This window comes from Actinomadura sp. NPDC048021 (assembly GCF_040653135.1).
Classification (GTDB): Bacteria; Actinomycetota; Actinomycetes; order Streptosporangiales; family Streptosporangiaceae; genus Spirillospora; species Spirillospora verrucosospora.
On record NZ_JBEZJQ010000033.1, the window covers coordinates 54,803 to 99,989 of the forward strand.

The following is a 45,187-nucleotide window of genomic DNA, read 5'->3' on the forward strand; positions in this document are numbered from 1 at the left end:
GGCCCCTACCGCGTCGTCTCGCGGCTCGGTTCCGGTGGAATGGGCGAGGTGTTCCTCGGGGCGTCGCCCAGCAGGCGGCTGGTCGCCGTGAAGGTCATCCGGCCGGAACTGCTGGACGACCCCAAGTGGAGGGAACGGTTCCGCCGCGAGGTCACCTCGGCCCGCTCCGTGAGCGGTTTCTACACGGCGCCCGTCGTCGACGCCGATCCGGACGCGCCGCAGCCGTGGCTGGCGACGCAGTACATCCGCGGTGTGAGCCTCTCCGCAGTCGTCCGGGAGAAGGGGCCGCTCCAGGAGCAGACGGCCTGCCGCCTGGGGGCCGGACTGGCGGAGGCGTTGATCGCGATCCATGGGGCGGGGATCGTTCACCGCGACCTGAAGCCGTCCAACGTCCTGCTCGCCTCTGACGGTCCTCGAGTCATCGACTTCGGAATCGCCCGGCTCTTGGACGCTCTTCCGCTGTCGCGTACAGAGATTCTGGGGACGCCCGCGTACATGTCACCGGAGCAGGCTCTCGGCGATCCCGTCCATCCGGAAAGCGACGTGTTCTCCCTGGGGTCGACGCTCGTCTACGCGGCGACCGGTGCGGCACCCTTCGGTGACGGGCGCAAGGTTCGAGGACGCATCGTCTACGGCGAGCCCGACCTAGCCCTCCTGCCGGCTCCCATGCTGGGGCTCGTCACGCGCTGTCTGTCGAAGGACCCAGGGGAACGTCCGACACCCGAGCAGATCCTCGTCGCCTTGAGCACGTTGCTGGACGCGCACTACGGCGAGGAGTGGCCACCACTGGACGTCGAGCAATTGATCGACGTCCGGGAACGGACGCTGGTGGAATTGACAGCGGACCAGCCCACCTTGCGTGAGCCGCGCCCTGAGGACGTGCACGGGCCGATATGACCTGCCGGCCCTGGCGGCAGGGCTGAGATTCTTCTCACTTTCCCCGTCTGCACCGGCGCGGCGCCGGACGGCCGCCGTGGCATCCTCTCCCGGCGCGCGAGATCATGAGAACGCCTCACCGGCCGACCGGCCGGGACGACCGGTGGGGAGGGCGAATTCTGGTCGATCGCTGCTGACCGTCCAGCTTTCTGCCCAGGCCAGTCGGACGAGGCGTTTCAGGTCAAATCGTCCCGTTTCGCTATGCGGGCGGGACGGTCGGGTCGCCGCGTCCGCGAGTGCCGGTGGAGCGGGCATGGCGAGTCGTGAACGGCTCGCGCGCCCGCGCGACCGGCCGGTCCGCCGTCAACGGGGACGGCCCGGATCAGCCCCTGTGATCACGTGGATACGATGAAACCGGAACGTCTACGCAGGTGTGGACGCAGTTGGGAGTGAGCGAGTATGTCGGATTTCGAGCTCGACCACGCGGGCGGCCGCATGCCTCTGGAGGTCAGCGAGGCGACCGAGGGTCCGTCGGGGCTGGTCGTCGGCAGTCTCCTCAAGGAGACGGGCCATGTCACGCTCGATCCGGGCTTCACCAACACGGCGTCCACCACGTCGGCCATCACCTACATCGACGGTGAGGCGGGGATCCTGCGCTACCGGGGCTACCCCATCGAGGAGCTGGCGGAGAAATCGTCCTTCCTCGAAGTGGCCTACCTGCTGATCTACGGCGAGCTGCCGACGGCCGACCAGCTGAGCGCGTTCACCGACAGCGTCCGCCACCACACGCTGCTGGACGAGAAGTTCCGCGCCTTCTTCTCCGCCTTCCCGCGCCGCGCACACCCGATGGCCGTACTGTCGTCCGCGGTCAGCGCCCTGTCGACGTTCTACCAGGACAGCCTCGACCCGTTCGACCCGGAGCAGGTCGACCGGTCGAGCATCCGGCTCATCGCGAAGCTCCCGACCATCGCGGCCTACGCCTACAAGACGTCCAACGGCCAGCCGCTGCTCTACCCCGACAACTCGCTCGGGTACGTGGAGAACTTCCTGCGCATGATGTTCGGCCTGCCCACGCAGCCGTACGAGATCGACCCGGAGATCGCGCGCGTGCTGGACATGCTGTTCGTCCTGCACGCCGACCACGAACAGAACTGCTCCACCTCCACCGTGCGACTGGTGGGCTCCAGCCAGGCGAACCTGTTCTCTTCGGTGTCCGCGGGCGTCGACGCTCTGTTCGGCCCCCTGCACGGTGGCGCCAACCAGGCCGTCCTGGAGATGCTTGAGCGCATCCACGACAACGGCGACGACATTGACTCGTTCGTCGAGCGCGTCAAGAAGAAGGAGCCCGGCGTCAAGCTCATGGGCTTCGGGCACCGCGTCTACCGCAACTACGACCCGCGCGCCGCCGTCGTGAAGAAGGCGACGGGCAAGGTCCTGGACGCGCTCGGCAAGTCCGACCCGCTGCTGGACCTGGCCATGCGCCTCGAAGAGGTCGCCCTCAGCGACGACTACTTCATCGAGCGCAAGCTGTACCCGAACGTGGACTTCTACACCGGCGTCATCTACAAGGCGATGGGCTTCCCGACGAACGCCTTCACGGTGCTGTTCGCCCTGGGCCGGCTCCCCGGCTGGATCGCCCAGTGGCGCGAGATGATGAACGACCCGTCCACAAAGATCGGGCGTCCGCGCCAGGTTTACGTGGGGCCGGGCGAGCGCCACTTCGTGGAGCTTTCCGCTCGCTAGCGGCGGTTCCCGGGCGCGGCCCCGGGACGGCGGGAGTGCGCGTGCGGCGGGCGGGGTCCCCACCCCGCCCGCCGCTTGATCATCTTCGGCGGCGCGGCCGGGTTAGCCTGGGGGCGACGACTCCCCAGCGGAAGGCGCTCCCCCATGCCCTCCATCGCCGAGAGCAGCCTTGTCAGCCTGGATTTCTGGTCGAAGCCGCAGGACCGACGCGACGAACTGTTCGCCTCCCTGCGGGCCACGGAAGGGCCGGTCTTCTGCCCCGTAGCGGACGAACCGGGGTTCTACGCGATCGTCCGCTACGAGGAGGTCGCCGAGGCGAGCCGGAACCCCCAGGTGTTCAGCTCGCAGCCGACCGCGGTCAGCCTGGTCGACCCGCCCCCTCAGGTAGCCGCCTACACCGGCTCCATGATCAGCATCGACGATCCCCGGCACGCGCGGCTCCGCCGGATCGTCTCCCGCTCGTTCACGCCGCGCCTCGTCCAGCGGGTCACGGGGGACGTCGCCGTCCTGGCCCGCCACATCGTGGACGAGCTGACCGAGCGCGGCCCGTGCGACTTCGTCGAGCACGTCGCCATGCCGATGCCCTTGCGGATCATCTGCTCGATGATGGGCATCCCGGAATCCGCGTACGACGACGTCATCGACGCCACGAACGTCATCACCGCCATCGGCGACCCCGACTACGTCGGCCCTGACGGAGCCGAAAGGACGGTCGTCCTCAGGGAGAAGTTCTCCCTCCTGCACGCACTCATGGCCGATCTCGGCCGCCTGCGCCGCGAGAACCCCGCCGACGACCTCGTCACCGCGCTGACTCATGCGAACGTCGACGGGGAGGCCCTCGACGACACCGACCTGGGCCGCTTCTTCTCGCTGCTGGTCGTGGCAGGGAACGAAACGACGCGCAACGCGCTGTCGCACGCCCTGTGCCTGCTCACCGACAACCCTGAGCAGCGGGACGTCCTCCTGGGGGACCTGGACGTCCGGCTTCCGGCCGCCGTCGAGGAGATCGTCCGCTACTCCACCCCGGTGACGTGGATGCGCCGGACGCTGACCCGCGACCACGAGCTGGGCGGCCACGTCTACCGCGCCGGAGACCGGGTGGTCCTCTACTACAACTCGGCGAACAGGGACGAGAGCGTCTTCAAGAATTCGCACGCGTTCGACGTCACGCGCTCGCCCAACCCGCACTTCGGTTTCGGCGCCCCCGGACCGCACTTCTGCCTCGGCGCGCACCTGGCCCGCCGCGAGATCACGGCGCTGCTACGCGAGCTGTACACGCGACTGCCCACCTTGCACGCCACCGCGCCGCCCGTCCGTCAGCGGGCGAGCTTCATCAATGGGATCAAGTCCCTGCCCTGCGCGTTCTGAATCCCACCGAAAGGTCTCGGCCTGCCGCAGGCGTTGCCGTCCCTCCCGTGGCGCGGCACCGGTTATCCACAGAAGCGCGTTCTAGTCGTTCCGGCGACGCCCGTGCCTGAGGCTGAGTCGCGTTCACGTCAACGCGACAAGAAAGGCCCGGCCATGCCAGAGATGACGCGCGCCGATCACAGCGCCAACCAGCTCGCCACGCTTCTCGGTCTCGCCCGCTGGCAGATGCGCCTCGGCCTGGAGCACGGGCTGCTCCCGGAACCCGACCTGGAGGGGGACCGGTGGTCCGCCGCCCTCGCCGAGGGAGCCCGCGGCCGGAGCGAGGAGATCGTCACCCGGTTCGGCGACGAGCCCCCCATCGGCTCGGCGAAGGCCGCCGCGCGGCTGGCGTCCCGGGTGGGCCTCGACGTCGAGCGCGGGGACGTCGAGGTCCTGGTAGCCCAAGGCGACCTCGACGTCATCAGCACCTTCCGCGGCTTTCCCGTCTACCTGCTTCGCGATCTCGACCGGCTCGATCCCGACTCCGTGCGCCGCGTGGTCGCCACCAGGAAGGGCCCGCTGACCGACACCGTCGACGCCGGCGGAGCGGCGACCATCCTCGGCTGGCACCGCAGGACCTTCGACCGGATCGCGGTCGAACGGGGCCTTGAGACGGACAGGCTTGGCCGTTACGCACTCTCCGACGTCCGGGCGCTGAGCGCGGACGAGGATCTGACCCGCCAAGTGGAGGAGGAGCAACGAAACTTGGTCCTCGCTCGAACACGCCGGTCCGAGGCCCGAGTCGAAGACGTGATCCGCGCCTGGATCCTGCGGTGCTCTGCCTTCCTGGACGGCGACGCCGACCAGCCCCCGGACACGGCGCCCGTAGGACGAGCGTTGAGAAGCCTCACGACGATCAGGGCTGATATTGCGAAACAACGAGAACCCATGCCCTAGAACGCGCCGAGAGACTGCCCCGCAAGGGAGAGCGCCCGGACGGGCAGGACAAAGCGATGAGGACCCGGGAGCGGCGCTCGGTGCGATCTCCAAGGCGCCTCACCATCGAGGGACGCGCGAAATGGGTGTCCGTCTAACCACGTCGGGAGGTTGAGCGGCGACGGGTCGGTGGCTTCTGGGTGTCCTTCTGCTGGGCCAGCACCTTCAGGAGGCGGTCACGGGCTTCCGTGCGGGACATCGCCGGAAGGCGGGAAGGGAAGTTGGACGCCACGGCGGGAGGCGCCTCGACCAGCCCCTCGTCGTCGATCACGGCCTGGTCGCCCGTCCAGTGACCGAGCAGGACCGCGAACACGGCGTCCGGATGGTGGGTGAGGAGTGCCATGATCCGCTCGGCCTCTTGGGCGCAGTCGGCCACCAGCAGGAGACGACGCCCCTCAGTGACGCCGCTCCTCTCGCGGATGGCGAGTTCGGTTTCCAGGTACGCGAGCGCCGCGTCGAGGTTCCCCGGGATGAACAGCCCCGCCGGATCGTCGTCGAGCAGCTCATCCTCGGCCAGCCCGAAGAGAGTGATGGCGTCGGGCCGCGGGACGACGACCAGTGAGTTGTCACCGTGTACGTCGAGAGCGGTCAGCGCCAGTACCCGCGCGGTGGACGTCGCGCCCGGCCCCATGAGCCCAGCGGGCGGCGTGGCGAACGGGTTGAGCGCAGGACGGTAGGTGAATCGCACGGGCTGCGGGTCCTGGGCGCTAGGCGCGGGCACGGGGGCAAGACCGGCGGTAGCGGCAGTGTAGATGCGATGCCGGAACGGATAGCACATCGCTGCTGCGGCGGGGAGAAGCAGGCTGAGAAGCAGTACCGGTTGCAGCGAGGAAGGACGTGAATCGACCTCGTCGGCCTGTTCGCGCGGTCGGACCGGAGCGGAGGCCACGGATGTGCGTTTGGGGGTGCTCCGAGAGGGGCTGGGAGACGGGGGCGCGCTTCTCGGGCGGACCGGCGCCGCAGGACGAGGAACAACGTTCTCGCGCGGGTGCGGCGATGGCGCCTTGTGCTCCTTCTTCGGCTTCCGGTCGTAGCGCTCGCCCCAGCGAGGCAGATCTCGGCCGTGGCCCGAACGTCTCCGAGACCTCTCGTACATCGCCACCCATGCCTCCTTGCACTTGTGCGCGGCGTACCGGTCGCCGACGGCGTGGCGACAGACGGGCGGGACGGGCCTGCGCGGTTCCGGCTCGGTTCCGGCGGCCGCGTCGGACGGAGCCGCCGCACCGATACTGATGGCGCCGGCCATGGCGGTACATCCCAGGAACCCGCACGTGCAGCGGAGCCATTCGCCGAAGGCGACGGCAAGTTTGGGATGTGCCAGGAAACGGTTCATCTTCGCCCCGGGGGATCGCGTCGGTCACCGTGTGAATGCCGATCGTAGCCACTTTGGCTACGGAGCGTTGAACATTGCCCACAGTCGGCTTCTGCGATCGGACCGAGCCGTTGCCGCCGCGCGAGTGACTGATATGTATGACAGATTCCGGATCATCCCGAAATGCCGCTTCGCTGCCCCTGGCCCCGCCCGCCGGCCCGCCAAAGCGCTGAATTCCCGTGAATTCAAAGGGATGCGCGAGGAGGGGGATCGGTGATAAGACAACCCAAGCGACGACACCCCGGATGATCAGTGCCTGCTCGAACCGCCTGAGGAGTCCCCCGAAGTGGCATGCTCGGGTGACGGCATGGTCCCAAAACTGTCACTCGCTGTCACTGAGACCAATGGCTGAACTCCTCCCGGTGGTCGCCACTCCCGACCCGGCCAGGAACGCAATGATCGCGCGTCCCGGACGAAGACGAAGTCGCGCGTATTCACCTTCACTCCAGGCCGGACCGGCCACATAGACAGGCGTCGCCGCAATCGACTTGCCGCCGCCCTTTGTTCGATTCCCCCCACCATCAACCCCCAAGACCCCCGATGCGCTTGTGCGCCTGCCAGCGCGACGGCCTGTCGCTGCGCGACCGGCAGCTGCTCAACCTCGCCGCCCTCACCGCGATGGGCGGCGTGGATCCGCAGCTCGCCGGGCATGTGCGGACCTGCCTGCGGCTCGGCATGGCCCGCGAGGAGATCGTCGAGGCGCTCGTCCACCTCGCGCCCTACATCGGCGTCCCGAAGACCCTGGCCGCCTGCGCGTGGCGGCGGCGGAACTGTGAGGATCAGGACGGTCCTCGGCGACATCGCCCCCGGCGACCTCGGCGTGTGCGACGCCCACGACCACCTCTTCATCCGCTCGCCCCGGCTGCCGGGCGAGGAACTCGACGACCCCGCCCCAGCCGCCGCCCAGCCCCACAACTTCGCCCAGGTCCGTGCCTTCGCCCAGCTCCGGGCCTTCGCCCGCCTCGGCGGCGGGGCGGTCGCCCAGTGGACCCCCCACGGGATGGGACGCCGCATCGACGACCTCGCGGACGTCTCCCGCGCCACGGGCGTCCACGTCATCGCCGCCACCGGCCTGCACCAGGCCACCCACTACGACGCCGACCGCTGTTCCCGGCGCTGCCGGTGCTGCGCGACGAGGGAGCGGTGGCGGCGGTGCGGGGCGCCCCAAAGCCGGCCTCCGCTGGAGAGCGTTCGGCTGCCAGCTACACGCGAAGCCGACGTTGCGGCCAGGTGCCGCATGGATCATGAAACCGCCGCTGTGGTCCCAGCGCCGAGCCAATTGCCGTCGACACGAGCCCGTCGATGCCGCTGGCGCGCCTATTGGCCGTGATCCGGATACCGTGCCGCGGTCGCAGCACTTAGTCCAGATTGCGGATTGGCGCGCTCGCTGCCGTGACCTTCACCGGCCCGCCCGGCGACGCCGCCACCATGTCGCGTGCCAGCTGCGGCTCGCCCATCCCGGGACGGCTTCGAGGACGGCGTCTGCGGTGGGGGCGTGGGCTGGTGGCGGCTGCTCTTCTTCTAGGGCGCTTTTGGGGGGGTGCCGCTGAGGCTGCGTGCCGGTGGAGTCAGGCTGCTTCGGGGAGGGGGTGGGGTGTGGGGGGTTCTTGGGTGTCGTGGAGGCCCATTGGGAGGGTGTCGCCCCAGAGCCAGTCGTTGACCGTGCCTTCGAAGTGGGCGGGAGGGCCTACGGCGAGGAGGCGGGCGGTCAACGGGGAGAGCTGGACCTGGAAGGGGGACGGCGGAGTTAAGGGGACGCGGCGGGTTGTGCCCCAGAAGTCGTTGAAGTCGCTCTGGGCCAGGTCGAGGACGTCGGGGATCGTTCGGTCGCGGACGGCCGGGCCGGTGGCCAGCCAGGACCAGTGGTCGGTCAGGAGGCGGCGGGCCGTGGTGCGCAGGACGTTGAGGGCGGTGAGGTCGTGCGGGCAGGCGACGTCGGTGATCTGGAGCTCGGGGAGGCCGAAGCGGCGCAGGCCGCGGGTGCGCAGGTGGAGGCAGGCGCAGCCGTTGACGCCTTCCGGATCGACGCCGGGGTCGGCGGCTGTGCAGCGGCCGTTGGCGCGGAACGGCGGTAGGACGTCGCCCAGCCACCGGTCGGCCAGAACGAAGCGCGTCCTCTCGTGGGCGGACGGCGTGAGGACGTGGCCCGTGACCAGGTCGGCGACTATCCCTCCGGTGGCTTCGGCGATGGCGTACGCGGCGGCGCGGGCCACCTGGACCGCTCTGGGCTGGTCGGTGATCGGGGCGAAGGCGGTGACGACGGCGAACTGCTCGGCGTCGTTGAAGGCGCGCGCGAGTTGCCGGTCCTCTGGTCGCGCCGCCTTGATCTGCCCCGGGTCCCAGCGGAGGTGGGCGAGGTCTTCACGGGCGACCTGGAGTTGGCGCGTGCCCAGGCGTCCGGCGATGTGGGAGAGATAGGGGCCGTCCGCGGTTCTGAGAAGGTCGGCGGGGCCGTCCGGGACGGTGGTGGCCGCCACGGCGAACCGCGACGTGGTGGTGGACGGGACCGGGAACGTGATCGTGGCCATGGGACTCCTCCTCGCCTTGCGGGACGTGCCCAGCTTGCGCGGCCGTCCGGGCGAGCGACAGGAGAACCGGGTTCTGTGGATAACCCGGCCGGCTGGGGCGGCTGTGAGGGCCGTGAGCGGGCGGGGTGGCGTGCGCGGTGGAGCGGGCCGGGCTCGTGGGGGAGGCGGGGTTCCGGTCTTGGGGCTGCCGGAGCGGGTGATCCGGCGGATCGGCCGGGAGGCGCCGGTGACAGACACGTCTGTCTAGCTGCGACACGCCGTTCGCCATGGAAAAGACCAGCTTCGGCCGAATTCGCGGTGATTCGCGCGGCATCGACGGCGCAATCGGGGGGAATGTGTACGTTGGGGAGATCAACACTGCTGTGAGCTGCGGGGACGGGCCCCGCCGCCCAGCCTCGGAAACAGGAGGTCCCCGTGGCTCGAACACTGTCGAGGGGCACCCGTGTCACCGGTGCCGAACGCACCAGGCTCGCCGCCGAGCTCGCCCCGCGGTACGCGGCGGGCGAGAGCATCCGCGATCTGGCCGCCGAGACCGGCCGGTCGTACGGGTTCATCTACAACGTCCTGAAGGAGGCGGGAGTGCCGCTGCGCGGTCGGGGCGGCAACACCCGGCGCAAGAAGGACTGACCCGCTCCCAAGCCCAGCGAGACAAGGAAGAAGCGAGCACATGGCCGGACGTCCCCCTCGCCCCCCGGGGGGACCCCGCGCGCTACGGACCGCGGAACGCGCCGGTGACCTCGGAGCGCCCGTTCAGGCTGGCGAGGTCGGCGGCCGCCCGCCCGGCCACCCAGCCCTCATAGTTGGAGACCGAACCCGCCCGCCCCTTGGCGAGGTCGGGGAACATCGTGTCGACGGCCTGATCGACGGCCTGGTCGCGCGCCGCCAGCACGGGAAGCAGATCCTTCCCGCCGGCGCCCGCGGCGGCCCTGTCCGCCGCTCCCCGCAGCCGCTCCCCGATGCGGACGGCGTAGGCGTTGAGGAACGCGTGGCGGAACGAACGCGTCCGTGACCGTCCCCGCGCGTCGCGTCTGGGACCCGCGTGCACCATGGCGGACGTCGCCTGGACCAGCAGGGACGTGAACAAGACCTCCACCGCGGCCAGATCGGCCGGGAAGCCTAGGACGGTGGAGAACCCCAGCTCCCGATGCCAGATCGCGCGGCAGTGGTTGGCCTCGGCCACCACCGTCAGCAAGACCGCCTTGGGCGCGTCGTAGGGACTGTCCACCGCGATGCGGCGTCCGTCCGGGCCGCTCATGTCGCCTGACTCCGCGGCGATCAGCGCGTGGTCGATGCTGTGCCGGGCCATCAACTCCTGGGCACGTGTGCTGAGCGCCTCGGCTTCCTCGGGGAACTCGGTCGATTCGGCCTTGGCGAGGAGCGCGCGGACCCGTCCCAGAATCCGCTGATCAAGGTCAGCGCGCCTGTCGCCGCCGATCCCGGACTCCCCGGGAGGCCCGCTACGGGCCCTCCTTGAACCGGATGTATCCCCTCCAGGTCGGGATGTCCCCGTGGGGCCCCGGGCGTTCCCTGCGTCAGAACGGCTCCCACTTGAGGCACCGTAGCCGGGCTTGCCGGGGGGCGGGGTGATCGGAGGAAGCTTTGGAAGGGTCTCCAGGAGGTGGATGAGTTCGATGGCGCAGGCGACGTAGGTCGCGCGTTCGGCGCCTTCGCGGCGGCACCAGTGGGACGGGTGGGAGCCGTCGTCCGGCCACCACACGTCGGCCTGGATGGCGGCCAGTTGCTCGGTCCAGCGATCGTCGACCGCGCCGGGGGAGTAGGTGCGCGCCTCGTGGGCGATCGCGTCGGTGGCCAGGCGTGCGTGGCGGGCCGTATGCCGGCGGGTCGTGAAGCGCACCAGGTCGGCCGGTTGCCAGCCGCGCTGCCAGGCGGAGGCGATTCCGTGCCGCAGCCGGTCGGTGAGGCAGCGGTCGGTGACGGCCGCCCAGTCCGGGGTGCCGGGACGGTCGGCCAGTTCGCCCACGAGCCGCCGGAACGCGGCGCGGTCGCCGCGCGCGAGTGATCGCACCGCCTCGTCGGCGGCGAGGGCGGCCGAGGCCTCGAACGTCCGGCCGTACCGCCCGGTCTTCCGCACCGCCACTCCCGCCGTCCGACGTCGCCGGGGACGATTCTCCCATCCGGCGGCGACGAGGCTCGCCGCTGCCCGGCCGGAACGAGCAAAGCCTGCGTCGGGTAGCTCCTGCCGCAGGACGGGCGAACTCGTCCGAATCCTGTTCGGTCTCCGGGGCGGCGGACCGCGCCGAACCGGACTTGGACAAGGGGCGGATGGACCGCCGCCACATGCGGACATGACACTATGAGCGTGGACAACTTCGAATAGTGATCAATCCGATATCTTGATTGATTGAAAGATCCACCAGAGTGGCGCAAGCTGTCCCAGACGTCTGGAATGCCCCGCCCGTTCCTTCCGACCGACCGCCGACAGGACACGACTGATGTTCGAGATCTGGGAGACGAGTGAGCCCGCGCGGCTCATCAGTGACGCGGGGAGCCTGAAGGTCGCACTGGAGAAGGTCGACACCATGTGCCGGCTCAGGCACGACCAGGCCGCGGCGCACGTGGGCGAGACCGGCGAGGGCTACCACTTCGAGATCAGGGACCACGACGGCAAGGCGCTGGCGCGGCTGAGCTACGTCCCGGACACCTCCCGCGCGTACCAGAGCGTCGTGGTCGAGGAGATGCGCGGTCAGGACGGCGCCGGCTAGCAGCAGCCTCTCCGACAGCCCCCGGCCGTCGTCCGGGGGCTGTCGCATGTGCGGCCGGAGGCGGGCTCGTCACTCCTCGACGGTGACGACCGCTTCCTTGGCGTTCGGCTCCATGAAGCGCAGCATCGCTTCGCCTTCGGCCTTCAGCTCCTTGACGGCCGTCCGGGGGAGAGCCTCGAACGGGCGCATCCGGAGCGTGGCGACCTTGCGCTTGTACTCCGTCTCCCAGATGCCGCGCGCGAACCCGTCCCAGATGAAGACGGCGCGGACGCGCAGGTTCTTGGTCGTCAGCATGGGGCGGTGGTCGTCGGCTATGACCCGTCTGCGGTCGGAGTGTGCGAGGACGAGGCTGTCGAACTCGGGCAAGAACCGTGCGGGGGCGGGGACGGCCTCATCCGGGCGCGGTGCCTCCGGCAGGTCGAACAGAACCCGGCCTTTGTCGTCGGTGAAGGTGCGCAGCCTCGGGCGAAGGCGTTCCAGAGCCTCACCGGTCGAAGACAGGCCGGACCACGTCTGCGCGTCCGCGGCGGACGCCGGTCCGTAAGCGGCGAGGTAGCGCAGCATCAGTTCGTCGATGGCGTTCTCGGCGTCCGGCCCCGAATCCAGCCACGAGTCGGCGAGCGTGAAGCGCGACGTGCGCGGGAAGCCCCACCTGTCTTCGGTCGGCACCATGACCAGAGGGACGCACAACCGGACGGCATAGCCGAGAGCACGGTCGTTGACGTCGGGGAACTCTTGCTGGAGCAGTGCACGTATCTCATTGAACGTCAGTGGCTCTCTCTGCAAGAGAGAACGTGCGGCGGGGACCACCTTCTCCAGGTCGAGTCCCTTGGCGCGGTCGCCCAGCACACGCAGGCCACCGTCCAACATCGGCTGCATCGCGGTACGGAATGCCGTGTAGTCCGCGCTCGTCACCAGGTGCAGGGTGGCGCGCATCATGGTGGCGCGAACCAGCTCCCGGTCGTGCAAGGCAGAGTGCAGATCGGATGCCTGGAACCCTTCGATGCGCGTCCACAACCCCAGGAACGGCGGTTTGGGCTCCTGGGCCTGCATCCCGCACAGCCGCCCTACCGCTTCGGAAACGGGGATCGGCTCCCGTGCGAGCAGCGTCTGCCGTGCCAGGGTGGCCCGGTTGAGGGCGCGGACGCTCAGGGTCTCTGTCATCCGTCCAGGATGCCGTGTTGACCGGTCTACGTCGTATCGTGCCGGCCGAGCGTGAGCGTCAACCGCGACAAGGCAAGAGGACGGGGCCGCTGGCCCGCCCCCGAGCCTCCCTGCTTCATGGCCGGCGCGGACGCAGTGCCGATCATGATTGCCGGCTCCCCCTTCCGCGTCACGCGGCGACGCGATGGCCCTTGCGTGGTCGAGGCGTTCGCCGCCGCCGCCCCTGGGGTCGATCGATGCGCGGTGTGACGGAGATCTCCGCTGCTGAATCTTCCCCAGAATCCGAGGTGCCGCCTGCGTGGCCAGGGAAGTACGCACCGTGCAGGACGCCCTCTGTCGTCCCGGTGGGCGAGGGAGGCGACCGCGGGATCCGCGCTGGTCAAAGCGTTGCGAAGGCCCGGTGTGCGCGTCTTGGCGTGATCGATAACGAGCGACCGACGCCAGGGTTACGGCGGGATTTTTCTTGAAATGCACGTGCATCAGCCCTTGCACCTGCACGCCATTCCTAGCAGGATTGCCCCGGACCCCCGCACGTGAACTCCCCGGAGATCGCGATGACCGCACACTTGAACGACAGTGACCGACAGGCGCTGCGGCTGGCCCAGGATCTCCGCGAGGAGATGCGGGCGGCTCTGCCGCAGTCGCCGGCCCCGCCCTCGGTGTCCCCGTTCGTCGATCAGACCGGGATGCCGAGCGTCCTGCTGAGGATGGACGCCGAGACGGCCCGCGCTCTCATGGCCGTGCTGGCCGAGCGTCGCGGCGTGGCGGCGGAGCAGCGCCGGGCCGACGGCTCGCATGTCCCGCCACCCGTCCCGCCGCCCGCGGCCCAGGCCGTTCCGGCGGCGCAGGGCCCCGTCGTGGCGGCTCTGCCTTACGGTGAACCCGCCTACGGCCAGCCTCCGTATGCGGAGGCGCCCTATGCGGAGGCCCCGTACATGGAGTCGCCCTACGCGGGAGCTCCCTATGCGGAGGCGCCCTACGTTCCGCCGCAGCCGAGCCCCGCCGTGTTCACCGGCGGCACCGGCCCGACCCCGCTCGTGCCCTCGGTCTACCCGACGCACTGACGGCTGACGACGTCCCGCGCGGCTCGCGGCCGTGCGGGTCTGCGGATGCGCCGTGCGGGTGTACGGCGCCACGCGGCCCCGATCATGCGGGCCGCTTCCCTTTTGCGGTCATACGTACGCTGTGACGGCTCCAGCGTGCACGTCTGCGGCCACGCGACTTCAGCGCCCATGAGGCCCGGGCTGTTCCCGCGCCCGGTGGCGGAGCGGTCCCGCCGGGCCGGAGCGCGGGTGGTCCAACCGAAGTAAAGATCTTTCTTGGTGTGGAACCGGCGCCCGGCGACTGGCCCTCAGCCCCGACGGGAAAGGCGTTCCGCCCCAGTTCGGGGTTAAAAGATCTACCTTCTCAAAGGTAAAGAAATCCCCCGTTTGGCGAAAGCACGGTAATGCCGTATATAGTCATCCCCAGGTCAGGGTCAAAGAAGCCTTGACCTGGCCAATCGCATAACCGCCGCTTCCCGCCCGCCAGGCGGGATCACTTTCGCCGAACGCAGCCGTACCATGCAGCGGCCGCGCACCGTGCTGGGCCCGTGAGCCCCCGGTCGGCATCCTTCCCGCTTCACCCGAACCCGTGTCATCACGCACGTCCGAGCCCGGTCGTGCGCGGCTGAGCGCGGGTGCGGTCCACCATGCCCGTGGATCGTTCCAAAGCGGGTCTCTTTCGCGGCGGCATCTCCCGAGTCTCGAGTCTCGGAGCCGTTCACCCCTGCCCGGAAACAGGCGCGTGACCTGCGTGTCCTTCCCGTGCCGAGCGGCAGCCCTGTACCCCGAACGAAGGATCCCCATGCAGCAGCGAGCGATCAACGTCATCCTGACCGGCGTCACCGGCACCGCCCTCGCGGGCATGATGGTGGCCGGTGTCGCCGCCGCGAGCGATGACTCCGCTCCCAAGAAGCAGTTCCTGCCGCAGCAGGCCGTGGCCGCGCAGGAGCACCAGACCCCCGAGCGGCCCGCCGACAAGGGCGCGCTGGGCGGGTTCACCGTGCCGAGGGCCCCCGTGAAGGCCGAGGCCGACACCAAGGCCGGCGCGAAGGCCGAGCCGAAGAAGGCCGCCAAGCCCGTGAAGAAGGGCCCGAAGGCCCTGCTCAGCGGCAAGACGACCGCGTCCTACTTCTGGGACGACGGGTCCGGAGTGAACGGCGACACCGGCGCCCCCGCCGGCGGCAAGCCGATGCAGAAGGGCCTGTTCGCCAGCCCCAGCTGGCCCATGCACACCAAGGTCAAGGTGACCTACAAGGGTCGCAGCATCACCGGCTTCGTCGGGGACCGCGGGCCCGGCGAGCCGTCCCACCGGGGCGTGATGCTCGACCTCGACACCTACACCTTCCGGTACCTGCTGGACGGCAAGAAGCCGGCGAGCAAGTACGACGCCGGCTCCGGCGAGGGCCACCTGAAGGGCGTCAAGTGGGAGGTCCTTTCCTGGGGCTCCGGCGCCGGGAAGAAGGGCAATCCCCGGCCTTTCGGCTCATGACATGAGGCTGGCGGACCATTCGTGAAACGGCTCACAGCGCGAATGTGAGCCCGGCCACGACCGGTTCGCAGGGCCTCTCCAAGACCCGGCGCAGGGCTGCCGGTGCATGGAAAACGGGGATTCCCCGGTATCGAAAGATCACCGGGGAATCCCCATTTTCAGCGTGCCCGCGTTCTCGCGCGCCAGCTCCCGCGACAGCTGTGCCACCGCGTCGTGGTCCTCCAGGACGGGCGCCGCCGACGCCCTGGAGGGAGACCGGCTCACCGAGCCGGAGCTGAGCCTTGCCATGAACGCCGGTTTCGCCGACCCCCTCTAGGCGGCCAGGAGGGGGATGACGGGAGCGAACGCCTCCATGGCCGCGTCCGGGACCTGGTAATAGGTGAACCCGAAGCGGTCGCGGCGGGCCAGCATCTGCTCGGCTATGTGCTCAGGCGGGCCCACGAACTGGGACGGCATGCCGAGGACGAGTTCGGTCGACGAGGCGCCCCAGCCGCGCGTCACCGCGACCTTCGCGGCGGCGCGGCGGGGGTCGGGGCCGAAGGCGGGCGTCACCATCATGCTCAGCTCGACGTCCCGGTCCCCGGCGGCCTCGCGGACCCAGTCGACCTTCCGGGCGATGGTGTCGGGAAGGCGCTCGGAGAGCTCGTCCGAGATCGTCCCCTCGGGCAGGGCGCGGGGAAGGATCCCGACGGTGTCGGCGTAGCGGCCGGCGATGCCGAGCATGCGCCGGCTGCCCGCGCCGACGACGAGGGGCGGGCGCTGCTCCGGACGGGGGAAGACCGTGAGGCCGTCGATCGTGTAGTGCTCGCCGGTGAACGAGGTCTTCTCGCCGCTCAGCAGGCCGCGCAGGATCCGCAGCGACTCCGCCAGCCGCCCGACCCGCGTCCCGGGCGGGTCGAAGGGCATCCCGGCGGCCGCGTACTCCTCGCGCAGCCAGCCCGCGCCGAGGCCCAGCTCGAACCTCCCGCCCGACAGGTGGTCGAGCGTCGCGGCCTCCTTGGCGAGCATGACCGGGTGCCGGAAGTCGTTGGACAGCACCATCGTGCCCAGCCGCAGTGTGCTCGTCGCCGCCGCGGCGGACGCCAGCGCCACCATGGGCGCGAGCTGTTCGCCGAACGGCTCGGCGACGAAGTGGTCCCGCAAGGTCAGGACGTCGTATCCCAGCTCTTCGGCGCGGCGGGCCGTGCCGGCCAGTTCCGCGCCCGAGCGGATCGACTCGCCCACCACGCCGAAGCGGAAGTTCCTGTGCATGTTCCGAGCGTGCCCCGTGGCAGGGCAGTCTGGCTGGCAGGAATGCGACATGAGGGTCGGACCGGCGGAACGAGGCGAGCGGCTCGGTCGCCGTCCGTGCGGCGTAAGGGCGTCACCGACTGCCCCGTTCGCGCCGGTCGTTTCCAGGCTGCGACGTGCCGCGCGGTTTTTCAAGCAGCGGGCGGCCTACCCGCCGACACGCTGGGACAGGACCCGTCCCGGCCAGTCGCCCACGGTGAAGGCGGCGTCCGTCTCGAAGCCGTTGCCCTGGTAGTACTCCACCAGCCGCCCGTCGCCGCCGCCGTAGCAGTCGACGCGCAGCAGGCCCACGCCCTTCGCCCTGGCCTCGTCCCTCGCCTTGGCGATCAGCGCGGCGCCCACCCCGTGCCCGGCGAACGCCCGGTCGGTGACCAGGAGGGTGATGTAGAGCTCCGGCTCGTCGACCGGGTCGACATAGTGCGGGGGGCCGGGCGCGACCGCCATGACGCCGGCGGGCCGCCCGTCGACCCGCGCCACCCAGATCTCGTCGTCGCGGGCGATCGCGGAGATCCGCTCGACGCGGCGCGGATCCTCCGACCAGGGCTCGCCGCCCCACTGGCCCGTGCGGCCGTTGGCGGCGAGCCACGCCACCGCCCCGTCCAGCATCGCCAGCATCATCGGCGCGTCGCCGGGCCCGCCCTTGTGGATCTCCATCGCACCTCCTCGTGAGGGAGATCCTGGCAGTTCACGATCGCCGGGGCGAGGGGCTCAGGAGCCGATGAAGCCGTGCGCGCGGGTGAAGAGGCCGAGCGTGATCGAGTGGAGGAGGTCGCCGGTCTCCCTGGGGGCCTTGCCCGCGAACGCGCGGGCGTGCGTGCCCTCCAGGACGATGCCGAGCTTGAAGCAGGCCAGCACCGCGTACCAGGTGATGGACGACAGGTCGCGCCCGGCGACGGCGTCCGCGCGCTCGGCGTAGACCTCGACCAGCTCCTCGGCGGTGGGCAGGCCGCCCGCGGCGCCGAGCGGCCCGGCGAGGGCGGCGCTCTGGTCGGCGCGGTCGGGCCAGGTGGCCAGCAGCCAGCCGAGGTCGAGCAGCGGGTCGCCGATGGTGCTCATCTCCCAGTCGACGATCGCGGCGACCTCCGGGCCGTCGAAGGAGTACATCAGGTTGGCCAGGTGGTAGTCGCCGTGCATGATCCCCGGGCGCCACGCCTTGGGACGGCGCTCCTCCAGCCACCGCGCGACGTCGTCAAGCCCGGGGATGTCGGGCCCGGGATAGCCGTCCAGCGCGCTGTAGGAGTCGAGCTCGGACATCCAGCGGCCCACCTGCCGCTCCAGGAAGCCCTCGGGCTTGCCGAAGTCGCCGAGGCCGACGGCCTCGTGGTCCACGGCGCCCAGCGCGGCGAGCGCTCTCGCCGCGTTCAGTCCCATCTCGCGCCGGACGCCCGCGTCCTGCGCGTGCAGATCGGGCAGCGTGACCGACGCGTTGAAGCCGTCGACCGGGGTCATCAGGTAGAAGACCGCGCCGCCCATGACGGTCTCGTCCGGGCAGGCCGCGATGAGGCGCGGCGCGGGGACGTCGGTTCCGTCGAGGGCCCCCAGCACGCGGGCCTCGCGCCGCAGGACCTCGTTCGTCCTCGCGCGCAGGTGGCCCGGGCCGCGCCTGAGCACGTAGTCGCGTCCGCCCCGCCGGAACCGGACCAGCGTGTTCTGGGTGCCGCCCGCCAGCCGCTGGACGTCCTCGAACGGGCCGCCCGGCAGGCCCCGGCCCTCCATCCACCCGGCCAGGACGTCGAAGTCCACCAGGGCGCGGTCGATCTGCTCAGGCTGCACGGCGGTCCCTTTCCGTCGCTCGATGTACCGGAGAGTAACAGTCATGCACTTGCATTACTTACTGAGGTACACCGATTATCGGGGAAGACGACCGAGGAGGCTCGCCATGGCTTGGGACTTCGAGACCGACCCCGCCTACCAGGAACTTCTCGACTGGGCGGACGCCTTCGTCCGGGACGAGGTCGAACCCCTGGACCTGGTGCTCGGCGACCCCTACGACAAGTCCGACCCCCGCTACAAGCGGCTCGTGCGCCCCCTCCAGGACCGGGTGCGCGAGAAGGGCCTGTGGGCGTGCCACCTGGGTCCCGAACTGGGCGGCCAGGGGTACGGGCAGGTGAGGCTCGCGCTGCTGAACGAGATCCTGGGCCGCTCGCGCTGGGCGCCGTCCGTGTTCGGCTGCCAGGCGCCCGACTCCGGCAACGCCGAGATCATCGCCCATTTCGGCACGCCCGAGCAGAAGGAGCGCTACCTGCGCCCCCTGCTGGACGGCGAGATCTCCTCCTCGTACTCGATGACCGAGCCGCACGGGGGAGCCGACCCGACCCTGTTCACCACGCGCGCCGTCCGCGACGGCGACGGCTGGGTCATCAACGGCGAGAAGTGGTTCTCCTCCAACGCCCGCCACGCGACCTTCCTGATCGTGATGGCCGTGACGAACCCGGACGTGTCCGCCTACGAGGGCATGTCGATGTTCATCGTCCCGGCCGACGCGCCCGGGCTGGTCACCGTCCGGAACGTGGGCGTCGGCGGCGAGCGCGAGGGCTCCCACGGCTACCTGCGCTACGAGGACGTCCGGGTGCCGGCGGAGAACCTCCTCGGCGACGAGGGCGGCGCGTTCGCGATCGCCCAGACCCGCCTCGGCGGCGGCCGCATCCACCACGCCATGCGGACGATCGCGCAGGTCCGCAAGGCGTTCGACATGATGTGCGAGCGCGCGGTCTCCCGGCGCACGCGCTTCGGCCCGCTCGCCAGGATGCAGATGACCCAGGAGAAGATCGCCGACAGCTGGATCGAGATCGAGCAGTTCCGGCTGCTCGTCCTGCGCACCGCCTGGCTCATCGACAAGCACCGGGACTACAAGGCCGTCCGCAAGGACATCGCCGCGGTGAAGGCCGCGATGCCGAAGGTCTACCACGACGTCGTCCAGCGCGCGATGCACCTGCACGGCGCGCTCGGCGTGTCGAACGAGATGCCGTTCGCCGCCATGATGATGGGGGCCGAGGCGATGGGCATCGCCGACGGCCCCACCGAGGTCCACAAGATCACCGTGGCCCGGCAGCTGCTGCGCGACGTCGAGCCCGTCGAGGGGCTGTGGCCGTCCGGCCACCTGCCCACCCGCCGGGAGGCCGCCCGCGAGCGGTACGCCGAGGCCCTGGAGCATGCGATCGGCAATGAGTGACACACGGGAACGACTGCTGGACGCCGCCGAGACCCTCTACGCCGCCCGCGGCGTGGACGCCGTCAGCCTCCGCGAGATCCTCCAGGAGGCCGGCGCCCGCAACGCCACGGCCGTCCAGTACCACTTCGGCGACCGCGCCGGGATCCTGCGCGCGATCTTCGCCCGGCACGCCCCCGAGGTCGAGGCCCGCCGGCACGCCCTGCTCGACGCCTACGAGGACGGCGAGCAGGGCGTCCGCCCCCTGGCCGCCGCCCTCGTCCGGCCCATGGCGGCCCGCCTGGCCGACGCGTCGGGGCGCTCGTACCTGCAGATCTGGGCGGACGTGCTGAACCGCCCGGAGCCCCTCGTCCCCATGGCGGTCCTGGACGACCCGCGCGACAGCCTCTGCCGGTGGCGGACCCTGGTGGAACCCCTCCTGGAGGAGGACGCGGCCCGGCTGCACCGCCGCTTCACCGCCATCCTGTACGCCGCGATCGAGCTGGCCCGCCGCGCCCGCTCCGGCCCCCGCACCGACGACCGCCTGTTCACCAGCTACCTGATCGACGTCGTCGCGGCGATCCTCGGCGCCCCCGTCTCCCCGGAGACCCGCCGCCTCGCCGCCGAACGCGACGCCGCCCGCCGCTGATTGCCGGATGGGCAGGTCACATTCGTCCAAGACGGGGGACTCCGCTTCCCGCAGACTGGGCATCCCAGACCCAGGGAGGGACGACATGACCAGCGAGATCCGCCGCACCTTCTACCCGCTGATCCGGGCGGCCGACCCGGCCAGGACGCTCGACTGGCTGGAGAAGGCGTTCGGCTTCGAGCCCGTGGACGTCCACAAGGACGACGAGGGCGCCATCGTGCACGCCGAGATGCGCTACGACACCGGCCTCATCATGTTCGGGCCCGCCTCGACCGCCACGGCCGCCGTCTACGTCGCCGTCGACGACCCCGACGCCCACCACGCCCGCGCGAAGGCCGCCGGGGCCGAGATCTTCCGCGAGCCGGCCGACCAGGACTACGGCTCCCGCGACTACGCGGCCCGCGACCCCGACGGCAACGAGTGGTACTTCGGCACCTACCGCCCCTGACTCCGCAAGGGGGCCGATCGCCCTCAACCCTCATGATTAATGAGGGGATTCGCGAGAAATGCGGTGCTACGGTGCGGGGGCCGGCCGCGGGACTTCGGTGCGACTTCCGGAACTTGCCTATTAAGCGATGCTTCGCTGCTCGCGCCCCCATTCCCCGGCCGGCGCCTTCGACCGACCGGGGGAGTGATGAGCGAGACGTTCGCCGACCTCGTCGCGTGCGAGGACGTGCTGATGTTCGTGAACGCGGCGATCACGTCCACCGGGCAGCGGGAGTTCCACCACGGTTCGGGGGAGCAGCGGCTCAGCCTGGAGTTCCTGCACGAGTACATGCTGGAGAACTACCGCGACATGTACGCGGCGGTGCTCGCGCTGGACGTCAACGACCACAACGCGGCGATCATCATCCGCAATCTCCTGGTGCGCGCGGGCGACGTGGGGGTCGAGCGGCGGCGCGGCGAGGGGCGGCTGATCGCCCGGCGGCTGGAGACGCTGCCGCCGCAGCGGGTGTACCGGCTGTTCCGCGACCTGCGGCGGCTCGGCGTGAACAACCGGCGGACGCGCGCCGTCATCCGCGACTGGATGGCCGGGCGCCGCGACCCGGCCTTCGACTCCGTCAAGTACCGGACGGCGGTGAAGGACGCGGCGCGGCACGCGCATCTGCGGCTCCGGGGTGAGCAGGCGGCGTTCCTGTTCGCGCCGTCCGGCGTCAAGGCGTTCCAGACGCCCCTCTACGAGCAGTGGCGGCGGGCGCACTACGAGCAGGCCGCGATCTACGAGCTCCCGTACACGGTCGCGGAGGGCTTCGCGGCCAAGCACAAGATCCCCCGCGAGGTCTTCCTGGAGCGGATCCAGCACCGGATGACGCGGCTGGAGCGGTTGCGCCTGCAGGAGAGCGCGCGGGAGGCGAAGGTCGAGGCCGTGCGGGCCGACCTGGGCGAGATGCCGCTGACGAGGCTCGCCTCGTACGTGCTGGCGTTGCCGCTGGACGACCGGGCCCGGCGGCGAGCCGAGCTGACCCTGGCGCTGCGCACCGCCGCCCGGCGGGTGGCCGGGGCCGCGCGCGGCTCGTGGGGACGGGTCACGGCCGTTCTGGACGACAGCTACTCCTCGCTGGGCTCGGGGGAGAAGCGCAGGCGCCCGCTGGCGGTCGCGCTCGCCGCGCACTACCTGCTGGAGGCGCTCGCGAAGGAGTACACGCCGCTGTGGACGTCGGGACGCACCGACGCGCTGCTGACGTACCCGTCCGGCCCGACGCCGCTCGGCCATCGGATCATCGACGCGCTGGAGACGGCGCCCGAGCGGCTCCTCATCGTCTCCGACGGGTGGGACAACGCGCCGCCGGGACTGGCCGCGGACGTCCTGCGGGTCTGGCGGACGCGCCTGGACCCCGGGCACCGCCGCGCCCCGGGCCAGCGGGTCATGATCGTGCACCTGAACCCGGTGTACGACGCGGGCGGATTCGACGTGCGGCGGCTGGCGCCGGGGGTGCCGACCGCGGGCGTCCGGGACGCCGAGGACCTGCCGACGCTGGTCGAGCTGGCCCGGTTCGCCGAGGGGCGGGTCGGCCTGCCGAAGCTGCGGGCGCACCTGGCCGACCGGACCGCCCGCTTCCTCGGGGAGGGCGCATGACGACCGCGCTGGACGGCCTGGAGACGAGGCCCGCGCAGGTGTGGGGCTCGATCAGGCTCGTCCCCCTTGTCCGGGACGAGCCCGTGCCGCACCTGCGGCTGCACCGGAAGGCGTTCGAGGAGCCGGTGACCGTCGTGGACGTGGGTGACGCGGCCTATGTCTCGTTCGTGCCCCACGCCTTCGTCGCGACGTGGAGCGACGGCGACCAGGCGCAGGCCGCCTCGTACGGGGCGCGCCTCCTGGAGCGGGACACCCGGGCGGCCCCGCCGCGCATGCCCGTGCGGTTCACGCGGCGGATGGCGAGGAAGGCGGGCAAGGACCGGCTCCGGTTCCTTCCCCTGCACCTGGCCGTCGAGGGCTATCTGGCGCTGCACTTCGGCGGTCCGGAGATCGCCTGGGAGGAGTGGTCGCGCCGGGCGGTCGCGCACGGGCTGTCGCCCCGCTGCGAGGAGACCTACCTCGGCCGGCGCGTGCGCGGCCTGGAGGACGCGCTGAGGATCTTCGAGATCCATCCCGGGCAGTGCGGCGTGCTGGTGTACGTCGCCGACGCCCTGGCCAGCGCGTTCGTCGTGCCGCACCCCGACGACTACCGGGCGCTGCACCCGACGCTGGTCGAGGACCTCTTCGGTGAGCTGATCTACATGTACGGCCTGCTGGGCGCCCCGGCGCGCGACCTGTCGGCGCCGGTCGACCCCGCCGGGATCAGGACCCTGGGCGATCTGCGCGCCGCGGTGGAGATCCGCGAGGCGGAGTGGGCCGCCTTCCACGACGAGGTCATGGCCGGGCGGCTCTTCGACGAGGACGGGTCGCGCCAGAGGGTGCAGTCGCTGCACGGGTTCGAGCTGGCGCGGTTCCTGCCCTCGTTCGCGCTGGGCCGGGAGAACCACATCGGGGAGATGATCACCGGCGGGGACGGCGAGATCGCCTACCTGAAGACGTTCCGACTCTCGGAGGCGCAGGTCAGGCGCGGGTACCTCCTCAAGCGGCTGGCCGAGCACGACTGGCGGCTGGGCGCCACCGCCGCCGCTCTCGGCACCGACCGCGCGGGCCTGGCGCTGCGCCTCGAACGGGCCGGGTTCGGCTACCTGCTGCGCCAGGACGTCCTCGACCACTTCCGGGCGCAGCGCCGCGCTACCTGAGGCCCGCGAAGAGGTCGTCCTCCCGGGCCGGCGCCTCGATCCGGCTGAAGCGGCGGACGAACGCCTCCGACGAGAACGCCGCCTTCTGCATCTCCTCCGGCAGCTTCAGCAGGAAGATGTTCTCGCCCTGGCTGGCGTGCGCCAGCAGGGCGTCACGCTTGGCCTCGAAATGGGCGGAGACCTCCAGCGTGCTGGTGATCAGCTCGTCGGGGGTGCCGAAGTCCTCGGGCGGCTCGAAGCCGAGGTCCAGGCCCGCGGCCCGGGCGGCCTCGAACATCTGCTTGATCCCTGACCGGGGAATGGCCGTGTAGTAGAGCTTGTCGGGAATGCCGGTCTGCTCGGCGGCGGCGAGCGCGATCCGGTGGGCCTGGATGTGGTCGGGGTGCCCGTAGCCGCCGTTCTCGTCGTAGGTGACGACCACCTGCGGCCGGTAGCGCTCCATCAGCGCGGCGAGCCGGGCGGCGGACTCCTCCAGCGGGATGTTCGCGAACGCCGCCGGGTCGTCGTTGGTCGACCAGCCGTCCATGCCGGAGTCGCGGTAGCCGAGCAGCTCCAGGTGGCCGATGTCGAGCAGGGAGGCCGACTCGCGCAGCTCGGCGAGGCGGCGCCGCGCCACCTCCCCGGCGTCGTGCCCGGGCTCGCCGGGCTTCACGCCGCCGGAGTCGTCGCCCTGCTCCCCGTTCGTGCAGGTGACCAGGACGGTGCGAACGCCCTCGGCCGCGCTGCGGGCGAGCAGGCCGCCGGTTCCCAGCACCTCGTCGTCGGGGTGGGCGTGGACGGCCATCAGCGTGAGTTCTTGCGTCATTCGGGTCTCCTCGCAGGTTCGGCCGTCCACTCTATGTCCCGGGTGTGACAGTCGATCATGCCTGCGAGGTGGACTCGGCCCCCTTCAGGTCGGCGACCGTCAGCGGGTGCGCGGGCGCGTCGAACGGGAACACCGAGGAGGCCTCCATGCCGTCCAGCACGAGCAGCTCGCCGGGGTCCAGGAGCCGCCAGCCGGGGTCGTCGTCCAGGCGCTCGCTGGCGAGGACGCACGCGGGCGTCGGCTCGCGGTGCCTGGACACCTTCACCTGGCCCTCCTCGCGCCCCGCGCCGAGGTGGCGTTCCGCGCCCGGCTCGGTCAGGTGCGGGGTGGACACCCACAACTCGTGGGTGTCGGGGTAGCGCAGCGCCCACAGCCGCCCCGACTCGGCCAAAAGGATGTTCAACGCGAAGACCGGCAACTCGGCGGCGATGCGCCGGACGGCCGCGATCAGCCCGGACGCGGTGTCGCCCTGCCGCCGGATCTCCGCGGTGACGTAGGCGAACACGTACTCCGAGTCGGTCTGCCCCTTGATCGGCGCCCGCTCGACGTCCGTGAGCCAGGAGCCGAGGACGTCGACGCCCCGCACCACCCCGTTGTGGGCGAACAGCCGGTCGTCCATGACGAAGGGGTGGGAGTTGTGGACGTCGGGCGCGCCGGTCGAGGCGTACCGGACATGGGAGATGAACGTGTGCGACACCACGTGCCGCGCCTCGGAGTTGAAGTCGGCGTCCTGGAACGCGGCGACGGGGGCGCGGTCGCGGACGGGCTCCCCGCCGAGCGAGAACCAGCCGAGACCCGTCCCGTCCGGCATCCGGCGGGACTGCGAGCGCAGGCTGTCGGGAGCGTCCAGCAGCCAGAAGGTGGCGCGGACGCGGGGTCCTCCCGTGGTCATCCCGAACAGGCGGCACATGCAGGGACGATGCCCGCTCGGCGGCGGCCTAAGACTCCGCGCGCCGAATCGCCTTCGACGGGCGGCCCGGGATGCCGTACGGTCCGTGTATGGGGTCGCCGGTGGTTCTGCTGGACGTTGACGGAGTGCTCAACCCGTTCGAGCGGCCGCACCGCGGCTTCCAGCGGCACGAGTGCTCCCCGAACGGGATGACGTACAAGCTGTGGCTCTATCCCGGGCACGGGGCGGCGCTTCTCGACCTGGCCGAGTCCACCGGCGCGGAGCTGGCGTGGGCGAGCTACTGGTGCGACAGCGCCAACGAGTGGATCGCTCCCCGCATCGGGCTTCCAGAACTGCCGTTCGTGCCGATCCCGCGGTTCCCCGGCATCACGGAGGGGCGCACGCTGGGCGCCTGGAAGGCCCGGCACGTCGCCGCGTGGGCGGAGGACCGGCCGTTCGTCTGGTTCGAGGACGAGCCGGACGCCACCGAGTGCATCGCGGGGGAGCCGGACGTCGCCGACCACCTGCTCGTGGAGATCGACCCGCTGACCGGCCTGACCGACGACCACGTCGAGGCCGCCGCGGCCTGGCTGCGCGCCCGCACGGGCTGATCGCGGGCGCGGGCGAGGTTCCAAACGTCCAATACACCCCTTCCGGGGGCCTCCTAGCGTCGTGGAGGACAAGGAAGGGAGTCGACCATGCCCAGATCACCACTGATGGACCTGGCCTTCGGGTTCATGCCGGCGCAGATGATCCACGTCGCCGCCGAGCTCGGGGTGGCGGACGCGTTCACCGAAGGCAGGCCGAGTTCGAGCACCGAGCTGGCGGAGGCGACCGGCGCCCACGCGCCGTCCCTGCACCGGCTGCTGCGCGGCCTCGCCGGCCTCGGCGTCGTGGAGCAGGAGGAGCCGGACCTGTTCGCGCTGACGGAGGAGGGGCGGCGGCTGCGCGCGGACGCCCCCGACTCGATCCGCTCGCTGATCAGGCTGTTCTGCGGCCCGCAGGTGTGGCGGACGTGGGGCGACATGGCCGAGACGGTCCGCACGGGCGAGTACGCGTGGGAGCGGGTGACGGGCAGCACGCCGTTCGAGTACTTCGCCTCGGACGCCGAACTGTCGGCGACGTTCAACCGGGCGATGGCCGAGCACACCCGCGACGTCGCCCCGGCGTTCATCGAGGCGCACGACTTCGCCCGCTACGGGACGGTCGCCGATCTCGGCGGCGGGGACGGCACGCTGCTCGCCGCGATCCTGCGGGCCCACCCCGGCCTGCGCGGCGTCCTGTTCGACCTGCCGACGGGGTTGGCCGACGCGTCCGGCCCCCTGGCCGACGTCGCCGACCGGGCCGAGATCGTGCCGGGCGACTTCTTCGAGGCCGTCTCCGCGGGCCCCGGCGCCTACGTGCTCAAGAGCGTCATCCATGACTGGGACGACGAGAAGGCCGCCGCGATCCTGCGGAACTGCCGGGCGGCGATGGGCCCGGACGACCGGGTGCTGCTCCTGGAGCAGGTCATGCCGGAGATGGTCGCGCCGGAGACGGCGGGCATCGTCCGCAACGACCTCAACATGCTCGTGGCGACCGGCGGGCGGGAACGCACCGAGGCCGAGTTCCGGGAGCTGCTGGACGGCGCGGGGCTCACGGCCGTCTCGCTGACCGGGCCGCTGCGTGAGACCGCATACCACGTCATCGAGGCGGCGGTCGCGGACTAGCTCATGTCAGGGGCCGCTTACGGCGCGGGCGCGCGGCCGTGCAGGATGGGAGCGCCGCAAGCAACCCGACGAAGGAGTGTCGCGTGAGTTCTCTCGACGGCCGCACGGCCCTGGTCACCGGAGGAAGCCGGGGAATCGGCCGGGCCATCGCCCTGGCGCTGGCAGCGGACGGCGCCAGGGTCGCCGTCGCCTACCGGCGCGACGACGAGGCCGCGCGCAAGACGGTCGCCGACATCGAGGCCGCGGGGGCCTGGGGCCGCGCGTTCCGCGCCTCGGTCGACGACCTCGACCAGTGCCGTTCCCTGGCCGCGCGGGTGGAGGCGGAGCTGGGCGAGCTGGACATCCTCGTGCACAGCGCCGGGATCGCCAGCCGCGGCAACAGCGTCGCCGACACCGACCCCGCCGAGCTGGAGCGGGTCATGCGCGTGCACGCGTTCGGCCCGCACCACCTCAGCCAGGCGCTGATCCCGCTGATGAGGCGCGCCGAGCGCAGCGACATGGTCTTCGTCTCGAGCGTCGCCACGGACCTGATGCCGCCGTTCGGCGGCCCCTACGCGATGGGCAAGGCGGCGATGGAGGCGCTCGCCCGGGTGGTCGCGAAGGAGGAGCGCGGCAACGGCATGCACGTCAACGTCGTCGCGCCCGGCCTGGTGGACACCGAGATGGGCCGCCGTCTGGTCAGGGCGACGGCCGGCATCGAGGACATCCGGCAGCAGGACGCCGCGTCCCCCTACGGTCACGTGTGCACGCCCGAAGAGGTCGCCGACGTGGTCCGGTTCCTCGTCTCGGACGCCGCGTCCTACGTGACCGGGCAGCGCGTCGTCGTGGACGGCGGGACGTTCTGACGCTCAGTGGCGCGTCCAGTCGGGCTGGGCGAAGTCGGCGACCCGGGCCGGCCGGCCGAGCAGCACCACCTCGCGGAACTGCCACAGCATCGCGCCGGTGGGGGCGTGGACACGCCACCCGGGGCCCAGCCACATCTGCAGCAGACGCCCGCCGCCCGGCTGCGGGACCCAGACGGGGGTGGCGTCGTCGGCGAGTCTGCGCAGGGTCGTGTGATGGACGGAGTGGACCTCGTCCGGGCTCGGCGCGAGCGGGCCCGGGTCGTCCAGCGCCACCACGACCGGTGTGATCGCGAAGCCCGAGGCGGCGGGGAAGTCGTCGAGCCTGCCGAGGACGTCGGCGGGGCCGGCGGCCAGGCCGATCTCCTCGTGCAGTTCGCGCAGCGCCGCCTGCTCGGGGGTCTCGCCGTCCTCCAGACGGCCGCCCGGCAGCCCCCACTGGCCCGCGTTCCGGCCCCGAAGGGCGCGCTTGATGAGGATCACCGAAGGGACGCCCTCGTGCTCGACAGCGCACAGCACCACCCCGGCGCGGCGCAGGCCGGGCGCGTCGGGGACGGTGGTGTGCTCGAACGAGCCGAGCCGTCCGGCGGCGAGCGTCCGGAACGCGGCGAGGTCGTCGAAGGGGCCGGGAAAGGGGACGCTCATGCGTCGATCCTGCCAGGCCCCGCGCCCGCCTCCCGCGCGTACCGGCCGGGCGAGGTACCCACGGCGGCCGTGAAGTCGCGGGTGAAATGCGCCTGGTCGGCGTAGCCGAGTTCGGCCGCCAGCTCCGCCCAGTCGACCCCCGCTCCGGACGCGGCCCGCTCGGCGGCCTCCTGCATCCGGAACCGCCGGATCACCCACTTCGGGCCGGCGCCCACGTACTCGTGGAACAGGCGCTGCAGGCTGCGCGGGCTCAGCCCGACCTCCTCGGCCAGCTCGCCGACCCGCACCAGGCCCGGCCGCGACGCGATCCGCTCGACGACCGCGGCGGCCTTGGCGGCGGACGGGTCGGGCTCGGGCGCACGGGCGGACAGGAACGCCGCGAGCAGGTCGACCGCCGCGTGCGCGTCGGCGGTCGCGAACACCTCCCCGGCGAGGTTCAGGCCCTCCTCGCCGAAGACCTCGTCCACCCCCGGGAACCGGCCGGTCAACGTGGACACCGGCGCGTCCATGAACGGCCTGAACCCGCCGGGCCGGAAGGCGGCCCCCACCACGCGCCCCTCGCCGTGGATCTCCTCGACGAAGTCGTCCCGCACGACGCCCGCGATCCGCGCCCGCGTCGTCCCGGCGGTCAGGTAGCTGGTGAACGTGACGTGGACCGACGGGCGCGTGAGGATCCGCTGGCGGTGCGGCGGGCGTCCCCGAAGGTCCCAGCGCAGCACCCAGAAGTTCGCGACGAACGGCGCGAGCGCGGCGGGCGGTTCGAGCCGCTCGATCCGGAACCGCTCCAGCCCCGTCCGCGCGTGCAGGATGCCCCGCGTCCCGCCGGGTAGGGGTCCTTCCACTTGCCCAGGCTAATCGGTGTCGCGTTTGTTCAAGACCGGCGCCGCCGACTCGTCCTAACGTGCAGGTGTGTTCGAACGGACGAGCGAGGAAGAGACCATGGATATCCGGAGCCAGATGACGCCCGCCGCGGAGGCCGCGGCGCGGATCGTCCTGGAGGTCCCCGAAGAGAGGATGGACGCGCCCACGCCCTGCCCGGACTGGGACGTGCGGGCCCTTCTCAACCATCTGATCTTCTGGAGCGCGCGGGGCGAGACCGCCGCGCGCAAGGAGCCGCCCGCCGGACCGGGGGAGGACCACGACTTCACCGCCGAGCCCGGCTGGGCCGAGCGCTTCGCGGAGCAGGCCCGCCGGACCGCCGAGGCATGGCAGGACCCGGCCGCCTGGGAGGGGAACACCAGCCTCACCGGCAACAATGAGGGCATGCCCGCAGGGTTCATCGCCGGGATCGTCTTCGGCGAGTGCGTCCTGCACGGCTGGGACCTCGCCGTCGCCGCCGGCCGCGAGCCCGCCTTCCCGGAGCCGGTGCTCCAGGCCGCCTGGCAGCAGGTCGCCTCCACGGCCGAGATCAGCCGCCAGTACGGCGCGCTCGGTCCCGAGGTCGCCGTGCCGGACGACGCGCCGCTGCTCGACCGCCTCCTCGGGCTGTCCGGCCGCGACCCGTACTGGAAGCCCTGAAACCCGGGCCCGCGCGCGGGTCCCGGCGCGAGCGGGGCCCCGCGCGCTCTACGCTGGTAGGCATGTCTTCGACCTCTTCGATCCGCGTACGTTTCGCCCCGTCACCGACCGGCATGTTCCATGTCGGCGGCGCCCGTTCGGCGCTGTTCAACTGGGCGATGGCCGCCCAGTCGGGCGGGACGCTCGTGCTGCGGATCGAGGACACCGACGCCTCCCGCAACAGCCCCGAATGGACCGAGGGCATCATCCGCGCCCTGGCGTGGCTCGGGATGGACGGCGGGCAGTACGAAGGCCCCTACTTCCAGTCCGCCAACGCCGACAAGCACGCCGAGGCCGTCCACACGCTGAAGGACGCCGGGCGCGCCTACTACTGCGACTGCTCCCGCGAGGCCGTCATCGCCCGGACCGGCGACCAGCACAAGGGCTACGACGGCTTCTGCCGCGACCGCGGCCTGGAGGCGGGTCCCGGACGCGCCCTCCGGTTCCGCACCCCCGACGAGGGGCAGACCACCGTCGTCGACCTGCTGCGCGGCAAGCCGGTCTTCGACAACGCCGTCCTTGAGGACTTCGTCATCGCCCGCGCCGACGGGTCCGTCACGTTCCTGCTGGCCAACGCGGTCGACGACATGAGCCAGGGCATCACCCACGTGGTGCGCGGCGAGGAGCACCTGTCCAACGCGCCCAAGCAGCAGCTGCTGTGGGAGGCGCTCGGCGCGGAGCCCCCGGTGTGGGCGCACGTGCCCGTCATCGTCAACGAGAAGCGGCAGAAGCTGTCCAAGCGCCGCGACAAGGTCGCCCTGGAGGACTACCGCGCCGAGGGCTACCTCGCCGAGGCCATGCGCAACTACCTGATGCTCCTCGGCTGGGCGCCGTCCGACGACCGCGAGATCGTCCCCTGGGACGTGATGGTCGACGAGTTCCGCATCGAGGACGTCAACACCTCGCCCGCCTTCTTCGACGTCAAGAAGCTCCGCGCGATCAACGGCGAGTACATCCGGGCCCTGGCGCCCGAGAAGTTCATCGCCGAGTGCCTGCCGTTCCTGCAGGAGGCGCCCTTCGACGTCGACGTCGTGGTGTTCGCCGAGCTGGCTCCGCTCGCGCAGACCCGCGTCGCGCTGCTGTCGGAGATCGTCCAGATGATCGACTTCGCGTTCCTGGACGAGCCGCCGTCCGACGAGCAGTCCTGGAACAAGGCCATGAAGGAGCCCGCCGCCGCGATCCTCGCCGCCGCCGAGGCCGCCTACCAGGACGCGCCGTGGAACGCCGCCGAGCTGAAGGACCGGCTGGAGCGGGTCGGCGCCGAGCACGGGCTCAAGCTCGGCAAGACCCAGGCGCCCGTCCGCGTCGCCGTCACCGGCCGCACCGTGGGGCTGCCGCTGTTCGAGTCCCTGGAGATCCTGGGCCGCGACCGCACCCTCGCCCGCATCGCCGCCGCCCGCGCCCGGCTGGAGGCCGGCGCCTAGCCGCCCCCGCGGCGGCCGCGAAGCGGTCAGTCCGCGGTGGGCGCCTGCCCGTCCAGGGCCTCGCGGAGGAGCATGAGCCTGTGGCTGAGCTCCTCGTACTCGTCGCGCAGCGTGGCCGGGAGGTGCTTGCCGAGCACCTCCGCCTGCTCCTCCACCGAGGCCAGCCGGTCGCCCGCGGCGCGGTCGGCGGGCGCCTCCTGCGGCGCCTCCGCGGGCCGCGCCTTGAGCAGGGCCGTCTGGTCCCTCAGCAGGGCGGCCTGCTCGCGCAGCAGCGCCGTCTGGTCGCGGAGCTGCTTGTTCTTGTTGTGCAGCTCCACGAACACCGAGACCTTGGCCCGCAGCACCCACGGGTCGAACGGCTTGGAGATGAAGTCGACCGCGCCCGCCGCGTAGCCGCGGAAGGCGTAGTCGGGGTCGCTGTTCACCGCCGTGAGGAAGATGATCGGCAGGTCGCGGGTCTTCTTGCGGCGCTTGATGTCGCGGGCCGTCTCGAACCCGTCCATGCCCGGCATGACGACGTCCAGCAGGATGACCGCGTACTCCTCGGTGAGCAGCGCCTTCAGCGCGTCCTCACCGGATCGCGCCCGGACCAGGTCCTGATCGAGCGAGCTGAGGATGGCCTCCAGCGCGATCAGGTTCTCCTCGCGGTCGTCCACGAGCAGGATCTTGGCCTTGTCGTCCACGCGCGTCTCTCCGATCCCGGTCCCCGCCAGCGCCGCACCCCCACGGCGACCCTACTGTCCGGCTCCTCTCCTCAGCGGACGATGGAGGGCTGCAGCCAGTTCCTCATGACGTCAAGGAGATGGTCCACGTCCACGGGCTTCGGCACGTAGTCCGACGCGCCCGAGGCGAGGCTCTTCTCCCGGTCCTCCTTCATCACCTTGGCCGTGATGACGATGATCGGCAACTCGGCGAACTGCGGCATCTCCCTGATCGCGGCCGTGGTGGCGTAACCGTCCAGGCCCGGCATCATGATGTCCATCAGCACGACCGCCACGTCGGGGTTGCGGTGCAGGACGTCGATCCCGGCCTGCCCGTCCTCGGCGTAGAGGACCTCCATGCCGTAGCCCTCCAGGACGCTGGTGAGCGCGAACACGTTCCGCACGTCGTCGTCGACGATCAGGACCTTGCGGCCCGACAGGACGGTGTCGAGGAAGTCCGTGGGCGGCTCCTGCAGCATCCCGTTCAGCGCCTGCTCGGACTTGCCGGCGCGCTGCGCGCCGGGCGGGCGCTGCTCCACCGGCAGCGCGCCCTCCGCGGCCGGGCCCCCGGCGCCGCCGTTGCCCTGCGGGCCGGCGGAGATCGCCCCGGGCGCGGCCTCCGCCCCCGCGGCGACCGCCTCGTCCGGCAGCGCCGAGCGGCGCCGGCCGTCGCGGTCGCTGTACTGGGCGGGCAGGTAGAGCGTGAACACGCTGCCGCGACCCGGCTGGCTCTCGGCGTGGATCTCCCCGCCCAGCAGCCGCGCGATGTTCCGGCTGATCGACAGGCCGAGCCCGGTGCCGCCGTAGCGGCGGCTCGTGGTCCCGTCCGCCTGCTGGAACGGCTCGAAGATCTCCTGGAGCTTGTCGGCGCTCACGCCGATCCCGGTGTCGATCACGCGGAACGCGATCACGTCGGGGGTGTTCCACAGCGCGGGCAGCGTGAAGTCGATGTCGCCGGCCCGCTCGATCAGCAGCCGCACCTCGCCCTCGGCGGTGAACTTCACCGCGTTCGACAGCAGGTTCCGCAGCACCTGCTGGAGCCGCTGCTCGTCGGTGTTGAGGGCGGCCGGGACGTCCGGCGCGACCTCCACCCCGAACTGCAGGCCCTTGTCGACCGACAGCGGGCGGAACGTGGCGTCGACGTAGTCGACCAGCGCCGACACCGACAGCCGCTGCGGATGCGCCTCCATCTTCCCGGCCTCGACCTTCGCCAGGTCCAGGATGTCGTTGATCAGCTCCAGCAGGTCGGTGCCGGACTCGTGGATCGTCCGGGCGAACTCCACCTGCTTGTCGGTGAGGTTGCCGTCCTGGTTCTCCGACAGCAGCTTGGCCAGCACCAGCAGGCTGTTCAGCGGCGTGCGCAGCTCGTGCGACATGTTCGCCAGGAACTCCGACTTGTACCGGGACGAGATCGCGAGCTGCTCGGCGCGCTCCTCCAGCGTCCGCCTGGCCTGCTCGATCTGGAAGTTCTGGATTTCGATCGCGCGGTTCTGCTGGGCCAGCAGCGCCGCCTTCTCCTCCAGCTCGGTGTTGGAGTGCCGGAGCTCGCCCTGCTGGCGCTGCAGCTCGTCCGAGCGCTCCTGCAGCTCCTGCGCGAGCCGCTGCGACTCGCCGAGCAGCGCCTCGGTGCGGGTGTTGGCCCGGATCGCGTTGAGCGTGACCCCGATCGTCTCGATCAGCTGGCTGAAGAACGCCAGGTGGACGTCGGTGAACCGGCCGAACGAGGCGAGCTCGATCGCGCCGAGCACCTCGTCCTCGAACACGATCGGCAGCACGATGATGTTGACCGGGGACGCCTCGCCGAGACCTGATCCGATCTTGACGTAGTCGGCGGGGGCGTCGGCGATCAGCAGCGGCCGGCGCTCCTGCGCCGCCTGCCCGACGAGGCCCTCCCCGAGACCGAACCGGACCGCCCCGCCGCGGTGCCGCCGCGTCCCGTACCCGGCGATCAGCGCGAGGTCGGTGTCCTCGCCCGCGCTCTCGGCCAGGTAGAACGCGCCGTACTGGGCGCTGGCGGTCGGCGTCAGCTCACGCATGATCAGGTCGGCGACCTGCTGGAGGTCGCGGTGGCCCTGCATGAGCCCGCCGATCCGCGCCAGGTTGGTCTTGAGCCAGTCCTGCTCCTCGTTGGCGCGGGTCGTCTCGCGCAGCGTCGCGACCATCAGGTTGACGTTGTCGCTCAGCTCGGCGACCTCGCCGCGCGCCTCGACGGTGATCGTCCGGGTCAGGTCGCCGGTGGCGACCGCGCTCGCGACCTCCCCGATCGCGCGGACCTGGGTGGTGAGGTTGCCGGCCAGCTCGTTGACGCTCTCGGTGAGCCGCTTCCACGTGCCCGAGACGCCCTCGACCTCCGCCTGACCGCCGAGACGGCCCTCGATGCCGACCTCCCGCGCCACGCGGGTGACCTCGGAGGCGAACGACGACAGCGTGTCGACCATCGTGTTCAGCGTGGTCTTCAGTTCGAGGATCTCGCCCTGAGCGTCCACGTCGATGCGCCGCGTCAGGTCGCCGTGCGCGACCGCGGTCGCGACCTGCGCGATGTTGCGGACCTGGTAGGTCAGGTTGGACGCCATGCCGTTGACATTGTCGGTCAGGTCCTTCCACATGCCGCCCGCGCCGGGGACCCGGGCCTGGCCGCCGAGGCGGCCCTCGGTGCCGACCTCGCGGGCCACGCGGCTGACCTCGTCGGCGAACGCCGACAGCGTGTCGACCATCGTGTTGAGGGTGGTCTTCAGCTGGAGGATCTCGCCCTGCGCGTCGACCTCGATCTTGCGGGTCAGGTCGCCCTGCGCCACCGCCGTGGTGACCTGCGCGATGCCGCGCACCTGGTTGGTGAGGTTGTTCGCCATCGAGTTGACGTTGTCGGTCAGGTCGAGCCAGACCCCGCCCGCGCCGGGCACGATCGCCTGGCCGCCGAGCCGGCCCTCCGTGCCGACCTCCCGCGCGACGCGGGTCACCTCGGAGGCGAAGGCCGACAGCGTGTCGACCATCGCGTTCACGGTGTCCTTGAGCTCCAGGATCTCGCCCTGCGCGTCGACCGTGATCTTCTTGCCGAGGTCGCCCTCGGCGACGGCGGTGGTGACCTGGGCGATGTTGCGGACCTGGTAGGTCAGGTTGGACGCCATGCCGTTGACGTTGTTGGTCAGGTCCTTCCACACGCCGCTCACGCCGGGGACCCGGGCCTGGCCGCCGAGGCGGCCCTCGGTGCCGACCTCGCGGGCCACGCGGGTGACCTCGTCGGCGAAGGCCGAGAGGGTGTCGACCATCGTGTTCACGGTGTTCTTGAGCTGCAGGATCTCGCCCTGCGCGTCGACCGTGATCTTCTTGCCGAGGTCGCCCTCGGCGACGGCGGTGGTGACCTGCGCGATGTTGCGGACCTGGTAGGTCAGGTTGTTCGCCATCGCGTTGACGTTGTCGGTCAGGTTCTTCCAGACGCCGCTGACGCCCGGCACGTTCGCCTGGCCGCCCAGCTGCCCCTCCGTGCCGACCTCGCGCGCCACGCGGGTGACCTCGCCGGCGAACGCCGACAGCTGGTCGACCATCGTGTTCACGGTGAGCTTCAGCTCCTGCAGCTCACCGGTCGCCTCGACCGTCACCTTGCGGGTCAGATCGCCGCGCGCCACCGCCGTGGTGACCTCGGCGATGTCGCGGACCTGCGAGGTCAGCCGCGATGCCATCACGTTCACCGACGCGGTCACGTCCCGCCAGCGGCCGGTCATGCCGCGGGCGGGCGCCTGGCCGCCGAGCCGCCCCTCGGTGCCCACCTCGCGGGCGAACTGGGTGACCTCCCAGGTGAACTGGTCGAGCAGCTCGACCATGCCGTTGACCGACCTGGCCATGCGCAGGAGCTCCCCGCGCATCGGCCTGCCGCGCACCCGCAGCTCCACCCGCTGGCTGAGGTCGCCGGCCGCGACCGCCTCCACCACCTGGCTCATCCCGGTGGCGAGGTCGGTGAGCTTGTCGATGATCGCGTTCGCGTCCTCCACCGCGCCCGCCCAGGTGCCCCGCAGCGTCCCCGGCGTCAGGCGTCCCCGCAGCTGGCCCTCCCGGCCGATCTCCTTCCGGACGCGGCTCAGGCCCGAGGCCAGCTCCATGCCGTTCTCCCGGATCTCCTCCAGGACGGCGGCGGCCTCCGCCACGGCCCCCTCGCCCGGCACGTCCAGCTCCGACCTCGCCTTGCCGTCCCGGACGGCGACCAGCGCCTTCAGGAGCGGTTCGAGGTCCGCGTCGCTGTAACGCGGGGTGGTGTCGCGGTACCCGCCGCTCGGGCGGGCACGTGACGCGGTACGCGGCATGCTCTTCATCCTCCTGGCCCGCGATTCGTCGGTTATCCGGATACCACGGACTCCTGGCTGCTCTAGGGGCCTCATCGGCCGCACCTGTACTCTACGTCGCCGCGCGGCGGCGGACTTTCTTCCGCGTGGTTCCGCCGCCCGGGCGGGACCGGGGGCGCGTCCTCCCTCGTAGCCTTCGTGTTACGGTCTGTCGTGTTGTGGCGGGATCGTGAAGGCCCAGGCCGGACGCGTTCCGGGGCGGGTTCGCGGCTCTCGGTGCCGGGCGGCCGAGCAGTCTGCCACGATAGCCAGGCCCGGGTAGAAAACGCTTCGAACGAGGGACGACAGTTGGATCGGCAGACGGCGACGGCCACCTTCCCGTCCGCCGCGGCGGCGGTGGCGGACGCGCGCCGGTTCGTCCGCAAGGTGCTGGCCGACTGGGGTCTGGACGAGGTGGCCGACGACGCCGTCCTCGCGACGAGCGAGCTCGCCACCAACGCGATCGCCTACGCGGGGACCTCGTTCGAGGTCTCCTGCCGCCTGGCGGGCGGGAACGTCGAGATCGAGGTCCGCGACCGCCACCCCACCCGGGGCATCGAGATGCCGGGCGTCACCGCCTCCAGCGGGCGCGGCCTGCCGTCCATCGCCCGCCTCGCCGACTCCTGGGGCGTCTCCTACGACCGCCGCACCAAGGGCGTCTGGTTCCGGCTGCCCCGTCCCGGCGCCGCCGGTGCCGCGGTGCCGGCCGAGGGCGCGGCCGCGGAGGGCGCGGAGGCCGCTTTCACCGCCGACATCGCCGGAACCGGCTCCCTGCGGGACGAACTCCCCGCCCGGGCCCGCGACGCGGCCGAGCAGGCGCGCGAGGGGCCCGGCACCGGCGGGCAGGCCCGGGAGGGCCGGCTCGCGGGCGGCACGGGCGAGATCCCCGCGGCCGGCGACCGGCTCCTGCGCTCTCCGGCGGCCGTGGAGGCCATGGAGGACGGCGTCGCCGCCGCGCGGGAGCTCCTCGGCGCCGAGGGCGCCGCCGTCCTGCTGACGGAACGCGACGGACGGCTGATCATGGGCTCGGCGGCCGGGACCGCCGCCGAGATGCCGCTCGGCGAGCTGTCGGTCTCCTCCCTCACCCCCGCCGCCCGCGCCGGCTCCGCCTGGGTCGCCGCGGACGCCTCCGACCCGATCGCGGCGGCGCTGCGGGCCTCCTCGCTGGCCGCCGCCCCGCTGGAGTCGCAGGGCCGCCTGACAGGCCTGATCGTCGCCGTCTCGTCCCTGTCCGGCCGCTTCGGCGAGGCCGACGGCGCCCGCCTCGGCCGGCTCGCCGACGAGATGTCGCTCTCCCTGGAGAAGGCCAGGGTCGGCGAGTTGGAACGATCCTGGCGCGGCTGGCTGAGCTTCGTCGCCGAGGCCAGCGACCTGCTCGCCGGCACCCTCGACCAGGAGCGCACGATGGCGCTGGTCGCCCAGCTCGTCGTGCCGCGCCTGGCCACCTGGTGCGCCGTCTACACCGTCACCGAGGCCGAGCCCGACCGGCTCGCCTACGTGTGGCACGCCGACGAGGAGCGCTCCGACGGCCTGCGCGACCTGCTCGAACACGCGGGCGCCGCCCCGCCCACCGACGCCCCCGGGCCCTGGAACGGGCTCGCCGCCGCGCCCGGGGAGGTCCGGGCCGCCGCCGGCGACACCGCCACCGACCAGGTCTACGCCTTCCCCCTGATCGCCCGCGGCCGGCGCATCGGCACCATCGTGATCGGCCGCCCGGCCGGCGACCGCTTCCCGCGCAGCGCGATCGAGCTGGCCGAGGAGCTGAGCCGCCGCGCCGCCCTCGCCGTCGACAACGCGCGCCTGTTCTCCGCCCAGACCGCCATGAGCAGCGCCCTGCAGCGCAGCCTCCTGCCGCCCGGCATCCCCGAGATCCCCGGCCTGGAGGTGGCGGTGGTCTACGAGCCCGCCGGGGAGGGCAGCGAGGTCGGCGGCGACTTCTACGACGTCTTCGCGAGCGGCCGCCGGCCCGGCGGCGCGGCCCCCGCGACCCGCTGGCGGTTCGCCATCGGCGACGTGTGCGGCACCGGCCCCGAGGCCGCCGCCGTCACCGGCCTGGCCCGGCACGCGCTGCGCATCCTCGCCGCCGAGGACCTGTCCGTCCCGGCCGTCCTCGCCCGGCTCAACCGGCTCATCCTCGGCGAGGGCGAGCGCGGGCGGCTGCTCACCCTGCTGCACGGCGAGATCGCGGCCCGCCGGCGCCGCGACGGCGTGACGATCAAACTGACGAGCGCGGGGCACCCGCCCCCGCTGGTGCTCGATCCGGAGGGCGGCGTCCGCGAGGCCGCCTCGCCCCAGCCGCTGCTGGGCGTCTTCGACGGCGTGGAGTTCACCACCGACACCGTCGAGCTGCGGCGCGGAGAGGTTCTGCTCTGCGTGACCGACGGCGTCACCGAGCGGCGCTCCGGCAACCGGCTGCTCGGCGACGGGCACGGCCTGGAGCGGCTTCTCGCAGGCTGCACCGGTCTGAGCGCCGGAGCGGTGGCGGCGCGCATCCAGCGTGCCGTCCGCGACTTCGGCCCGGAGCCGTCGAACGACGACGTTGCCCTCATCGTTCTGCGGGCGTCATGATGGAGACCAACAATCGGTAAGGTGGGGTGGCGTGGGGCTTGCCTTGCACACGACACGACAGGAAGGCCGTGCGACGATCGCCGCGCGCGGCTCGATAGACCTGCACTCCTCCGACGAGCTGCGCGCTCGGCTGACCGAGCTCGTGGACGCGGGCGAGCGGTCGGTCGTCGTCGACCTCGCGGCGGTCGACTTCTGTGACTCCTCCGGCCTGAACGTTCTCGTCCGCGCGTACAAGCACGCGCGTGCGCAGAACGCCACGCTCACCGTCACCGGGGCCTACGGCCGCGTCGAGAACGTGCTGCGCACGACGGGGCTCGACCGTTTCCTCATGGAGGATCCGGTGGAGGAGGCTCCGGCCGATGGGCGGTGAAGGGACACGATGAAGAACGGCGAGCGGGCGGAGTGACCGACCCGATGACCGAGACCACGCTGCGCGCGGCGCCCCAGACCGAGGCGGTCGAGTACGCCAGGCGACTCGCGGCCCGCACGATGCGCACTTGGGCGCTCATGGACCGTGAGGAGCTCGTCACGGCGATCGTGGCCGAGCTCGTCGCCAACGCCGTCCGGCACGCCGGGACGGCCCTGGAGCTGCGGCTGCTGCGCGGCAGCGGCCGGATCCGCGTCGAGGTCCGCGACCGCGCGTCCCAGCTGCCCCGGCTGACCGTGCCCGGCCCCCTGGACGAGTCGCACCGCGGCCTGTTCATCGTCGACCGCTTCGCCAACTCCTGGGGCGCCGACCCGGTGACCGGCGGAAAGGTCGTGTGGGCCGAGGTCGACATCTGACAGGTCGACATCTGGCACGGCGGTGGCCGGCAGACCGACGTCCCGCACGCGTCCCGCCTGGAACGCGCTTTCCGCACGGGGTCTGACCGGCAGCGCGCCCGCCGCACACGGCGGGCGAGCGCGCTCCCGGTCAGAGAAGCCGGTCAGACCGACTTGCGGTACAGCTCCGCGACCATGAAGGCCAGGTCCAGCGACTGGCCCCGGTTGAGCCGGGGGTCGCAGGCCGTCTCGTAGCGCTGGTGCAGGTCGGCCTCGGCGAGCCCCTGGCCGCCGCCCACGCACTCGGTCACGTCGTCGCCGGTGAACTCGATGTGGATGCCGCCCGGGTGGGTGCCGAGGGCCCGGTGGACCTCGAAGAACCCGGCCACCTCGTCGAGCACGTCGTCCAACCGCCGGGTCTTGTGCCCGCTCGGCGCCTCGAACGTGTTGCCGTGCATCGGGTCGCAGATCCACGCGACCGGGGCCCCGCTCTGGTGGACCTTCTCGATCAGCGGCGGCAGAGCGTCGCGGATGCGGTCGGCGCCCATTCGGGTGATGAAGGTGAGCCGGCCGGGCTCGCGCTCCGGGTTCAGCCTCTCCATCAGGGCCAGCGCGTCGTCGGCGGAGGTCGTCGGGCCGAGCTTCACGCCGATCGGGTTGCGGATGTGGCGCAGGAACTCCACGTGCGCCCCGTCCAGCTGCCGGGTCCGCTCGCCGATCCACAGGAAGTGCGCCGAAACGTCGTAGGGCAGGCCGCTCAGATGGTCGATGCGGGTCAGCGCGCGCTCGTACTCCAGCAGCAGCGCCTCGTGGCTGGAGTAGAACTCCACCCCGTGGAACTCGTCGGGGTTCGCCCCGCACGCCTTCATGAACGTCAGCGCCCGGTCGATCTCGCCCGCCAGCTGCTCGTAGCGACGGCCCGCCGGGCTCTGGGCGACGAAGTCCTGGTTCCAGGCGTGCACCTGGCGCAGGTCGGCGTAGCCGCCCTTGGTGAACGCCCGGCACAGGTTCAGCGTCACCGCCGAGCAGTGGTAGGCCTTGAGCAGGCGATGCGGGTCGTTGCGGCGGGAGTCCGCGTCGAAGGCGAAGCCGTTGACCGCGTCGCCCCGGTAGGCGGGCAGCTCCACGCCGCCGCGGGTCTCCACGGGCTTGGAGCGCGGCTTGGCGTACTGGCCCGCCATCCGGCCGATCTTCACGACGGGAACGCTCGCCGCGTAGGTGAGGACGACCGCCATCTGCAGCAGCGTCTTCAGCTTGTTCTTGACCGCGTCGGCGTTCGACCCCTCGAACGTCTCGGCGCAGTCGCCGCCCTGCAGGACGAACGCCTCACCGCGGGCGACGTCCGCGAGCTGCGCCTTCAACTGGTCGCATTCGCCCGCGAACACGAGCGGCGGCTGGGCCGCCAGCTCGGCGGCGACTTCGCCTACCTCGGCCGGATCGTCCCAATCGGGCTGCTGGAGAGCGGGGAGGGCGCGCCACGCGTCGAGGTCCCCGATGACGGCGGAATTACTCACCCTGAAAGGCTATGGCACGGCCCGCCCTGCGTGGACGGAAAGGCCCGCGCGCCGGGGGGCTCGCGGGCCCTGACGCGGCAGGGCGGCCCCGTTCGCGGGGCCGCCCGTCGCCGATCGTGCGGCGGGACGCCGCTCGGACCGCCCGGTCAGGCCGCCCGGGACCCGGCCGCGGCCGGCTCCCGCGCGGTGCCGTGGCCGCCCGCGAGCGCCCGGCGGCCGCTCAGGTCCGTCTCGCCGGCCAGCTGGCGCAGCCGTCGCAGCGAGCGGTCGGTGATCTGCCGGACGCGGTTGTGGCTCAGCCCGTAGCGGGCGCCGATCTGCGCGTACGACAGCGGCTGCCCGCTGTCCATCCCGAACCGGGCCCGCAGGATCGCGGACTCGCGCTCGGGAAGCCGGTCCAGCAGCCGTCCGAGGCCCTCGATGTCGTCCAGCGCGAGGATCTCCGCCTCCGGGGTGACGGCGTCGGGATCCTCCAGCAGGTCGCCCATGGGCGTCTCGCCGGCGTCGTCGACGGTCGCGTCCAGGCTCGCCGGGTCGCGCCGCCAGCGCAGCAGCTCGTCGACATGCTCGGCCTCGGCGCCGACGGCGCCCGCGAGCTCCTCGCGGGTGGGTTCCCTGCCGAGCTCGCGGCTGAGCTGGCGCTCCGCGCGCCGCAGCCGGGACAACTCCTCCTCCACATGGACGGGCAGGCGGATCGTGCGGGCGGTGTGGCTCAGCCCACGGCCGATCGCCTGCCGGATCCACCAGGTGGCGTAAGTGGAGAACTTGAAGCCGCGGCGGTAGTCGAACTTCTCCACCGCGCGCATCAGCCCCAGGTTCCCCTCCTGGATGAGGTCGATGAGGGGCAACGAGTCGGTCGGGTACTTCCGGGCTATCGAGACGACCAGCCGCAGGTTGGCCTCGACGAAGCGCTGCTTCGCGCGCAGCCCCGCCGCGGCCAGCTCCGCCAGCTCCTCGCGGGACGCGCCCTCAGGCACCGTCCCCTCCTCGAGCAGCTGTTCGGCGTACAGGCCCCCTTCGATCGCCTTGGCCAGATCAACCTCCTCCTGCGCGTCGAGCAGGGGAGTACGGCCGATCCGGTCGAGGTACGCCCCGACAAGATCCTTGTCGGGGACTTCGACCCTGTCGCCCTTGGTACGGGTTCCAGCCATCCTGACCCTTCTCCGGTGCGATCTCCCTAGGAGGAGAACGCCAATTACCGCTCTGTGATTCCCAGGTGGGGAATACTGCGAGGCTGTAAGCCGCTCTACGTCGTGATACCCCGACTGAGGAGAAACCGACATGGCGACGGTCACACTGACCGCTGAGAACTTCGACGAGGTGGCTCAGGGCGACGGCATCGTGCTGGTCGACTTCTGGGCGGAGTGGTGCGGCCCCTGCAAGAGGTTCGCGCCCGTGTTCGAGCGGTCGGCGGACAAGCACGGGGACATCGTCTTCGGCAAGGTGGACACCGACGCCGAGGCCGAGCTGTCGGAGCGCTTCGGCATCCGGTCCATCCCCACGCTGATGGCGATCCGCGACGGCATGATCGTGTTCGCGGAGCCGGGCGCGCTGCCCGAGTCGGTGCTGGAGAACGTGATCGAGCAGGTCCGCGGCCTCGACATGGAGGACGTCCGCCGGCGCGCGAAGGCCTGACCCGCGGCCCGCCGGGTTGCGCGCACGAGGCGCGCGGCGGGCGCCGCGGAGGCGCGTGGGCAAAGAAGCGGACGCCGCCGCCCCTTCACCGGCCGGCATGGTCGATGATGGACGGATGCTCGCCGATGTCGTCCGATACCTGGTGTGCCCCGTGTGCGGAGCCGACCTCGAACTGGCCGACCGCCGCCTGGCCTGCCCGGGCGGGCATGCTTTCGACGTCGCGCGACAGGGATATGCGAACCTCCTGCCGGGCAACGCCCGTCCGGGGACGGCCGACACACCGGAGATGGTCCGCGCGCGGGACGAGTTCCTGACGGCCGGCCACTTCGCGGTTCTCGCGGATCGGCTGGCCTGGAGCGTTTCTCGCGCCGCTCCCTCTTTCGTCCTCGACGCGGGAGCCGGGACGGGGCACTATCTCAGCCGCATCCTCGACCGGGCGCCGGACGCCGTCGGCCTGGCCCTGGACATCTCCAAGCACGCGGCCCGGCGCGCCGCGAAGGCGCACCCGCGCTGCGGCGCCGTCGTCGCGGACCTCTGGCGCCCGTTCCCGCTGCGCGACGGTGCGGCCGACATCGTCGTCAACGTGTTCGCCCCGCGCAACGCGACCGAGTTCCACCGCGTGCTCCGAGACGACGGGCTGCTACTGACGGTCACTCCGTCACCCCGGCATCTCGGAACACTCGTGGAGCCCCTCGGTCTGCTCTCGATCGACAAGCACAAGACCGAGCGCATGGACACCGCGCTCTCCGGCTACTTCAAGCTGGACTCGCGCCAGGAGCTCGAAACCGAGACCGTCCTGACGCACGGCGAGGTGATCACGCTCGTCGGCATGGGGCCGAGCGCGCACCACGTCCCGCCGGAGCAGCTCAGGGAACGGCTGGACACGCTGCCCGAGCCGCTGACGGCGCCGCTGTCGTTCGTCCTGTCCACCTACCGGCGGCTGGAGTAGGAGTGTCCCCGGCCTGCGTGATCTCCAGCAGCACCTGCGGGGTCTCGCCCGGCTCCGTCACCTCCTCGACGCCCGGCACGTCGAGAGCCTCGTAGCCGAACGACGCGGTGAGCGATCGGGCCACCGCGCTCAGCAGGAGGCGCTGGAGAGCCTGGCCGGCACGGAGCCATTCGGTGGGGGAGTCCCCTCGCGTGGTCAGCACCGCCCGCTGTCCCGCCGAGTGAGGCGCCGGGGGAAGCCGCCGAAGCGCGGCGCCTTCGAGCCTCGCCTCCCCGGCCAGCTCGTCGACGACTGGAGACGGAGGGCAGGCGCCCGCAGCGGACGGATCGCCACGGAACGGCCGGAGCGTCGCGGCGTAGAGGAGCCGCTCTTCGCGGGACACACGGTGCCGTCCGGCCAGGCGCACGGAGGCGAGGACGGATGGACGTCCGGCATCGGGAAGCAACCGGACGATGGCTTCGTGACCGAGCTGCGCCGCCGCCAGACGCAGGTTCACCAGCGCGGCGCCGCTGCTGAGGTGGAGGCCCCGCCCCGCCGGATCGTTCTTCGGCCGGAACCTGTCAGGGTCGGCGTGCACCTCGATCAGTCCGGACACGACCTTGAACCGCCAGGCATGGACGTCATGGACCGTGGGCCCCATCGTCGCGGCGACCACGAGGCGCTCCGCCGAGGCGCGGGCGGCGGCGGGCACGTTCACGGGCGTTCCTCCTGACCTCGGGCGGCAACCGACCCGGGAGCCACCGCCAGCCCCAGGCGACATTTCGCCGGGGGAGAGCGGTGAGGGCACGGTACCCCACTGTGACCCGAAGCACGTAGTGCGTGAATGGCGAGGTCAGCGCGCCCGATGGTGGGGGCGGGTGAACAAGGGGGCTGGCTTCGCGGACCCCGCGATTTGACGGTCCCGGCGAGCCGTCTTAATGTCTTCCTCGCCCCAAGGGGACGCGGGACGCCGAGAGGCGGCCGGCCCTGGGGAGCAGGTCGCTGAAAATGGTTCGAGCGCCGCTCGGACTGTTGTAAGATGGGTTGCACAGCCCACAACGGGATGCAGGACGCCGCAAGGTGGCCGGCCCGCAGGGCGCCTCCCACGGAACGATCTCTCCGAGTCTCTGGCTCGGTGTCGTGTCGTCGCGTGGGGGACGGGCACACCTTCGACGGTCAAAAAGATCTTCGCAGATCGACTTGACAACGAGGATGAGTCTGGTAAGTTAGCAGGGTTGCCCCGGAGCCGGGGTCCGCGAGAGCGGGGTTCGGCGCGGTGGGTGTCCGTTTCTTGAGAACTCAACAGCGTGT

General features: G+C 71.6%; 41 protein-coding genes and 1 pseudogene (1 of these 42 only partly in view). 26 read left to right on the plus strand and 16 right to left on the minus strand.

Annotated features, from left to right (window positions below):
* The 4 genes from AB0C87_RS37480 to AB0C87_RS37495 all read left to right on the plus strand — a co-directional run.
* Positions 1 to 897: the 3' portion of a serine/threonine-protein kinase gene (locus AB0C87_RS37480; RefSeq protein WP_360581579.1), read on the plus strand. 6 nt of this gene lie to the left of the window's left edge; 897 of the gene's 903 nt are visible here — the last part of the coding sequence; the start codon falls outside the window, past its left edge; its stop codon occupies positions 895 to 897.
* A gap of 438 nt (positions 898 to 1,335) precedes the next feature.
* Positions 1,336 to 2,619 (plus strand): citrate synthase, encoded by a 1,284-nt coding sequence (locus AB0C87_RS37485; protein ID WP_353832657.1) that lies wholly within the window; start codon positions 1,336 to 1,338, stop codon positions 2,617 to 2,619.
* 144 nt (positions 2,620 to 2,763) lie between these two features.
* Positions 2,764 to 3,987, plus strand: coding sequence for a cytochrome P450 (locus AB0C87_RS37490; RefSeq protein WP_360581580.1), 1,224 nt, complete (start codon positions 2,764 to 2,766; stop codon positions 3,985 to 3,987).
* Between the two features lie 153 nt (positions 3,988 to 4,140).
* Complete coding sequence (locus tag AB0C87_RS37495) at positions 4,141 to 4,923, plus strand: hypothetical protein (protein WP_360581581.1); 783 nt, start codon at positions 4,141 to 4,143, stop codon at positions 4,921 to 4,923.
* A gap of 133 nt (positions 4,924 to 5,056) precedes the next feature.
* Here the strand turns inward: AB0C87_RS37495 and AB0C87_RS37500 are convergent, their stop codons facing one another.
* Entirely contained in the window at positions 5,057 to 5,851 is a 795-nt protein-coding gene (locus AB0C87_RS37500) for a hypothetical protein (RefSeq protein ID WP_360581582.1), read from the minus strand.
* Between the two features lie 1,023 nt (positions 5,852 to 6,874).
* On the opposite strand from AB0C87_RS37500, the pseudogene AB0C87_RS37505 reads away from it, so the two are divergent.
* Positions 6,875 to 7,081 (plus strand): annotated as a pseudogene (locus tag AB0C87_RS37505) (carboxymuconolactone decarboxylase family protein); the annotation flags it as partial.
* A gap of 25 nt (positions 7,082 to 7,106) precedes the next feature.
* The gene (locus AB0C87_RS37510) at positions 7,107 to 7,664 is read left to right on the plus strand and encodes a hypothetical protein (RefSeq protein ID WP_360581583.1); all 558 of its coding nucleotides are present in this window, start codon (positions 7,107 to 7,109) and stop codon (positions 7,662 to 7,664) included.
* A 238-nt stretch (positions 7,665 to 7,902) separates the two neighbouring features.
* Here AB0C87_RS37510 and AB0C87_RS37515 read toward each other — a convergent pair whose 3' ends face one another.
* Positions 7,903 to 8,862, minus strand: a complete 960-nt coding sequence (locus AB0C87_RS37515) for a hypothetical protein (protein WP_360581584.1) — start codon at positions 8,860 to 8,862, stop codon at positions 7,903 to 7,905.
* Positions 8,863 to 9,276: 414 nt separating this feature from the next.
* Between AB0C87_RS37515 and AB0C87_RS37520 the strand changes: the two genes are divergently transcribed.
* Positions 9,277 to 9,489 (plus strand): helix-turn-helix domain-containing protein, encoded by a 213-nt coding sequence (locus AB0C87_RS37520; RefSeq protein WP_021594883.1) that lies wholly within the window; start codon positions 9,277 to 9,279, stop codon positions 9,487 to 9,489.
* Positions 9,490 to 9,571: 82 nt separating this feature from the next.
* On the opposite strand, the gene AB0C87_RS37525 is transcribed toward AB0C87_RS37520, so the two are convergent.
* Positions 9,572 to 10,954, minus strand: a complete 1,383-nt coding sequence (locus tag AB0C87_RS37525; RefSeq protein ID WP_360581585.1) for a DUF2786 domain-containing protein — start codon at positions 10,952 to 10,954, stop codon at positions 9,572 to 9,574.
* 361 nt (positions 10,955 to 11,315) lie between these two features.
* Between AB0C87_RS37525 and AB0C87_RS37530 the strand changes: the two genes are divergently transcribed.
* The gene (locus AB0C87_RS37530; RefSeq protein ID WP_179834387.1) at positions 11,316 to 11,585 is read left to right on the plus strand and encodes a hypothetical protein; all 270 of its coding nucleotides are present in this window, start codon (positions 11,316 to 11,318) and stop codon (positions 11,583 to 11,585) included.
* Between the two features lie 69 nt (positions 11,586 to 11,654).
* Here AB0C87_RS37530 and AB0C87_RS37535 read toward each other — a convergent pair whose 3' ends face one another.
* Complete coding sequence (locus AB0C87_RS37535; RefSeq protein WP_360581586.1) at positions 11,655 to 12,749, minus strand: winged helix DNA-binding domain-containing protein; 1,095 nt, start codon at positions 12,747 to 12,749, stop codon at positions 11,655 to 11,657.
* 554 nt (positions 12,750 to 13,303) lie between these two features.
* Between AB0C87_RS37535 and AB0C87_RS37540 the strand changes: the two genes are divergently transcribed.
* From AB0C87_RS37540 to AB0C87_RS37550, 3 genes are all read left to right on the plus strand, one after another.
* Complete coding sequence (locus AB0C87_RS37540) at positions 13,304 to 13,813, plus strand: hypothetical protein (protein WP_345171740.1); 510 nt, start codon at positions 13,304 to 13,306, stop codon at positions 13,811 to 13,813.
* Positions 13,814 to 14,594: 781 nt separating this feature from the next.
* Positions 14,595 to 15,281, plus strand: coding sequence for a hypothetical protein (locus AB0C87_RS37545; protein ID WP_345171742.1), 687 nt, complete (start codon positions 14,595 to 14,597; stop codon positions 15,279 to 15,281).
* 163 nt (positions 15,282 to 15,444) lie between these two features.
* Positions 15,445 to 15,597, plus strand: coding sequence for a hypothetical protein (locus AB0C87_RS37550; RefSeq protein WP_360581587.1), 153 nt, complete (start codon positions 15,445 to 15,447; stop codon positions 15,595 to 15,597).
* On the opposite strand, the gene AB0C87_RS37555 is transcribed toward AB0C87_RS37550, so the two are convergent.
* The 3 genes from AB0C87_RS37555 to AB0C87_RS37565 form a co-directional block, all read right to left on the minus strand.
* Positions 15,594 to 16,532, minus strand: a complete 939-nt coding sequence (locus tag AB0C87_RS37555; protein ID WP_353832667.1) for a TIGR03621 family F420-dependent LLM class oxidoreductase — start codon at positions 16,530 to 16,532, stop codon at positions 15,594 to 15,596. The two genes, AB0C87_RS37550 and AB0C87_RS37555, sit on opposite strands and share 4 nt — an antisense overlap.
* Before the next feature lie 186 nt (positions 16,533 to 16,718).
* Positions 16,719 to 17,225 (minus strand): GNAT family N-acetyltransferase, encoded by a 507-nt coding sequence (locus tag AB0C87_RS37560; protein ID WP_360581588.1) that lies wholly within the window; start codon positions 17,223 to 17,225, stop codon positions 16,719 to 16,721.
* A 54-nt stretch (positions 17,226 to 17,279) separates the two neighbouring features.
* Positions 17,280 to 18,344, minus strand: a complete 1,065-nt coding sequence (locus AB0C87_RS37565) for a phosphotransferase (protein WP_353832669.1) — start codon at positions 18,342 to 18,344, stop codon at positions 17,280 to 17,282.
* 106 nt (positions 18,345 to 18,450) lie between these two features.
* Here AB0C87_RS37565 and AB0C87_RS37570 point away from each other — a divergent pair, with 106 nt between their 5' ends.
* The 5 genes from AB0C87_RS37570 to AB0C87_RS37590 all read left to right on the plus strand — a co-directional run bounded on the left by AB0C87_RS37570 (position 18,451) and on the right by AB0C87_RS37590 (position 23,584).
* Positions 18,451 to 19,743, plus strand: a complete 1,293-nt coding sequence (locus AB0C87_RS37570; protein WP_360358037.1) for an acyl-CoA dehydrogenase family protein — start codon at positions 18,451 to 18,453, stop codon at positions 19,741 to 19,743.
* A complete protein-coding gene (locus AB0C87_RS37575; RefSeq protein ID WP_360358035.1) occupies positions 19,736 to 20,368 on the plus strand; it encodes a helix-turn-helix domain-containing protein in 633 nt (210 codons plus the stop codon). Before AB0C87_RS37570 ends, AB0C87_RS37575 begins: the two co-directional genes overlap by 8 nt.
* An 85-nt stretch (positions 20,369 to 20,453) precedes the next feature.
* Entirely contained in the window at positions 20,454 to 20,816 is a 363-nt protein-coding gene (locus AB0C87_RS37580) for a VOC family protein (protein WP_345171757.1), read from the plus strand.
* Between the two features lie 186 nt (positions 20,817 to 21,002).
* Positions 21,003 to 22,445: a hypothetical protein gene (locus AB0C87_RS37585; RefSeq protein WP_360581589.1), complete on the plus strand. Its 1,443-nt coding sequence runs from the start codon at positions 21,003 to 21,005 to the stop codon at positions 22,443 to 22,445.
* Positions 22,442 to 23,584, plus strand: a complete 1,143-nt coding sequence (locus AB0C87_RS37590) for a hypothetical protein (protein WP_360581590.1) — start codon at positions 22,442 to 22,444, stop codon at positions 23,582 to 23,584. Before AB0C87_RS37585 ends, AB0C87_RS37590 begins: the two co-directional genes overlap by 4 nt.
* Here AB0C87_RS37590 and AB0C87_RS37595 read toward each other — a convergent pair.
* Entirely contained in the window at positions 23,577 to 24,389 is an 813-nt protein-coding gene (locus AB0C87_RS37595) for a PIG-L family deacetylase (protein ID WP_360581591.1), read from the minus strand. The two genes, AB0C87_RS37590 and AB0C87_RS37595, sit on opposite strands and share 8 nt — an antisense overlap.
* 55 nt (positions 24,390 to 24,444) lie before the next feature.
* Entirely contained in the window at positions 24,445 to 25,299 is an 855-nt protein-coding gene (locus tag AB0C87_RS37600; protein WP_360358030.1) for a class II glutamine amidotransferase, read from the minus strand.
* Between the two features lie 89 nt (positions 25,300 to 25,388).
* On the opposite strand from AB0C87_RS37600, the gene AB0C87_RS37605 reads away from it, so the two are divergent.
* The 3 genes from AB0C87_RS37605 to AB0C87_RS37615 all read left to right on the plus strand — a co-directional run bounded on the left by AB0C87_RS37605 (position 25,389) and on the right by AB0C87_RS37615 (position 27,832).
* Positions 25,389 to 25,889, plus strand: coding sequence for an HAD domain-containing protein (locus tag AB0C87_RS37605; protein ID WP_360358028.1), 501 nt, complete (start codon positions 25,389 to 25,391; stop codon positions 25,887 to 25,889).
* 87 nt (positions 25,890 to 25,976) lie between these two features.
* The gene (locus AB0C87_RS37610; RefSeq protein WP_360581592.1) at positions 25,977 to 26,987 is read left to right on the plus strand and encodes a methyltransferase; all 1,011 of its coding nucleotides are present in this window, start codon (positions 25,977 to 25,979) and stop codon (positions 26,985 to 26,987) included.
* 83 nt (positions 26,988 to 27,070) lie between these two features.
* Positions 27,071 to 27,832, plus strand: a complete 762-nt coding sequence (locus AB0C87_RS37615; RefSeq protein ID WP_345171776.1) for an SDR family oxidoreductase — start codon at positions 27,071 to 27,073, stop codon at positions 27,830 to 27,832.
* A 3-nt stretch (positions 27,833 to 27,835) separates the two neighbouring features.
* Here the strand turns inward: AB0C87_RS37615 and AB0C87_RS37620 are convergent, their stop codons facing one another.
* Both AB0C87_RS37620 and AB0C87_RS37625 read right to left on the minus strand, forming a co-directional pair.
* On the minus strand, positions 27,836 to 28,474 hold the full coding sequence (locus tag AB0C87_RS37620) for an NUDIX domain-containing protein (protein WP_353832675.1): 639 nt from the start codon (positions 28,472 to 28,474) through the stop codon (positions 27,836 to 27,838).
* A complete protein-coding gene (locus AB0C87_RS37625) occupies positions 28,471 to 29,316 on the minus strand; it encodes a helix-turn-helix domain-containing protein (RefSeq protein ID WP_345171782.1) in 846 nt (281 codons plus the stop codon). Before AB0C87_RS37625 ends, AB0C87_RS37620 begins: the two co-directional genes overlap by 4 nt.
* A 97-nt stretch (positions 29,317 to 29,413) precedes the next feature.
* Between AB0C87_RS37625 and AB0C87_RS37630 the strand changes: the two genes are divergently transcribed.
* Entirely contained in the window at positions 29,414 to 29,992 is a 579-nt protein-coding gene (locus AB0C87_RS37630) for a TIGR03086 family metal-binding protein (protein WP_360581593.1), read from the plus strand.
* A gap of 62 nt (positions 29,993 to 30,054) precedes the next feature.
* Complete coding sequence (gltX, locus tag AB0C87_RS37635; protein WP_360581594.1) at positions 30,055 to 31,455, plus strand: glutamate--tRNA ligase; 1,401 nt, start codon at positions 30,055 to 30,057, stop codon at positions 31,453 to 31,455.
* A 26-nt stretch (positions 31,456 to 31,481) separates the two neighbouring features.
* Here the strand turns inward: gltX and AB0C87_RS37640 are convergent, their stop codons facing one another.
* A complete protein-coding gene (locus tag AB0C87_RS37640; protein ID WP_345171790.1) occupies positions 31,482 to 32,138 on the minus strand; it encodes a response regulator in 657 nt (218 codons plus the stop codon).
* Between the two features lie 71 nt (positions 32,139 to 32,209).
* Positions 32,210 to 36,451, minus strand: a complete 4,242-nt coding sequence (locus AB0C87_RS37645) for a HAMP domain-containing protein (protein WP_360581595.1) — start codon at positions 36,449 to 36,451, stop codon at positions 32,210 to 32,212.
* A gap of 327 nt (positions 36,452 to 36,778) precedes the next feature.
* Here AB0C87_RS37645 and AB0C87_RS37650 point away from each other — a divergent pair, with 327 nt between their 5' ends.
* From AB0C87_RS37650 to AB0C87_RS37660, 3 genes are read left to right on the plus strand one after another with little or no spacing between them, the layout of a single operon-like run.
* Positions 36,779 to 39,037, plus strand: a complete 2,259-nt coding sequence (locus AB0C87_RS37650) for a SpoIIE family protein phosphatase (protein WP_360581596.1) — start codon at positions 36,779 to 36,781, stop codon at positions 39,035 to 39,037.
* 43 nt (positions 39,038 to 39,080) lie between these two features.
* On the plus strand, positions 39,081 to 39,407 hold the full coding sequence (locus AB0C87_RS37655) for an STAS domain-containing protein (RefSeq protein WP_345171796.1): 327 nt from the start codon (positions 39,081 to 39,083) through the stop codon (positions 39,405 to 39,407).
* A gap of 44 nt (positions 39,408 to 39,451) precedes the next feature.
* Entirely contained in the window at positions 39,452 to 39,820 is a 369-nt protein-coding gene (locus AB0C87_RS37660; RefSeq protein ID WP_345171798.1) for an ATP-binding protein, read from the plus strand.
* 143 nt (positions 39,821 to 39,963) lie between these two features.
* Here AB0C87_RS37660 and AB0C87_RS37665 read toward each other — a convergent pair whose 3' ends face one another.
* Together AB0C87_RS37665 and AB0C87_RS37670 are read right to left on the minus strand one after the other, a co-directional pair.
* Positions 39,964 to 41,313: a class II 3-deoxy-7-phosphoheptulonate synthase gene (locus tag AB0C87_RS37665; RefSeq protein ID WP_345171800.1), complete on the minus strand. Its 1,350-nt coding sequence runs from the start codon at positions 41,311 to 41,313 to the stop codon at positions 39,964 to 39,966.
* A 146-nt stretch (positions 41,314 to 41,459) separates the two neighbouring features.
* Positions 41,460 to 42,464, minus strand: coding sequence for a sigma-70 family RNA polymerase sigma factor (locus AB0C87_RS37670; protein ID WP_353835914.1), 1,005 nt, complete (start codon positions 42,462 to 42,464; stop codon positions 41,460 to 41,462).
* Between the two features lie 130 nt (positions 42,465 to 42,594).
* Here AB0C87_RS37670 and trxA point away from each other — a divergent pair, with 130 nt between their 5' ends.
* Positions 42,595 to 42,948 carry a thioredoxin gene (gene trxA, locus AB0C87_RS37675; RefSeq protein WP_345171804.1) on the plus strand — a complete coding sequence of 118 codons (354 nt, stop codon included), beginning with the start codon at positions 42,595 to 42,597 and terminating at the stop codon, positions 42,946 to 42,948.
* A gap of 55 nt (positions 42,949 to 43,003) precedes the next feature.
* Positions 43,004 to 43,897 (plus strand): putative RNA methyltransferase, encoded by an 894-nt coding sequence (locus AB0C87_RS37680; RefSeq protein WP_353835913.1) that lies wholly within the window; start codon positions 43,004 to 43,006, stop codon positions 43,895 to 43,897.
* Here the strand turns inward: AB0C87_RS37680 and AB0C87_RS37685 are convergent.
* Positions 43,815 to 44,594 carry a hypothetical protein gene (locus AB0C87_RS37685; RefSeq protein ID WP_360581597.1) on the minus strand — a complete coding sequence of 260 codons (780 nt, stop codon included), beginning with the start codon at positions 44,592 to 44,594 and terminating at the stop codon, positions 43,815 to 43,817. The two genes, AB0C87_RS37680 and AB0C87_RS37685, sit on opposite strands and share 83 nt — an antisense overlap.
* Positions 44,595 to 45,187: the final 593 nt, after the last annotated feature.

Excerpts from the sequence above, each read along its gene's own strand:
- trxA (WP_345171804.1), top strand. The coding sequence starts at position 42,595 with ATGGCGACGGTCACACTGACCGCTGAGAACTTCGACGAGGTGGCTCAG.
- AB0C87_RS37600 (WP_360358030.1), bottom strand. The coding sequence starts at position 25,299 with ATGTGCCGCCTGTTCGGGATGACCACGGGAGGACCCCGCGTCCGCGCC.
- AB0C87_RS37495 (WP_360581581.1), top strand. The coding sequence starts at position 4,141 with ATGCCAGAGATGACGCGCGCCGATCACAGCGCCAACCAGCTCGCCACG.
- AB0C87_RS37555 (WP_353832667.1), bottom strand. The coding sequence starts at position 16,532 with ATGCACAGGAACTTCCGCTTCGGCGTGGTGGGCGAGTCGATCCGCTCG.
- AB0C87_RS37570 (WP_360358037.1), top strand. The coding sequence starts at position 18,451 with ATGGCTTGGGACTTCGAGACCGACCCCGCCTACCAGGAACTTCTCGAC.
- AB0C87_RS37605 (WP_360358028.1), top strand. The coding sequence starts at position 25,389 with ATGGGGTCGCCGGTGGTTCTGCTGGACGTTGACGGAGTGCTCAACCCG.
- AB0C87_RS37595 (WP_360581591.1), bottom strand. The coding sequence starts at position 24,389 with ATGACGCAAGAACTCACGCTGATGGCCGTCCACGCCCACCCCGACGAC.
- AB0C87_RS37545 (WP_345171742.1), top strand. The coding sequence starts at position 14,595 with ATGCAGCAGCGAGCGATCAACGTCATCCTGACCGGCGTCACCGGCACC.
- AB0C87_RS37580 (WP_345171757.1), top strand. The coding sequence starts at position 20,454 with ATGACCAGCGAGATCCGCCGCACCTTCTACCCGCTGATCCGGGCGGCC.
- AB0C87_RS37515 (WP_360581584.1), bottom strand. The coding sequence starts at position 8,862 with ATGGCCACGATCACGTTCCCGGTCCCGTCCACCACCACGTCGCGGTTC.
- AB0C87_RS37645 (WP_360581595.1), bottom strand. The coding sequence starts at position 36,451 with ATGCCGCGTACCGCGTCACGTGCCCGCCCGAGCGGCGGGTACCGCGAC.
- AB0C87_RS37530 (WP_179834387.1), top strand. The coding sequence starts at position 11,316 with ATGTTCGAGATCTGGGAGACGAGTGAGCCCGCGCGGCTCATCAGTGAC.
- AB0C87_RS37585 (WP_360581589.1), top strand. The coding sequence starts at position 21,003 with ATGAGCGAGACGTTCGCCGACCTCGTCGCGTGCGAGGACGTGCTGATG.
- AB0C87_RS37610 (WP_360581592.1), top strand. The coding sequence starts at position 25,977 with ATGCCCAGATCACCACTGATGGACCTGGCCTTCGGGTTCATGCCGGCG.
- AB0C87_RS37560 (WP_360581588.1), bottom strand. The coding sequence starts at position 17,225 with ATGGAGATCCACAAGGGCGGGCCCGGCGACGCGCCGATGATGCTGGCG.
- AB0C87_RS37575 (WP_360358035.1), top strand. The coding sequence starts at position 19,736 with ATGAGTGACACACGGGAACGACTGCTGGACGCCGCCGAGACCCTCTAC.
- AB0C87_RS37535 (WP_360581586.1), bottom strand. The coding sequence starts at position 12,749 with ATGACAGAGACCCTGAGCGTCCGCGCCCTCAACCGGGCCACCCTGGCA.
- AB0C87_RS37490 (WP_360581580.1), top strand. The coding sequence starts at position 2,764 with ATGCCCTCCATCGCCGAGAGCAGCCTTGTCAGCCTGGATTTCTGGTCG.
- AB0C87_RS37630 (WP_360581593.1), top strand. The coding sequence starts at position 29,414 with ATGGATATCCGGAGCCAGATGACGCCCGCCGCGGAGGCCGCGGCGCGG.
- AB0C87_RS37590 (WP_360581590.1), top strand. The coding sequence starts at position 22,442 with ATGACGACCGCGCTGGACGGCCTGGAGACGAGGCCCGCGCAGGTGTGG.
- AB0C87_RS37540 (WP_345171740.1), top strand. The coding sequence starts at position 13,304 with ATGACCGCACACTTGAACGACAGTGACCGACAGGCGCTGCGGCTGGCC.
- AB0C87_RS37670 (WP_353835914.1), bottom strand. The coding sequence starts at position 42,464 with ATGGCTGGAACCCGTACCAAGGGCGACAGGGTCGAAGTCCCCGACAAG.
- AB0C87_RS37660 (WP_345171798.1), top strand. The coding sequence starts at position 39,452 with ATGACCGAGACCACGCTGCGCGCGGCGCCCCAGACCGAGGCGGTCGAG.
- AB0C87_RS37620 (WP_353832675.1), bottom strand. The coding sequence starts at position 28,474 with ATGAGCGTCCCCTTTCCCGGCCCCTTCGACGACCTCGCCGCGTTCCGG.
- AB0C87_RS37485 (WP_353832657.1), top strand. The coding sequence starts at position 1,336 with ATGTCGGATTTCGAGCTCGACCACGCGGGCGGCCGCATGCCTCTGGAG.
- gltX (WP_360581594.1), top strand. The coding sequence starts at position 30,055 with ATGTCTTCGACCTCTTCGATCCGCGTACGTTTCGCCCCGTCACCGACC.